Genomic DNA, 57,304 nt, shown 5'->3' on the forward strand with positions numbered 1-57,304 from the left:
CGACCGGATGGGCGCTCAAAGAGCCGCGCCCTATGGTAGTTCCTGTCCTCCGGGCGGGACTAGGTATGCTCGACGGGATGTTGGCAGTACTGCCCAGCGCAGAGGTCGGATTTCTGGGAATGGTGAGAAACGACGAGTCTCTAGAAATTGAGACCTATGCTGAGCGGCTTCCGGATGATCTCACCGGCAGACAGTGCTTTATCTTAGATCCGATGCTGGCAACAGGATCGACAGTTGTAGAGGCCATCGAATACCTCCTCAAGCGTGGGGCTCGCGACGTGACGTGTATTTCGATTCTTGCAGCACGCCCGGGGCTTGAGACACTTGAGGCTGCAGTAGGAGATCGCGCCGACGTCCGAGTGGTCGTTGCCGCTGTCGATGAAAAACTCAACGACCACAATTATATTGTTCCAGGCCTAGGTGATGCGGGTGACCGACTTTACGGGGTAGTTGACTAGAGTCCCATTGACATCGGGGGAGGCATAGTGAATGCAGTGACGCGTATGGAGTGTGTCAGTGTATCCCCGTCTAACGCTCCGGCACTGCAGGGGATATCCTTAGTGTTGCCTCAGGGGGAAATCTGCGGTATTACGGGTCCGAACGGAGCTGGTACGTCTACCTTGGCTGGCGTGCTTGCAGGTGATTATGCTGACTATTCAGGCGACATTATTGTGGATGATCGCAGGGTCAGCCCGCGCAGTCAGAACGAAGCTACCGCGGCAGGTATTGGTGTTGTTAGACAACAACTGGTGGTGATTCCTACCTTTACAGTGCTCGATAATTTGGTCTTGAGTCTGGGCACCACGGGCCGCATCTCTGCGGCCATGCGCAAGGATATTATTGACCGTTTCAATGAGATGACTGTGCGGTATCGAATCCCGCTGGATATCCACGCGCCGCTAGATGGTATGAACGGCGCGCAACAGCAGTGGGTCCATATAGCGCGAATTCTGTTTTCCGATCCTCAAACTGTCGTCTTCGACCAATCTGAAGTCCGGTTAGGTGCCAGCCAGAGAGGGAATTTCATCGACCTAGTTGAAACTCTGCGCGACGAAAACAAGGCAGTCATGGTTATTTCTCATGATCGGTCGCTGCTTGAAACTGTGAGTAACCAGGTTGTGTGTTTGGATGAAGGAAGAGTCTGCGAAGCATTCCGGCCCGATGAAGAGCACAAATGGCGGCCGGTGAATTTTCCAGATGGTAGCCCTTCGACACATGCCCAAACCGTTAGACTGCAACAATTTGGACCATCGGGCGCTGAACCCGTCGATATGACAATTCCGCCGGGTTTTATCCTTGGAATGACCGGGAAAGAGCCCGAATATCGGGAGATACTCTTGGCTGCTATGGGAGGAAACCTCCGTTCTGTGGGCTCTCTTGTTGTGGGCGACCACCTCGCAAATGTGAAATCTTTAGAGACTGCACGGGGAAGCGGAATTCACTACATTCCAGCAGATGAAAGATTGATTGGGGCTGCAGCAGGGCGCAAACTTAGTAGTCTATTCACCGGCGATGCTGACTCATGGTTCGGGAGACTATTCGCCAAATCAGATCAAGCCCTCAGCCCCCTCGAACAACTAGAGATGATAACGAGGTTGTCGGAAGATGGTGACGTTGCCGTCCCCGCACTAGTTATCGTCGACCGGCCTACGCTAGGCATGGACGAAAAACATCAAGAGCAGGTTTTTTCCTTGTTGCGCAGACTCCAAGGGGTAGGCGCAACAGTACTCATTGCCAGCGATTCTTTAGAAGAGCTTCGCAACGGGTGCGACAGCATCCTCGTGATCAACCAGCCTGGAAACGTTACGGAAATTCCTCCGAGAGCTGTGTCCCCACAGATTCTTCCGTAGAGATTTGATCTGCAATACCGTTATTCGAGTTGGCTCTCGCCTATCCTCGAAGTAAACTCGATGTCGAGATAAATCGTCCGTGAAGGGAAAATCCATGGAGAAAATCAAAGTCGTCGGTCCTGTCGTTGATCTCGACGGCGACGAGATGACCAGGATCATTTGGCAGTTCATCAAAGACCGTCTGATCTTTCCTTATCTTGATATAGATCTGAAGTACTTCGATCTGTCTATCACCAACCGCGATGCAACCGACGACCAGGTGACTATTGATGCCGCTGAAGCCATCAAAAAATACGGTGTCGGCGTGAAATGTGCGACCATCACCCCCGATGAAGCCCGGGTGGAAGAGTTCGGACTAAAGAAAATGTGGAAGTCGCCCAATGGCACCATCCGCAACATCCTTGGTGGAGTTATTTTCCGTGAGCCCATCCTCATCAACAATATTCCTCGGCTAGTCCCCACCTGGACGAAACCGATCGTTGTGGGGCGCCACGCCTTCGGAGACCAGTACCGTGCCACTGACTTTAAAGCACCAACGGGTGGGACAGTTACCCTCACCTTTACCCCCAATGATGAGTCAGAGCCCATGGAATTCGACGTCGTCGAAATCCCAGAAGCCGGCGGCGTGGTGATGGGAATGTACAACTTTAACGAGTCGATTCGCGATTTTGCGCGCGCATCTTTTGCCTACGGGCTCCAAAGAGGATTCCCAGTCTATTTTTCAACAAAGAACACCATTCTCAAAGCCTATGATGGTGCGTTCAAAGACATCTTCCAAGAGGTATTCGACGCTGAATACAAGGAACAATTCGATGCAGCGGGCCTCACGTATGAACATCGCCTCATTGACGACATGGTTGCAGCAGCCATGAAGTGGGAAGGTGGATACGTATGGGCGTGCAAGAACTATGACGGTGACGTTCAGTCTGATGTGATTGCTCAAGGATTTGGATCGTTGGGCCTTATGACATCGGTACTCATGTCGCCAGATGGAAAAACCGTCGAGGCGGAAGCGGCGCATGGAACTGTAACTCGCCACTACCGTCAGCACCAGGCTGGTAAGCCCACATCAACAAATCCGATAGCGTCAATATTTGCGTGGACACGCGGACTTCAACATCGCGCCAAGCTTGACGGGACCCCAGCAGTCGCCGATTTTGCACTCACTCTTGAAAAGGTCGTTGTTGAGACGGTAGAGAACGGGCAAATGACCAAGGACCTTGCTCTCTTGATTGGTCCCGAACAGCAGTGGCTCACCACTGAAGAGTTCTTAGATGCCCTGGACCACAATCTCCAGGCAGCACTGAACTAACGCCGCATAGGAATACCCCGTACAAGATGTGCGGGGCATTCCTATGGCAAAAACTGTTTGCCGCCAAGAGCGTCTTGCGGATAGGTGCGGCATCGGCACCACCGAGTAGAATATCAGCGGCGCCCAGATCAAAGCCGGGCCATGAGAGAGGTACTTGAGTGAGTGACCTGATTGTGGGGACCAGACCCGATAACGGAAAGCCGATTCGCTTGGGGGTCCTTACCTCCGGTGGAGATGCTCCCGGAATGAACGCAGCAGTGCGAGCTGTTGTTCGTACTGCCCTTTCAGCGGGAGCAGAACCCTTCGCGATAATGGAGGGGTGGATCGGCGCAATTAATGGAGGAGACTCCATTCGCCCCATGAAGTGGGCAAGCGTCTCCTCGATACTCAATAAAGGTGGCACTGTCATCGGGTCGGCACGCTCCGATGAGTTCCGCACCTATGAGGGTCGTACCCGAGCAACGAAAAACCTGCTTGAACAAGGAATTGACAGGCTCATTGTCATCGGTGGAGATGGCTCGCTGTCTGGTGCTGACGAGTTCCGCCGCGAATGGGCGCAACAACTAGAAGGACTGGTTGAATCTGGTGAGGTGAGCGCAGAACTTGCCGCCGCCCACCCAGAGCTCACCCTGGTAGGTCTTGTGGGGTCCATCGACAATGACCTTGTAGGCACCGACATGACAATCGGTGCAGACACGGCTTTGGATCGCATTGTTACGGCAATGGACCAAATTACTTCAACAGCAGCATCTCACCAGCGCACTTTCATTATTGAGGTGATGGGACGGCACTGCGGTTACCTGCCACTCATGGCTGCAGTTGCTGGTGGTGCGGATTATGTATTTACACCTGAAGCGCCTGCTCATCCTGGGTGGCAACAGGACGTATGCGCTCGCCTCCAAGAGGGGCGCGACGCTGGCCGACGTGAATCACTGATTCTCGTGGCAGAAGGTGCCCGCGATACCGAGGGCAAAGATGTCACAACACAGGACATTGCGGAAGCTCTCAAAGACGGCCTGGGCGAAGACGCGCGTATTTCTATATTGGGACATGTGCAACGTGGCGGGTCACCGTCGGCCTACGACAGGTGGATGTCCACTCTCCTCGGATATGCTGCTGCCCAAGAACTACTGAGCCCACAAGCCTATGGTCAAGCATGTATTTTAGGGGTACGGCATAATCGCGTAACGCGCCTAGACCTCGAACAAGCTGTTATCAATACCCGGTCCGTCCAGAAAATGATTGACTCCGGCGATTACGTTGCCGCTAAGAAAGCTCGGGGAAATACGTTCTTCGAAATGAGTCAGATATTCCACGTTCTGTCTGATCCGCCGGACGAGGCGAACCCCGCCAGTGCGCCGCGTGTCGGCATCCTTCACGCAGGAGGACTCGCTCCTGGAATGAATACTGCCGCAAGGGCAGCCGTGCGCATGGGAATCAACCGTGGATGGAATATGGTGGGCATCGACGGGTCCTGGCAGGGACTTGCCGATGATCGCATTCGTGAACTCACATGGTCGGATGTCGAAGGCTGGGCTTTTGACGGCGGTGCCGAACTTGGAACGCGTCGCGAAATTCCCCCGGTGGAATCCTATTACGCGATCGGACGGGCAATCGAACGCAACCGGCTTGACGCTTTACTGGTCATCGGTGGTTTTAACGCATACCTTGCTGTCATGCAAATGAGTCAGGAGCGCAGTCGATTCCCAGCCCTTGCTATCCCCACGGTTCTCATTCCCGCATCCATTGACAATAATCTCCCAGGCGCAGAACTGGCAATCGGAGCGGACACCGCTCTGAACAATGCAGTATGGGCTTTGGATAGAATCAAGGAATCAGCAGCTGCCTCTAAGAGATGTTTCGTGGCCGAAGCAATGGGAAGAAAATGCGGCTACCTAGCTCTTATGAGTGGGATAGCTTCGGGTGCCGAATACGTTTACATCAATGAAGAGCCTCTTACTTTAGGACAGCTTTCCGAGGACTCAGTAATACTGCGAGAGTCTTTCGAACAAGGGCGACGTCTTCTCCTAGTAGTGATGAATGAAGAGACATCAACCCACTACAATCGTTCTTTCATCGCCAAAGCCTTTGAAGCAGCGGGCGAAAACCTCTTTGATGTAAGAGATTCTGCACTGGGATATATCCAGCAGGGGGGCGCGCCAACGCCATTCGATCGGCTCTTGGCTACCCGATTGGTGCATGCTGGACTCAACAGTCTCGAAGAGTCATTGAGCAGTGGCGCAGCAGAGGCTCTTTACGTGGGCATGGACAGTCACGAGATCACCGCACGGCCCATAGAAGACATGCCACGAGATGTCGACATGAACGCTCGCCGCCCCAAGAAGCAATGGTGGTTGTCCATGTATCCAATCATCGAAGTGGTTTCCTTAGAGAACGCAAAAATGTCAGTGCGTAAGGTTCCCATCCTCACCGCAGATCAGACCCAGGAGAATGAAAAATGAGCATCCCTCAGCCAGTTGACCCTACTGCTACTGATGCATGGAAAAAACTTGAATCTCTGGCAGACACATTCCAGCCGAACCTACGCCAGTGGTTTTCTGATGACCCCGATCGCGGCGCCTCGTGGAGCTTTGATGCTGGCGACTTGATGGTCGACCTGTCGAAAAACTTGGTTAACGAACAGATTCTCAGCGAGCTCTTAGCGCTTGCGGAGGAAACGGATGTTCTTGCCCATCGTGATCGTATGTTTTCTGGTGATCGTATTAATGTCACTGAAGACCGCGCTGTCCTTCATACGGCATTGCGTCGTCCGGAAGGTGAAAGACTTCTTGTTGACGGTACAGATGTCGTGCCGGCGGTCCATGAAGAGTTGTCGCGGATTTTCGATTTTGCTCGCAAAATTCGATCTGGCGCGATTACTGGTGTGACTGGTAGACGCTTCACCACTATCGTCAATATCGGTATTGGTGGATCAGATTTGGGTCCTGTGATGGTGTACGAGGCGTTGCATCCGTATGTTCTCGAGGGACTCGAATGCCGTTTTATTTCCAACATCGACCCCACTGATGCAGGAGAGGTGATCTCAGACCTCGATCCTGAAACCACTTTGGTGGTGGTGACTTCCAAGACCTTCACAACTCTTGAAACCCTCACGAACGCGCGGATAGTGCGTTCCTGGTTCCTAGAAGCTTTGCGGGAAAATAGTGTTAGCTTTTCTGAGGCCGAGGCAATCTCTCAGCACTTCATTGCTGTTTCCACAGCACTAGACAAAGTGGCAGAGTTTGGCATAGATCCTGCAAATGCCTTCGGTTTTTGGGACTGGGTGGGTGGCCGCTATTCGGTAGATTCGGCCGTCGGAACATCACTAGCGATAGCGTTGGGGCCGGAGAACTTTGCGCAATTCCTCGCTGGCTTCAACACAATGGACAGACATTTTGCGCAGACCCCTGCAGAGAAGAATGTTCCACTGCTGATGGGATTACTCAATGTCTGGTATACCAATTTCTTAGATGCTGACACCCATGCTGTACTGCCTTATGCGCAGTATCTGCACCGTTTTCCCGCATACCTGCAGCAATTAACCATGGAAAGCAACGGAAAGTCTGTGCGATGGGATGGCTCTCCAGTCACCTACGACACGGGTGAGATCTTCTGGGGTGAGCCAGGAACCAACGGACAACATGCTTTTTATCAGTTAATTCATCAGGGTACTAGGCTGATCCCCGCCGACTTTATTGCATTCGCCTCGCCGCAGTTCCCGTTCAAGGACGGAGAGGCAGATATGCATGAGTTGTTCCTCTCTAACTTTTTTGCCCAGACAAAAGCCTTGGCTTTTGGTAAGACAATAGAAGAAGTGAGGGCCGAAGGAACCGCTGAAGAAATCGTTGCGGCGCGTGTATTCCCGGGAAACCGCCCATCGACATCCATCATGGCTCCTGCGCTAACCCCGTCTGTACTCGGGCAGCTGATCGCGCTCTATGAACATCTCACTTTTGTACAAGGCGCCGTCTGGGGTATCGACAGCTTTGACCAGTGGGGAGTTGAGTTAGGAAAAGTCTTGGCGCGCGAACTTATGCCCGCGGTTGAAGGAGACTACAAAGCTTTAGAACAGCAAGACAGCTCCACTCGCCAGCTGATCGAATACTACCGTTCGCACCGGCAATAGCGGATGATGAGTCACGGCCATTGGTGCCGTGGTTCCATGGGGTGTTGACTGCTGGGGCAATAGGAGGCGCTCTCCTCGCGGCAGGTATGGTCAGGTTAGGCGTGCCCATGATAGTGCACCTGGCGGCGGTTGCGATTGCTGTTGTCGGTTCCGTAGCACTAGCAAGCCTCCGTGCCCCAGAGAGTTCGCAGGCACGCGTAAATCAACGCTTCTCCAGACGTTCCGCATGGCTAGAGCCGCGTACCCTCTGCATGGGTTTACTGGCAATGTCTTTTCCTTTGGCGAAGGAACTGTAAATGATTGGATACCCGTGGTATTCACGGACGGAATTGGTGTTGACGATTCATTAGGGATTCTAGCTCTAGCTCTTTTCCTTGGATGCGTGTTGGCGGGACGAATTGTGGGGCCATTTGCTATCAGTAGGTGGGGGCGAGTCCGAGTCTTACTGGTGCTCGTGCCTCTTGTGATTGTTGGAAGTCTGCTGGTTGTGTGCGGCGGGGGCTACCTCCCCTTTCTGGGAGTCGCATTGTGGGGCCTGGGCGGCAGTCTAGGGATTCCCATTGCGGTTTCTGCTGCTGCCGACGATCCTAACAAGGCACCAGCACGTCTGAGTGTCGTTAGTACGATCTCATTCTCATCGTTTCTTTGGGGGCCGCTCCTGGTTGGCTTCCTGGGCGATAACGTGGGGGTGCGTCAAGCACTTCTAGCCGTGACCGTAATGGCTGGTCTGGCCATGGGGCTTCTTCCTGCCACAAAAGTGAGATCCTGACTTCTAAAGCTCTTCTTTCCGTAGGATCATCGAGTCCGAGGGCTACTGCACTTGGCGAGGATGTACCATGGCGCGCACAACCTCGTACGTATGGTCTAAAAGCGTCTGCAGGTGGGTTGCAGTGGGATCATAGATCCTATGGACATGCGGTATGCGCGCGGCTAGTGCATCGGTGTCTCGAGCCGGGATAATCCAGTCGCGGCCACCTTGGACGATCCACACAGGCAGAGGTGGGCTTTGATCTGACAAAATATCTGCTAGGTGTTCGAGGTCTACCCCCCAATTATTACGAAGGGTGAGGGCATCGTCTACCAGTCCGGTGGTCCCTTTTCTCGTCGCGCGTTGAGCAGACCTGGCCAAAATATTGCGGTAGGTACCAGGAGGCCGCGATGAATGCCGACCAATATCGTCTGCGCGAAAACTTGCCACTAAAAGAGAGGGAAAATGAGTGATTCCTCGATATAGGAATAATCCAGCACGTAAGAGTCCGGCGGGTACGAACTTCTCCCACGGGTCTTTCGAACTTTGAGGGGCGATGAGGCCTATGGCCCGAACCTTCGATGCTAAGAATGTGCCGGTGACAAGTGCGTAAGGGCCACCTCCGGACCATCCCATCACGGAAAACTGGTTCAATTCTAAAGAATCAGCTAGATAAGCAATGTCTGTGCAGTATTGCGCTAACGACTGATTAATATGAGTTGATCCAGCGATCCCGGGCCTATCGACCGCAATAATCATTGCCCCAGCTGTCTTTGCTGCGCGATCAAATACGGCTGCCTCCAATGCAGAACCGGGAGTACCGTGCATATAGACAATGGGGAAGCCAGAGGGGTCTCCAAAGAGAAGCCAACTGATATGGCGTCCATCGGGCAAAAGAAAATCGTGTTCGTTTTTACGTCGCATACGTATTCAACACTACTCGAAGGATCAGGTTCGGGTAAGGTTCACATCAGGGGAATTAACGAGACGAAAGCGAAACACTATGGGTGACGCGCCACAAATTGCATATGATTCAAGTACTCCGCGGCGGGTACGCATGCGACTTGCGCATGATAGTCGAGCATTCGCTCGATGGATGGCTGGCGGGCCGGTAAGTGTATTCCTTTCTCTGCTGCTCTTGACGATATTTATCGTATCGGTTTCGATAGGTCGCGAAAGCCTTGAACCCTATATTGCTGCTGGCGTCGGACACTCCTGGTGGACAGTTTTTACTGCTATTTCGTGGTCGCATAATGCAATAGAAATGGTTATCGATATAGCACTACTTCTATCCGTGGGGATATGGATTGAAAGAGCCATGGGATCAGGATGGTTTATTCTCATCGGTGCTATTTCATATTGGTTTGGTGCATTTCTTACGGTTCTTATTGCCGAGGGTATAGATAGTATTGACCCTGCCTGGGGGGATCTCCTAGAACAACAGGAGATCGTTGGTATAGCCGCATTCCTGATTGGTGTTGGAAGCGCTGCTGCGGTGAAATTACCGGCATTATGGCGACGACGCGTCCGCACGATGGTTGTGTCCATCCTTCTGGTCATGTTGGCTTTCGCTGGAACCCTTGGAACCATCTTTACGTTGGTGACTGCTCTTCTGGGTACTGTTTTCGGTATCATCGTCTGGCATAAGAGCCGGGATCGTGCAGCGTCGGTTATGGCAGGACCGCAACAAGGTCGCGGCCTGGTCGCCATCGTAGTAGCAGGCATTGTGATTGGAACTCTGATTTCACTGCGCTCGCCTGAGATGATTGGTGCGCTTTCTTCCATGAAATACACAGTTGCTTCCGACGCGATTTCCCCCGATATCGTTGATCAGATGTGTGCCGTAGAGACGCTGTCGGCACAATGCGCTCATTACAGCTATTTACTACGCGGTGGAGGGGCGGGAGCACGTCTCTTAGCGCTTATGCCTTTGGTAACCCAGCTAGTGTTGGCCTGGGGATTGCGAGGAGGCCGTCTAGCGGCCTGGTGGGGGACCGTCATTTTGCAGTCGCTCACAGCTGTAGTTGCGCTAGTACATATGGCAATGATTTGGGGCGAGGTGAGGAACTGGGAAGAAGGATCAGAAATTCTTGGCTTCAATGAGCTTGGATTGCCAACAGCGCGTTTTATTGTGCCAGTTGTGGTTCCGTTAGTCCTTCTTATAATCGTGTGTGCGAAACGTAGTCTTTTCACGGTTCGCGCTGGGAGTGGTACGTATGAAAAGGCCGGAAGAACTCTGGGAGTGATCACCGCCCTCACACTGCTAGTCTCTCTCATCATTGGGGTATCGATTGGTGCGACTAAAACATTTTTATCAACGGTGTGGATTCTTACGACCGACTTCCTTATCCGCCTGTTACCGTCATCGGTGTTGTCTTTAGTAACCCCGCAGATGGTAGAGGAGTCGGAGGGGGCAATCGTTCTTATGAGCTGGGCTCCTCTTGTACCTTGGGCGGCATTGATAGTGTTACTGTGGCGTTCTTTTCGGCGTCGAGATCTACCTAATTCGATTAGCCGTGCTGAATATATAGAAATCGTACGCTCAACCAACGCGGGGTCAATGGGGTGGATTACCACATGGGAGGGGAACAACTATTGGAAATCGTCGCATTACGAAGCAGCTATCGCTTACCGATCTGATGGTGGGGTCGCTCTCACAGTCTCTGATCCAGCGGTGCGCACTGAAGAGCTGGCTGATGTGCTTGAAGAATTCGTTGGTTTCGCCGTGGGACAGGGTCTAATCCCGGCTTTCTATTCGGTCCATGGCCCAGTCGTCGCAGTCACTGATACGTGGCGTTGGTCCCGGCTGCAAGTGGCAGAAGAAACGTTGCTGGTGTTGAACGAATTAGAGTTTAAAGGCAAAAAATTCCAAGATATTCGGACTGCATTGAACCGTGCTAGAAAAGAAGGAATCAGTACACACTGGACTACGTTTGCAGAATGTAAACCCGCATATATGGCCCAGATAAAACAAATTTCAGCCGAATGGGTTTCGGATAAGCCACTTCCTGAAATGGGTTTTACTCTGGGAGGCGTCGCAGAGTTGGATGATCCGGATACGCGTATTCTCCTTGCAATCGATGATGCTGATACAGTCCATGGCATCACCTCGTGGATGCCTATTTATGAGGATGGCAGAATAACCGGCTGGACATTGGATTTCATGCGCCGACTAGGTGGAGGATTCCGTCCTGTGATGGAGTACTTGATAGCCTCGGCGGCATTATGGGCAAAAGAGAATAACTATGAGATTCTTTCTCTCTCGGGTGCTCCACTGGCAAGGGCCAAAGGAGTAGAAGATGAAGCAGGTTCTTCCGCGCAAATACTTGATCAAGTACTCGACGTGTTAGGGAAAACTTTGGAACCGGTCTATGGGTTCAGATCGTTACTGAACTTTAAGTCGAAGTTCAATCCTGAATACGCACCCATTTATCTTGCCGTTCCATCGATTGTCGAATTGCCTACTGTGGGACTTGCCATTGCACACGCTTACTTACCTAGTTTGACCTTGAAAGATACCATTACTCTGGGTACCAGCTTGCGACAGAAGTGATCAACATGTCGCAGGACTGTCTTAGAGTTGAGGGGCTATGGATCTCTTTGACTCGATTGCCGCCGATGCCCAGTTTCGCCGTGTAGGTAGTGCGCCTACGCCTGCACACCGTGCGGAAGCCGATGCTCTCCTCGAAGGACTCAACCCTGAACAGAAGGCTGCCGTCATTCATCAAGGCGGCCCTCTTCTGATCATGGCAGGTGCGGGTTCAGGAAAGACTCGCGTGCTCACCCACCGCATTGCGTACCTGCTCGCTACGGGAAGAGCTCAAGCCGGTGAGATTATGGCTATTACCTTCACCAATAAAGCAGCTGCTGAAATGCGTGAACGGGTTGGGGCTTTGGTGGGTGATGCTCAAGGGCGGCGGATGCTAGTGGCCACTTTCCACTCGGCTTGCGTGAGGATCCTGCGTCAGAACTACGATCCAGCTGGGCTCAAGTCGACATTCTCTATTTACGACATGCAGGACGCCCAAAGACTGCTTGGGATGGTTCTGAAAGCTCAAGATGTTGATGTCAAACGGTACACACCACGCTCAATTGGAGCTCGAATCTCCGACCTCAAAAATGAGCTGATTACACCTAGCGAATATATTTCAACAATGGGCAGTGACCCCGTTTCTCAGATTGTCGCGGCCGCGTATCCTGAATATAATCGGCGTCTGCGGCAGGCTAATGCGGTGGATTTTGATGACATCATTATGCTGACGGTGCAAATGCTTTCGGAGAATCCCGCTATCGCTGAGTACTATCAGCGTCGATATCGACATATCTTGGTGGATGAGTATCAAGACACCAATCACGCGCAGTATGTTCTCGTCCGCCACCTTGTAGGAATTGGGGCTAATGCGGTGGCTCCAGGTGAACTTACTGTCGTAGGTGATTCTGACCAGTCCATCTACGCTTTTCGCGGTGCTACGATTCGCAATATTGAAGAATTTGAGAAGGACTTTCCCAACGCTCAGACCATCGTATTGGAACAAAATTATCGTTCTACTGGAAATATACTGTCAGCGGCCAACGCTGTCATCAGCCGCAATAGCGGACGTAGGCCGAAGAAATTGTGGACCGCCTCTGGATCTGGAGATCGCATCGTTCTTGACGCGCTGGACTCGGAGTATGAAGAGGCCCGTAATGTCATCCGCCACATAGAAGCCCTTAATAGTGAGGGAGCTGACTGGGGTGATATAGCGGTCTTCTATCGGACTAATGCGCAATCGCGTTCGATGGAAGAAATGCTGATGCGATCGGGCATTCCATACCGGCTTGTTGGGGGTACTCGTTTTTATGAACGCATGGAAATCAAGGACGCTTTGGCATATTTGCAGGCGGTAGTTAATCCAGAAGACACAGTAGCGATACGCAGGATTCTCAATACGCCAAGACGGGGAATCGGCGATAAGGCAGAAACAGCGATCATGGCGCACGCAGACCGCTACGGGCTCTCTTTTGGGGCAGCGCTTGATGCGGTCACCCAGGGGGAGACTATAGATGGCCTATCTCCACGTGCAGCTACCTCAGTCGCAGAGTTTTGGACTATGCTCGCAGACATTAGAACGCAAGCAGAGTCGGGCGCCAGTACAGCTCACGTACTTGATGAGCTCATTTCGCGTTCTGGATATTTAGCTAAACTACGTGAATCTGAAGACCCACAGGATGCCTCGCGCGTAGAGAACCTCGCCGAATTGCTTTCTGTTGCAGAAGAGTTCGATGTTGAGCGACGCCAAAGTGGTGAGACTGAAGGCACATTGGCGGCTTTCTTGGAAAGAGTCGCTTTGGTGGCAGATGCGGATCAAGTCCCAGGGGATGACGACCGTCGCGGGGCAGTCACCTTGATGACCGTTCACACTGCGAAAGGCTTAGAGTTCCCTTACGTGTTTGTTACCGGGCTGGAGGATGGCACGTTCCCGCACCGGCGTTCTATGGAGGACATGTCTGAGTTAGCCGAAGAACGGCGCCTGGCCTATGTGGCGATTACTCGGGCGCGGAAAAAACTGTTTCTTTCACGTGCGGCTACCAGGTCTGCATGGGGGCAATCCGAAGCAATGGCCGCTTCGCGGTTTCTTGATGACATCCCCGAAGAGACTGTGGAGATCGGCCGCGAACCAACCCGTGAGACTTACGGATTCAGCAGCGGGACATCGACCTCATCCAATTCAGGCATAGCGTTTGGATCGGGCAAACCTGGTTCTTTGCAGAGCACTTTCGTAAAATCACAACCAACAAAGCGCCTCGGTTCGCCTGCAGTGGGAGGCGGAAAACTGGGACAAGCCAGTGCAAAGCCCGCACTAAAGCTAGAGCCCGGGGATCGAGTAAAACACGGAAAATACGGTGAAGGTACTGTGACGGGCATTGATGGGAGCGGCCCGCAGGCAGTAGCGCGTGTTGATTTTGGAGGAACACAGAAACGTCTACTCATCCGCATGGCACCTCTCAAAAAACTCTGAGACAGTTATCCTGGAGTAACTGACAAATGTGTCACATGAAGGGATGCGACTTTTGGATCTTTACGAGTTTCAGGCGCGCGATATTTTTGAAGATGGCGGTGTGCCCGTTCTGAGCGGAATCACCGCTACTGACCCCGCACAGGCGCGGGCAGCCGCAGAAGAGCTAGGATTTCCCTGCGTGATAAAAGCGCAGGTGAAAATAGGTGGAAGAGGTAAAGCTGGAGGTGTAAAGCTGGCCCATTCTGCTGATGAGGCAGAGAGCATTGCTGCAGATATCTTAGGTATGGATATTCGTGGCCACACCGTACACAAGGTGATGGTTGCGCAGGGCGCTGATATTGCTGAGGAATATTACTTTTCGATTCTTTTAGATCGCGCTGAGCGTACGCACATAGCTCTGTGCTCTCGTGAAGGCGGTATGGACATCGAGACCCTCGCGGTCGAGCGTCCTGAAGCGCTAGTGAAATATCAGCTGGATCCGTCTATCGGTATCAACGATGAGGTTGCTCGAAGTGTTCTCGGCGAAGCAGGATTTACCGATACGGACGCGCTAGTACCCGCGCTGGTTTCGTTGTGGAATGTGTATAGCCAACACGATGCCACACTGGTTGAGGTGAATCCGTTGGTGCGCCTCGCTGACGGGAGCATTATTGCACTTGATGGAAAAGTCACTTTGGATGACAATGCTGCCTTTAGACATCCGGATCATGCTGCACTGGCGGACAATTCCTCGACAGATGAACGCGAAGTGGCAGCACAAGAAGCAGGCCTTAACTATGTGCGCCTTGACGGGCAGGTAGGAATAATCGGCAACGGTGCGGGCCTCGTCATGTCAACGTTGGATGTGGTCGCACTGGCAGGTGAAAAATATGGAGTTCGGCCAGCAAATTTCTTAGATATCGGAGGGGGTGCTTCCGCCGAAGTCATGGCGGCCGGACTGGATGTTATTCTTTCTGACCCACAGGTGAAATCAGTCTTTGTCAATGTCTTTGGAGGAATTACCGCGTGTGATGCTGTTGCCAGCGGCATAATTGGAGCATTGGATCTTCTTGGAGACAATGCGTCAAAACCAATTGTTGTCAGGCTTGATGGCAACCGAGTGGAAGAAGGTCTTGCCATTTTACGCGAGGCACACAACCCCCTCGTCACGATAGTTCCAACGATGGATCAAGCTGCAGAAATTGCCGCAGAACTTGCCGCTTAGGGAGAGACATGAGCATTTTCTTATCATCGGACGACAAGGTAATCGTCCAAGGCATGACTGGTGCTGAAGGAATGAAGCATACCGCGCGTATGCTGAGCGCCGGAACCACCATTGTGGGGGGAGTGAACCCTCGTAAAGCAGGCACATCTGTGACGTTTGATGTTGAAGGTTACGGGCCGCTAGCGGATGAAGTCGGTATCAAACAGGTTGACATTCCCGTATTCGGTACAGTCGCAGAAGCAAAGGAAGTGACAGGGGCTACTGTATCGGTAGTTTTTGTTCCTCCCCGTTTTGCAGGCGATGCTGTGCTGGAAGCTATTGATGCTGGAATCGGTATGGTCGTCGTCATCACTGAGGGAATCCCTGTTGCTGACTCCACACGATTTGTTCAGCATGCGCTGCGTAAAGGTGTGCGCCTTATTGGACCTAACTGTCCGGGGATCATTAGTCCAGGACAGTCGAATGTTGGCATCACCCCGGCCGATATTACTCCTAGGGGGCGTATCGGATTGGTGTCAAAGTCTGGCACCCTCACCTATCAAATGATGTACGAACTGCGCGATATTGGCTTTTCTACATGCATAGGAATTGGTGGCGATCCAGTTGTGGGAACTACTCACATTGACGCGTTGGCAGCCTTCGAAAAGGATCCTGAGACTGATGTGATTGTCCTTATCGGAGAAATCGGCGGTGATGCGGAGGAACGTGCAGCGGCGTACATTGCAGAACATATAACAAAGCCGGTTGTAGGTTATGTCGCGGGGTTCACAGCTCCTGAAGGTAAGACGATGGGGCATGCCGGTGCTATTGTTTCCGGTTCTGCCGGAACTGCTGAAGCGAAGAAAGAAGCTCTTGAGGCTGTAGGCGTTGCTGTTGGGCGAACTCCTTCGCAAACGGCTGAACTAGCTCGCGCGGCGGTGGGAGCGCTTAACGAATGACGGCTTCAGGGGGGCGGCCCACTATAACCGTGAGGCTGCCCTCCGGCTGGGCCCGAGCGGCGCTTGCTGGTATCGAATCAGCATTCTTCGCATGGCTCATTCCGGTCATAGTGGGTGTCACTGGCTTCTGGGTAGTGGCGTCAAATCCTTGGCTGCGTGAGGTCAGTTGGGAGGCCGGTGCTTCTATTGGAGCTAGCTTCTGGGCGATTTCACTGGGGGGCGATGGCAACCTTGGCGGAGTTCACGTTGGCTTTTTTCCACTCCTATGGTCTCTTTTGCAGGTTCTGTTTCTCCGTGGGTTCCTCTTACAAACTCGCGACTCGGATGTAGGTGCTTCATGGGGTGCTGTCCCGGCTTTTACTCTTACTTCGACGGTGTTGGTTCTTGCATCAGCTGACGCCACCGCATGGCGAGTAATTCTAGGTTCCCTGTGTGTATCCGCGCTCGCTGCTTTGTGGTCAGACTACTCGGCCAGGCATAGGCGCGGAACGCCGATGGCGGGAAAATGGCAGTGGTTATCGGATGGAATCCGGTTGGGGGCGCTGTGGCTGTTGGTAGCAGCGGGCACTTCGCTAGTTCTTGTTGTTATCAGTTGGAGTGTGAATGCCGGGTCATTGAGATCAGGTTTTGAACGGCTAGGCCCCGGGGCAGGTTTTTTCGCCACCATGCTTTTCATGTTTTTTCCTAACCTCATCGGCTGGGCCTGGTCGTGGATCACGGGTGCTGGATTAATTGGACCCACGGGTGATGCCGTGAATTGGAGTAATCCGCGTACCTCAGACTTTGTGATTCCCTATTGGACTTTGGTTCCCGTTACTTCGGGTAGTCACCTGATTCCATGGATACCAGTGCTGCTGGGGGTTGTTTTGGGGGCTGCGACAGCCTACCGCCGTCGCCGGGTTGCTCGACTGGACGCAAATTTGCGACCAGTCGCCGTCGCGTGTGTCTTCTTCACGGTGGTACTGACGGCGTGGCTTATGCTGAGCGGAGGGTCCCTTGGCGAAGGCAAACTGGCATATCTGGGGCCTCAGGTCTTAGCAGCGATCGGCTGGACCGTGGTGAAGATGTTGTTGCCTCTGATAGCAGTGGTAGCAGTATTTCACCCGCAGACTTTTTCTCTTGCGCGTCGGGGGGCCCAACGGATGCAAGCATGGGCACAAAGGAAACTACAAAAGCCCAAAGACCAAGAAAAGTCCACAGAGACTAAGGACCCAGAGAGTGTCCCACTTCCCGATGTAGACGGAACATCTATTCACAACAAGAGAATGCCTGCGGTTTCGCGTCAGAGCTCTCTAGAGACAGAAGTGATTCCCGAGGTTGAGCAAGGACGTGCGCCATCATTGCCTGAAGCTTCGCGACCGCAAGAAGAACATAGAACTGATCAATCCACGCGAGAGTGATATCCAATGAACTCGGAAGCCTTTCAACATTCACGTGCATCCCTCATTTTTGGAATCGTGACTGCTGCGATTGCATTGGGAGCTGTTGCAGCCTGCCTTATTCTGACTGTGCTGGGGCGCGGTTATGCTGGATGCCTCACCGTTGGGATAAGTGCTTGTGCCTTGGGAGTGATGCGTGGAATGTGGCCAGGTCGCCCATGGTTCGCTTCCCGCAGTCGCGTGACCGACGTGATTGCATATGTTCTCATTGGAGGAGCACTGATCTTTTTTGCACCATGGGTGAATGCACTACCCGCATGAGGTGAAACACAATGAAAACATGGGAAAAAATTGTTTACGTACTCATCAAAAACCCTGGGGGAAATAGCTAATCCCTGCCCCTATAGAATACTTGGTTTAGTTTTATGACTCTGTAATGTGCGCAGGGGGTGGCCATTGTTCTCGTATGTGTGCCGCGTACCGGCATATGGTTTGCGCAACAATGGGAGAACTCAGAAGTGCATTGTGTCCCACAACAGGAACCGTACAATATGCTCCGAACCTATGATGTCCTGCGTGGGGAACATCTTGATCCCACTGCGCTTCGATGAGAACCGTCCTTCCGCTTGAGACGGGTTCTCTTCCCACCTCAACTAACGATTCATTGTCGGGACTCAAATCGCTCATCCCAGAGGCGCGCGGCATCAGACGGGCCAGGGGTGAGCCACTAAAGGGGGTGCCAACTGCAATTAGTCCACGGATGCTTCCGGGGCGAAGGATCATGGCCTGTTTAGCTACTAGGCCGCCCTTCGAATGTGCTACTACCAGGGGACAGTAATCTAATTCTTCCAATAGCCGGTTCGCCAGCTCTGGCAAAGAACCAAGTTCTAAGTCGAGCTGCGGGGCAAAATGAACGTCCCATCCTTTCTGGTGTAGTGCTTCTGCCCAGACAATAAGTGAACTCCATCTTTCCCACACACCCGGCAGTAACAGTATGGGTTCGCCTCCAGGAGAACGCCAAGCAGTGGGTTCAACGCGGTTTGCGCCAATTTGGCGAGCTGAAAAGCTTAGGCGTTGCCATCCTCCCAGTGACCAGTCGCCCAGAGCGGCTACTGCTTTGCTAACCATTCTTCGACTCCCGCCCTCCACAACCGTTTCTTCGATTCTGATGCTAGCGAGGCGTCAATGCTTCCGCGAGCTAGAACCGCCAATTCTTGTGTGGTGAAACCATGGTCGTTCTTAGCTATCTGGTACTGGTCAACGAGGCGGGAATGGAAAAGGAGGGGATCGTCCGCTCCCAGTGCGATAGTCGCACCAGAGTCCAGCAAAGTCCGCAATGGTACGTCACTTCGCGAAGGATAGACCCCGAGGCTGACATTAGAAGTGGGACACACCTCGAAAGCAATGTCTTCTTCGACAAGCCGCTGAAGCAGTACGGGATCCTCTGAGACACGGACTCCGTGGCCAAGTCTTTTTGGGCCCAGGTGTCCGACGACTTGGCGGATGGAATCAGGGCCTAAAAGCTCTCCTCCGTGAGGTACCGCAGCAAGACCTGCTTGTTTTGCGATGCGGAATGCAGCTGAAAACTCTGAGGTTTCTCCTACTCGTTCATCATTGGATAAACCAAATCCCACGACTTCACCAGGTCCGTCGCCAGCATACTGTGCCGCCAAACGTGCCAGTGTTCGCGCATCAAGGGGGTGCCTGGTTCGTGAAGCAGCAACGATGACAGCTACCTCGACTCCGGTTGCCTTTGAGGCCTCCTTAGCCTCGTCAAGAATGATCTCTAAAGCAGGAGTCAAGCCACCAACCCACGGTGCGTACGAGGTGGGGTCGACCTGCATTTCCAGACGTACAGAGCCTTCGGCCGCATCGTCTTCGGCTGCTTCGCGAACGATGCGACGCATGACTGTTTCTGACCTCACCAGGGTACGGGCCGCGTCGTATGAGCGCTGGAATCTGAACCACCCACGTGCGTCCGCTGGGACGGTAAGAGGATCTTGTTCCAAGAGGTGTGCGGGTAGACGCGTACCTTGCTCTAGTGCCAAGGCTCGCATAGTTTCAGGGCGCATCGCGCCAGTAAAGTGCAGGTGCAAGTGGGTCTTGGGTAACGACGCCAATCCCTTTTTCATGTCACCATCTACCACTGTTGATACCAGTCCACCAGTTCTTCAATGATTTCTTTACGGTCGATCTCATTGAGCAATTCGTGATAGGCGCCTTCAACGATGCGTAGCTGAGCCTTCCCTCCTGAACGTTCTACGAACGCGCGGGACCCAGCCACATCCGCAAGTACATCCTCGCTTCCATGCAGGATGAGAGTGGGGCGCGTCAAAAGAGCAGCATTCTCTATAGTGAATGCGCCTTGTCGCGCCATGGTGGCAGCGGTTCGAAGTGGAACGCGTCCGTCAAAGACTAGGGGATCAGTTCCGTAGAGAGATGCCTTTTCAGTATCGTGGGTCAGAAGTGACTCATCGACCTTCACGGTGGGAAGCCAGGGGAGGAGCCGCGACACGGCCGCGGCAGCCTTAATGACAGGCAGAGGGAGTGCCGGCTTTGGCTGAACAGCTGGACCAGTCACTGCTACCGACGAAATTCGATGTGGGTCGAGTAACGCGGATGCCAAAGTAATGAGGCCTCCCATTGAATGGCCGAAAAGATGAGTTTTTTCGGTACGCGTGACGAATGCTAGCGCTCTGCGTGCTTCAAGGTGTTCCCCGATGAGAGCACCTACGTCAACGTTGCCGCGTTTTCCTTCAGCAGTTCCGTGTCCGTGGAAATCGAAGGTCCACACATCGAAAGCGGACGATGTTAGGGCATCGATAAACTCACTGTACCTGCCAGAATGTTCGCCGAAGCCATGTGCTAGAAGTACTGATGCGCGTGGCTGTTCTGATGTGAAATGGTGAGAGAGTTCCATGGGCGCTATTGTCCCACACCGCGTCAACTCAGGAGGTTTTGAAGGCGTGTGAGTCCCTCGACAATGTCTTCATCTGAGAGCGCGTAGGACAGCCGCAGGTATCCAGGAGTTCCAAAGGCCTCCCCGGGCACCACGGCGACGAGGGCTTGATCCAAGAAGATTTCAGCTAACTCTGCGGAGGTCCTGGGTACGACACCGCCGATCTCGCGTCCCAACACTCCAGTGATCCTCGGGAAAACATAAAAAGCCCCTTCTGGTACGGGAACTTCAAAGCCTGGGATTTGTCGCAGCATGTCCACAATGAGCTTGCGACGACGATCGAAAGCCTCACGCATGTCAACTACGGCATTCTGCGGGCCTGTAAGTGCTTCTAACGCTGCCCTTTGCGCGATGTTGTTGACGTTCGATGTTGAGTGTGACTGAAGTGAGGTGGCAGCCTTGATGATATCTGTGGGCCCAACCATCCATCCCACGCGCCATCCTGTCATTGCATAAGTCTTCGCAACGCCGTTAAGGACGATTGTTTGATTTGCAAGTTCTGGGACTGCTTCAAGGATGGGAGTGGCCTGCTGATCGTCGTACACCAATGCTTCGTATATCTCGTCGGTAATAACCCAGATTCCGTGCTCAAGTGCCCAGGATCCAATTGCGCGAGTCTCTTCAAGTGTGTACACCGAGCCTGTCGGGTTAGAAGGAGAACAGAATATAAGGGCAATAGTGCGCTCAGTGCGTACTGCTTCTAACTGATCAACTGTGACTTTGTAGCCATTGTCGAAGCGGCCTTCGACGGGCACAGTTGTCCCCCCGGCCAGCTGAATGGTCTCGGGATAGGTGGTCCAATATGGCGAAGGCAACAGTACTTCGTCGCCTGGGTTCACTACTGCGGCGCACGCTTGAAATACTGCCTGTTTTCCACCGTTCGTGACTAAAACTTGAGAGGCATCCACCCCGCCAGTACGCTCCGCGATGGCTTGGCGTAGTGGAAGCAGCCCAGGAGTGGGCGAGTAGCGGTAGTTTGCAGGATCCTCTGTTGCTTGCAGAGCTGCATCAACGATATTACGGGGGGTCGGGAAATCAGGTTCGCCAGCGGCAAAGCCAATGACGGGCTTACCTTCGGCTTTGAGTGCTTTAGCTTTAGCATCGACTGCTAACGTGGCTGAGGGGGCGATGGCGGCGAGACGGGCAGATACGCGATGCAGAGGTTCTTTGTTCACGTCGCAATAGTCGCACAGCTCTCGAAAGTCGTCTAGTGGTGTCCTGGTAGTTGGACATGGGGCATATAAAACTACTAGACTCTTCCAAGGTTCTTATGGGCCAGTAGGGCAGTGGCGCAATTGGTAGCGCACCGGTCTCCAAAACCGGCGGTTGCGAGTTCGAGTCTCGCCTGCCCTGCGGTTGACGTATCGTAGGTTGTGAAGAGGCTATAAAGGAGGGGTTATGTCTGACGCGGCAGTCCCAGCAGCAGACCCCCAGAAGAAGGGGCGCCCGACTCGTAAGCGCGATGAAGTGCCCAGCGATGAAAAGATTGGTTTTTTCGCAAGGATCGTCAGGTTTGTCAGGGAGATTATTGCGGAAATGAAAAAAGTACGCTACCCCACAAAAGCGGAATTGTGGATGTATTTCTTAGTGGTCATAGTATTTGTGGCCATTCTCATGGCTTATACAGGACTGATTGACTTCGGCTCTGAAGCGCTCAGTGAGTTAGTATTTGGTTAGACATGAAAACCCGCCAGCAGAGATACTGCAGGCGGGTTTCTTGATAGACCAGGAGGAATACGTGGCTGATCTGGAAGAGTCGTGGGATATCACCTCGGATGATGTCGTAGACGTTGATGAGATTGAAGAGCCTGCGATCGTTGAAGAAGAATTAACTGAACAACAGGATGTGCCGGTTGAGTCTGAGGAACAACCACAAGCGATAGCTGAGACTAGTGAGGACCTGATTCAGGCTCTCAAAGATGAGCTGATGAGTGTGCCTGGCGATTGGTATGTTCTCCATACCTACTCTGGTCACGAAAGAAAAGTGAAAGCTAATCTGGAGCAACGAATTCTCAACTACGACATGGAGAATCGTATTTTCCGTGTCGAGGTTCCTATGGAAGAGGTCTGGGAGGTTAAGAACACTGTACGTAAGAAGGTACAACGTGTTCGGATGCCTGGATATGCATTGGTTTGTATGGATTTGGACGAGGCGTCTTGGCGAGTTGTCAAGGAAACTCCTGCCGTGACCGGATTTGTTGGCGACCAATACGACCCACTGCCCATTACTGTCGATGAAGTCGTCGACATGCTTGCTCCTGGAATGATTGCAGCCGAGGTTTCAGAGGGAACGGCTCCTGCAGCAGAGATCAAGACTCCGATTGTGTCTGATTTTGAGGTTGGCGAGGTTGTCACTGTCATTGATGGCCCATTTGATGGCATGAGCGCTTCGATCGCGGAAATCATGACTGAAACACAAAAGCTTAAGGTCTTGGTGACGATCTTCGAACGTGAAACCCCTATGGAGTTGGGATTCAACCAAGTTCGCAAGAACGAAGCCTAGATAGATTATTTACTGGTGCGTGATATGCCCCACGGGATTACCTAACTGGCCCTGTAGCGCACTAGAATCGAGATTTGTGTGCACAGCTGCGCTGTGCGCGCCAAAAGTTGTTGGACTCTTGTTCAATAATGCTAGTTCAATGAAATAGTTGAAGAAGGACCCGAAATAATGGCACCGAAGAAGAAGGTAACTGGGCTCATCAAGCTCCAGATTCCTGCCGGCCAGGCAAATCCTGCTCCGCCAGTTGGCCCAGCTTTAGGTCAGCACGGCGTGAACATCATGGAGTTCTGCAAGGCCTACAATGCTGCGACTGAGTCTCAGCGCGGAAATATTATCCCTGTAGAGATCACCGTCTATGAAGATCGTTCATTCGACTTCATTACAAAGACTCCCCCTGCAGCTGAACTTATTAAGAAAGCTGCCGGCGTCGCTAAAGGCTCGTCAACTCCTCATACGGATAAAGTTGCGAAGCTCAGCTCAGCTCAGGTCAAGGAGATCGCAGAGACAAAGCTCCAGGACCTCAATGCTAATGATGTTGAAGCAGCTATGAAGATTATTGCCGGTACCGCCCGTTCCATGGGCATCACCGTCGAAGACTGACCATACCCAAACCGTGGTAGGGACGCGCAGCCCGCACACCACGACTGCCAAGGAGAAGCAGAATGGCAAAGCGCTCTAAGAAATACCGCGCCGCGGAAGAGAAAATTGTTTCCGGCGTGCTCTACACACCTCTCGAAGCAATGAAACTGGCTATCGAGACATCCGTGACTTCATTTCCCTCAACAGTTGAGGGTGTCTTCCGCCTGGGTGTAGACCCGCGTAAGGCTGATCAAATGGTTCGCGGCACTGTTACCTTGCCTAACGGCACCGGCAAGACCGCTCGGGTCCTGGTCTTTGCTCAAGGTGACAAGGCACAGCAAGCGATCGATGCAGGTGCGGATGAAGTCGGTGGCGACGAGCTGATTGAAAAAGTTGCTGGCGGATACACCGATTTTGATGTAGCCGTTGCTACACCCGACATGATGGGCAAAGTAGGACGCCTGGGCCGTGTGCTCGGCCCTCGTGGACTTATGCCTAACCCCAAGACCGGTACAGTGACCATGGATGTGGCCAAAGCGATCAACGATATTAAAGGTGGTCGTATTGAGTTCCGTGTCGACAAGCACGGAAATGTTCCTTTCATCCTGGGGAAGACCTCTTTCACACCCGAACAGCTCACAGAGAACTATGCCGCGGTTCTGGATGAGATTCTGCGCCTGAAGCCCACTTCGGCAAAGGGACGTTATCTCTTGAAAGCTACAGTGGCAACAACCATGGGACCTGGAATTCCAGTAGATACCTCGAAGACAAAAGATCTTTTAGAAGGCTAACAACCTAGAGATATTGCTTCGTGAAATAACTGAAAACGTAACCGTGTGGGGCATGTCGGATAATTTCTCCGACATGCCCCACACGGTGTTTAAGAGAAAAGCAGATAAGACTTTTCGATTGTGCCTGGTCTACTCGTAGATAACAGCTTTGATTTCATCGGTGTCGATGTTGTCTTTGGTGTACCAGAAGAAGCCTGTGTCGATAGTCTTTGGAAGTTCCTTACCTTCGATTGCCTCCACAGCAGCTTTCACCGTCTCGTATCCCATTCCAACTGGGTTTTGAGTGATGGCCCCGTACATAAGTCCATTGCGAATCGCATCGATCTGGGCCTTGCCAGAGTCGAATCCTACGACGATCAGTTCTCCATCGGAGATTCCTGTTTCCTTGACGCCCTGGACGACTCCAATTGCAGAGCCTTCATTGGAACCGTAGATTCCTTTCAAATCCGGATGAGCAGCAAGAATCGCCTTCGTAAGGTCAGCAGATTTTGCCTGATCGCCACCCCCGTACTGAATATCGACAATCTCGATCTTAGGTTCGTTCTGTTCCATGTAGTCCTTGAAGCCATAGCGGCGATCCTGACCGGTCACGGAGGTTTGATCATGGACAACCATTGCTACTTTGCCTTCGTGATTTATCCCTTCGGCCATCTGCTTGGCGGCTTCTGCGGCCGCGGCCTTGTTGTCCGTTGAGGCCGTGGTGACCGGTATCTCGGAATCGACACCAGAATCGAATGCAATAATGGGAATACCAGCTGCTTCAGCTTGCTGTAACAGGGGCGTTGCAGCCTGGGAATCAAGAGCTGCGAACCCTATCGCCTGTGGGTTTTTGTCCAGAGCAGTCTGAAGCTGCTGTATTTGCTGGTCAACGTCAGCCTCAGAATCGGGTCCTTCAAAAGTCACTGTGACTCCGAATTCTTCTGCCGCCTGGTCGGCCCCAGTCTTTACCGCCTGCCAGAACTGATGCTGGAATCCTTTGGAAACGATAGCGACATAAGGTTTGTCGCCAGTAGTGTCGGTGGTTGCGCCGTCAGAGCCAGAGACGGCATCTCCCGAGGTGGAACTGGAACCTCCTCCGCAGCCAGCGAGGGCGAGAGCGGCAACTTCCACACCAGTAGCGAGGGCTGATAGTCGTAACTTCTTCATTACTACTCCTTTATATTCTTTTATTTTCTGGTCAAGGCCTGACTTGCACAGGTGGCGTACTTTTTGATGGTTTTCGATTTTGTTTTGCCTGTTCATTGGTGGTTTGTTGGTGGGGTTTGGGTCACTAATGTGGTGGGTAGAATGGGTGGGTGGCCCCATTTTTGCGGAAGGTGCAGACGGTGTCGGGAGCGACCGCGGTCCAAATCGTAGAGAAGGTCGGCCGACAGAATCGGGTGCTAGAGCATTTAGGGTCGGCTCACACCCCGGGGGAACTGGCTGTGTTGATGGAAGCGGGCCGCAGGAAACTACATGTGGGGCAGGGAGAGCTACCCCTTGGCCTGGACCGTGAGTCCTTGGTGGGGCAGGCAGTGGTGGAGCATTCCACGTCTCGCCTGCTGGTAGAAGTAATCCGCGGCGCGTGGGAGCATCTCGGTTTCGATCAGATTGATGATGAGGCGTTCTTCCAACTGGTCCTGGCTCGCCTTGTGGAACCAACCTTGATGACCGACAGCCGCAGGCTCATCAGCGAGTTAGGGCTCACTCCGGCGCATCGAAACACGTTCCACGCCGCCTTGAAACGCTGCGAGGGCAAGGATTACCGGGACCGGGTAGCGAAGGCCTGTTACACGTATGCAGTGAACACTGCGGGGATCTCGCTACTGCTCTACGACGTGACGACCTTGTATTTCGAGGCTGAAAAAGAAGACGATCTGCGGAAAGTGGGATATTCCAAAGAACGGCGGGTGGACCCCCAAGTCGTCGTGGGACTACTAGTGGACCGGGCGGGGTTTCCCCTGGAGATCCACTGCTTCGAGGGAAACAAGGCCGAAACGCAGACCATCATCCCGGTCGTGAAAGCTTTCCAGGAACGCCACAGTATTGCTGACATGGTCGTGGTAGCAGATGCGGGGATGCTTTCCGCTACTAACCTCGATGCACTAGAAGAAGCCGGTTTGCGGTTCATTGTTGGCTCCCGGATGACGAAGGCCCCTGAGGATTTAGCCTCTCATTTCCGGTGGCACGGAGACACAGCGGAAGACGGGGAAATAGTTGACACGGTCACCACGCGCCGTGGCAGGCCCGACCCAGAGAGAGTCAACCGTTTAGCAGAACCCACCTGGAATCCCGAAGAAGAAGCACACCAGGGTTTGTGGCGCACTGTGTGGCAACACCGAGTGAAACGGGCTGTGAGGGACCGGAAAACGTTGAACCTACAACGGAACAGGGCGCTATCCATCATTGAGGGCAACAAGACGGTCAAATCAGCGAGGTTCATCAAAACCCGTGGTGCTACCCGGAGCCTGGATGAAGCCTCCTGGGAGAGGGCCCTCAGCCTCGCGGGATGGAAAGGGTACGTCACGAATATCCCCAGGAGCATGATGAGTGCCGGGGAGGTCATTAGTTCCTACCACGAGCTATGGCACGTGGAGCAGTCTTTCCCGATGAGTAAGACTGACCTGAGAGCCCGGCCTATGTTTCACCACACCAAAGACGCTATCGAAGCCCACCTGACAATTGTGTTCACCTCCCTCGCGGTCAGTCGCTACCTGTACCAGACCACCGGGTATAGCCTGAAACGCCTGATCCAGGCCCTGAAACCCCTCCAAGACGTCACCATCAACCCGAACGGCCACACCATCACCGCCGCCCCAACCCTAAACGCCGACGCCCACAAAACCCTCAGCAACCTGGGTCACTAAACCTGTGCAAGTCAGGTGAGATTTGTGTCTATTTCGTTATGTTTCGAAAATAATTAAATAGTGGAGCTACCTAATCGGTGAGTGCTGCCACACGGGCATAAGACATCTCTTCTAGCTTTGTGTTTTCTTGTTTAAGGAGGCGATACAACCCGACCATCACGAAAATGAGAACAAAGGAGAAAGGAAGCCCAAGGATGACCGTTGCGCTTTGCAATGCTCCAATCCCCCCCACTACTAGCATCGCCAAAGTAAGACCCCCGGTCATGCATGCCCAAAATATTCGCAGACCCGAGCCTGCTTCGGCCTCATCATTGGGAAGGATCGACGTGAGGTTGGCCATGACAAGCGCTGCAGAGTCTGCTGATGTTACGTAGAAAAGTAGAGCGGTGATAGTTGCGATTCCTGCAAGAAAAGTAAAACCAGGATATTCCATGAGGAGAAGATAGAAACCGGTTGGCGGGTCCTGCATGGTTGCGACTCCAAAGTCCCGATTCCCACTGCGAACCAAATCAAGCGCAGAATTCCCGTAGATAGACACCCACATGACGATGTATCCAAACGGGATAACGAGAGAACCAAAGACGACTTGACGAAGCGTGCGTCCCCTCGAAATTCGGGCAACAAAAAGGCCTACAAAGGCTGCCCACGCAACCCACCAAGCCCAAAAGAAAAGAGTCCAATCTTGCATCCAGCTGCCAGTGTCCTCAAATGCGAAAGTCTGAAGAATCATGCCAGGGAAGAGCCTGAAGAAGTCTCCCACATTGAGGACTAGGCCTTCGAGCAAGAACTGAGTCTTACCTGTGATGACAATCCACAGTGTAAGGACTCCAGCGGCGATCACGTTGAGTTCAGAGAGCCTACGAATACCACGCTTTACGCCGCTTACAGCCGATAGTGTGGCCACCAGCACACCCAAGGCAATAATGATGAGTTGCACGGGAACTGAACGGGGAATCCCAAAGATAATTTCTAAACCGACATTGACCATCACAACACCGATTCCCAAAGTGGTGGCCACGCCAAAAATAGTTGCAAGAATGGCGGCAACATCAACGGTGTCACCAATGCGTCCATTGGCCCTCTCACCTAAGAGGGGGAAGAGTGCTGCGCGGACAACGAGAGGCCGGCCTAAACGATATGCCACAATTCCCAGCACCACGCCCATAAGGGCGTACATCGCCCATCCGACTATGCCGTAGTGGAACATTGTCCAGGCCGTCGCTTCTCGAGCGGCATCGACAGTTTCAGCTGGAGTGGAGGGTGGAGCCATGTATTGAGAAATAGGTTCGGCAACGGCAAAATACATGAGGTCGGTGCCAATTCCAACAGCAAAGAGCATTGCTGTCCACGTCAGCGGCTTAAACTCTGGAGTTGAATCATCTGGTCCAAGTTTGATGCGCCCATATTTGGAGCACGCAAGGAAGATCATGAAAAAGAGGATGGTGGCGCCAAGTGCAACGTAGAACCAGCCAAAGCTGTCAGCAATCCACGATGCGGCGGCTCCTAAGACTGACTGAACTGACGTAGGTGAGATGAGACCCCACAATGTGATGCTTAGGATGAGCACCGCAGACGGTATGAGGACACGCCAATTGACGCGTGGTGCAGGTGGGGCAGAAAGAGGCATTGCATACTCGAAATCAGTTAGACACTATTTATCGCGTGGCTGGACAAAAGCTCGATAAAAGCGAATGAGACCGAGAATCACCAGCGCAACTCCCAAATAGATTACCACGAAGGTATATCCCCACAGCGGCTGTATCAAGAGAACGACACCAGCCGTGATAGCGATAATGCCAAACACAAGACTCCATACGGTGTCTGAACGGGAGAAATATCCATAAAGAGAGAGCCCTCCATCTACAAGCCAAACCAGTCCGAGTGTGATAGCAAGAAGCCAGGTCACGATTTCTTTAAAATCACCAAAATTGGCCAGTGCAACGATTCCGGCCACAAGACAAGCTATTCCGATCGCTCCATAGCTGATGCGTCCCCATGCTTGCAACTGCTTGCTGATAAATGCCATGGTCACCGCAACTATGCCAGCAACTAATGCGTAGATCGCTAAAGCGATTGTGACAATCATGCCGGGAACACCGGGGTTAACTAAGAGAATGATGCCAATGATTACGCTTGCTAGGCCAATGATGCCCCAAGAGATTCGCATAGCATTGCGCCGTGATTCAACTACATCAATTTCAACTCTGGGTGGATTGGTATTTCTCATCTTCTCGCCCCTCGTATATTGGTGAAAGTGCTATTGTGACACCGTTTTGATAGCGATGGGCAGCCAATGTTTCCAAAACTGGAAATCATGTCCACCTGGTCCAGAATCGAAGACCACTTCGGGGTGAGCCTCTACGAACCGCAGATTCTGTTGAAAGAGGCGGTCCTCTGTCCCACAACAGGCAAAAAGGGGTATGCGAGGAGCGTTCCTGGCAACAAGATCGTCAGGGCTTCTAGGTGCATCTGGGTTCCCAAATCCCAATTGATACAGGTCTGGATGACGAGAGCGAAATGCCGCCTCGCTAATATCGAGTGTTCCAGAAAGAGAAAAGGCTCCGATGAAATCATCGGGATAGTCAAAGGCAGCTCGAAAAGCGCCGTATCCACCCATTGATAGTCCTCCGATAAGAGAACCGGGCTTCAAGTGTAGCTGGCGATGTAGCAGCTCGGGAAGTTCGGAACCAACCCAGCGTCCCCACGGCAGCCCCAACTCTTGATCAATCCAAAATGACCGTTGCCCATCGGGTAACGCGATAGTGAGATTGTATTGCCGCGCCAAACCGAGTAAATCTGCGCGGAACCACTGCATGTGGTTGCCGGTAAGTCCATGGAGAAGAATCAGCAGACGCGAATCGGTGCGATCCGAACTGACAATCGCCACGGAGGTGTCCATATCTAACGACTCAGAACGCAGCTGAGTCCACAATTGGGTGCTCATAGGCTCAGGCTAATCGTCCACAGCAGCGGAACCAAGAGAGTCTTAGCAATAATGGATGCAGCAAAAAGAGCAGCATATGCGGACTCGATTCGTTCGTCGCGAATTTGGGCATTTGCGGCCTGAAGTACGGCGGGCTGACCCAAAAATCCTGCAATACCGCCAGCAGTACGCTGTGCGGACAAGCCCCTCATTTTGCCCACGATCGCAAAAACTGTACAGCTAATTGTCACAATGAGGAAAGAAGAAAGAGCCGAACGCCAACCTAAATCTGATGTGAGAACCACAGCTACCGCGGGTCCAGCGCCTAGACCCAAAGCCGCCAAGAAAAAGAGTAGTCCTAGCTGACGAATCGTGAGATTAGCTGCGGTGGGCAGTACCCACACCAAAGGACCGGTGCGGCGAAGCGCTCCCAAAAGCATCCCCACAACAAGCGGCCCACCGGCAAAACCGAGACTGAAACTTTCGCCTCCAGGAAGAGGAAATGAAACGAGCCCCACAAGTAGACCAAGTGTGAGTCCCAGTCCGAACGCGAGAGCATCGACCTCAGCCACACGGTCCTGAGAATCACCGAGGTAGTCCTGTACCTCGCTCAGACGCTCACGTGGTACAACAACAGCCACATGATCTCCAAGCTGAAGGGGCAGATCTTCGCGGGCTAGGAGGTCGAGATCACCTCGTCGCACCCGAGTGATAAGGCCAGCAAAACGGTGGGGCAATCCCAACTCCGCAATCGTGCGCCCAGCAATAACCGGGTTAGAGATCGTCACTCTTTCAAAGCTCACATCCGAACGATCATCAGCTAGATGTTCCTTCTTTATCGCACCCAGCACCCGCGCAGCCTCTTCGACAGCCGGTGGTTCACCAACCACCACGACCTCATCATGAGAACGCAGGGGTTCACCCGGAGCCAAGACGCGCGTACGGCCATCGCGCCGAACGTATGAGAGACGCACGTGCCCCCTTGCCCATGCGTCGACATCGTGTGGGTCAATTTCTTCAGAGATTTCGACCGTTACTGCCCGCAGGCCTGCTCCGGCCAAGGAAGGTACATCGCGCTTCCCAGCCCAGTGACGACCGGCAGTGAGGGAAACAAAGACTATGCCAACGATGACGCCAATGGGATAGCCGAATGAATAGCCGACGGCAGCATCGGGGCTGCCTGTGACCTGGCTTGCTAGATCGAGAGCTGGTGCCGCCGTCAATGCGCCAGTGAATAGCCCCGTGGAAAGAGGTGCTGGAATGCCAAATGTCCAGCCTAAGAATGCTGTGAGAGGAACTGCCAACGCAGAAACAATCACTGCGGTAACAAGGAGAGACGCGTTAGCTCGTAGGCCCGAAAGAAAACTGGAACCAGCTGCAACGCCTACCGTGTAAACGAAAAGAGCTAGTCCCAGTTGTTGAATGAGAGTGACATCTCCTGAAAGTGCGGGCTCAACGGCAGACAGAACCAACCCCACGAAAAGAGCCCCAGCTGCACCAAAACGTACAGGGCCAACCCGAATGGCTCCGACGGCCGCGCCTAGTGCGACGACCAGGAAAAGCGTGAGAAGCGGATACTGAGCGAGTGCGGCAATCACGCTTCCACTCTACGTTTACGAGCCGAACGAACCCAGAGCACCACACCCAAAAGAACGAACCAGATAGGTGTGACGAGGAGAGCAGTGCGGGTATCGGTCTCAAGGAGGAGTACGACCAGCATTGTCGCAAAAAAAGCTAATACCACCCAGGACATGGCAATGCCTGCTGGCATCGGATAGACGGATTCAGAGTGTTTCTGCGGGTCGCGCTTGCGGTATCGCAGGTAGGCGATAGTGATAAGACTCCACACTACGATAAAGAGGACCGACGAAACTGTAGTCGCCAAAGTAAAGGCCTGTGTAACGGATGAACCTGCATAGAGGAGAATAATCCCGGGCAGCAGGCACGCAACAGAGAAAATGAGTGCGCGGGCGGGGATGCTACGTGATGAAAGCCGAGAAAATCCTTTTTGTGCGTGGCCCTCTAATGCGAGACCGTAAACCATCCGTGAAGTAGAAAAAATCCCGGAATTGGCTGAAGAAGCAGCTGCAGTAAGCACCACAAAGTTGATGATGCCAGCGGCTGCAGGAAGCCCAGCTAACGCAAACATTTGCACGAAGGGGGATGTCTCGGGGGAAACGTGACTCCACGGTGTCACCAACATGATGACGATGAGAGCTCCGACGTAGAAAAGGACAATACGCAGGGGTAGAGAGTTAATGGCCTTGGGAAGAGTCTTGACCGGATCTCGGGTCTCGGCAGCAGCAGTCCCGACCAGTTCGATTCCCACGAAAGCGAAAATTGCGATCTGGAAGCCAGCAAGGAACCCACTAAAACCGTTAGGGAACATGCCGCCATAGGAAAGAAGATTGGACCATGCAGCTTCGGTACCATCTGGTGCCCGAAAGTGGGTGGCAACCATAAAAAGTCCAACAAAGATCAATGCCACTATCGCAACGATCTTGACCATTGCGAACCAGAACTCCATTTCACCAAAAAGCTTGACTGCCACAAGGTTGAGTCCTAAGAGTAGGGCAATCGTGGCGATTGCAGGTACCCATGCGGGAACCGCAGGCCACCAGAACCGAACATAACCTGCGATAGCTACAACGTCGGCAATACCAGTGACAATCCAACAAAACCAATATGTCCACCCCGTTACAAACCCGGCGTTAGGGCCCAACATGTCGGCCACCGCGTCGCGAAAAGACTTGTAGTTGAGGTTTGAGAGTAGAAGTTCTCCCATTGCTCGCATGACAAAAAAGAGCATAAAACCAACGATTGCGTAGACCACAATCACTGAAGGACCTGCCAACGATATGCTCTTGCCGCTACCTAGGAACAATCCAGTACCAATTGCTCCACCGATGGAAATCAATTGCAGATGCCGGGATGAGAGAGCGCGTTTGAGGGTATTTTCCTCTGTTTTTTCTACTGTGGTCACGGGTTTAGAGTAGAACGGTCTAGGAATGCCGGTGAAAGCCGTGCGCCATGTGGTCTACGAGGTGGCCGGAGTCACGCAAATATTGCCTCATTGTGAAGTGGAAATCTGGTAGATTGGTCGCAGCCAAAGACCGCCGGTACTGTCTTGAGGATAATTGAGATAGTTGAAGAATCCAGCGCAGGTGTGAATCGAGAGACTTTTCCCGGTGTGCGCCTGCATGCCGGGTTTTTTGTTGGTGGGATTTGGTCCGATTTCGGAACTATTAGTCGGGAGGTGATTATGGCAAAGGCTGATAAAGAAGCAAAGATTAGCGAGCTCACTGACAAGTTCCGTGACTCCAGCGCTGTTCTGCTTACTGAGTATCGTGGCCTCAGCGTCGGTGAGATGAAAGATCTTCGTCGTGCACTGGGCTCCGATGTTAGCTACGCGGTAGTCAAGAACACCCTGGCAACGCTGGCAGCCAAGAAGGTCGGTTTTGATTTCCTCGAAGAGGATCTCAATGGCCCCACAGCTATCGCGTTTGTTGGTGGTGAACCGGTGGAGGCCGCGAAGGCACTCCGCGATTTTGCCAAGGCCAATCCGGCCCTGGTGATCAAGTCTGGCGCGATGGATGGACAGCTGCTCACCCAAGAGGGTGTTAAGCAACTTGCTGACCTTGAATCTCGCGAGGTGCTCTTGGCTAAGGCCGCGGGCGCTATGAAGGGCAAGATCTCTCAGGCAGCTTACGCATTTGCGGCGCTGCCCACGAAGGTTGCGCAGCTTTCCCAGGCCCTGGCAGACAAGCGCCAGGACGAAGCAGCCTGAGGTCCTCTCAGGCGCCAAAGATAATCGTCGAAGTAAAACTAGGTATTGAGAGGAAACGCTCATGGCGAAACTCACCAATGAAGAACTGCTGGCTCAGTTCGAAGAAATGACACTGCTGGAACTGTCGGAGTTCGTAAAGCTTTTCGAAGAGAAGTTTGACGTTACCGCTGCTGCTCCTGCCGCCGTTGCAGTTGCTGCTGCACCGGGCGGAGCAGATGCTCCTGCTGAGGACGAGAAGACAGAATTTGATGTCGTGCTCGATGCAGCTGGCGACAAGAAGATTGCCGTTATCAAGGCTGTTCGTGCTCTGACCGGTCTGGGACTGAAAGAGGCTAAGGCCCTGGTCGATGAGGCTCCCTCCACCGTACTTGAAGGTGCGAAGAAGGAAGACGCAGAGAAGGCCAAGGCTGATATCGAAGAGGCTGGCGGCTCCGTCACTCTGAAGTAGTCTTTAGGCGTATAACGCACAAAAGAGAAATGGTCCCGAGTCACAACTGTGGCTCGGGACCATTTTTGTTCCTGTCCCACCATTCCCACGGCCGGGGCGATGTGGGAGGTGCCGGGGCGGTATACAACCCCGGCTACAGTTTTATGACCCCGCACGTGGGGTGGGATGCACCTGTGCGCAGAGTGTCAGTGATGCTTCCTCTGAGGCTGAGAGGGTAACTGCATAGTCGCGGACCCGTGTGGCTTCGATGCAGATGAACTTCTGCCAATCATCATCGAGCATGTCGCTACTGGCGGCTGCGCCAGCTTTGCCCGGATTCCACGCTACTGCCTGAACTGACTCTGGCGAAGAAATAACTATATCTCTGTTATTTCCCCAATCGCGGAGGGTAATCGAACCAGCAAAAGGATAGAACCGATCAATGGTCTGGCCGGTTAGGGGCTCTAACGGTCCAGGGGGTACCGAAGAGTCGTCATCCGTCCTGTCAATGCCGCCTGAATCGAGTCCCCTCACGGTGAGGTCGCGGGCATCGACATTCCAATATGCGTGCAGCGCCATTTCGACGTCGATAGGTGAACTACCGGTATTTTTTACAGTGAGTGCAATGCGGAGTTCTTTCCCTAACGTAAAGAAAATCTTCTGGGACAAAGATTCTGCGTAAAGGCCACGATCTACGTTGTCTAGTGAAAATTCAACAGTCACTGCACCTTCGTCAGTTTGCCCCACCGACTCTAAAGACCATTGCAGGTTGCGAGCCCAGCCATGAAGGCCCTTGTCCGCCGGGCCAAACCAGGGGACAATCACCGGTATTCCGCCTCGAATAGGAATTCCTGTCTCCAAACGAGTTGCTTCACTGGTGAAGATCACTGGCTTTTGCCCTCGGGGAGTCCACTGGGCCAGGTGCGCTCCTTGCACGAACAGAAGGGCTTCTACGCCCGGAATGTCTATCGAGAGCGCTTTAAGGTCCCTTACTTTGGTAATACTCACTCCGTCAATGGCAGCATCCATCCAAGGAATATCTGTCATAGCTATCAGCCGTTCTCGTGATTGATGTCGCCGTCAGCCGTGAGCATGGTGGCGATAGCTTTTCGAATACCTAAACTTATAATGCACTGTACATTTTCAGCGGTGACATCAATGAGTTTTTTGGCATCTGCATCGGAGAGTTCACTAGCCAAGCCGAACTTGCTGATGACACCTTCAACCCAAACGGGAAGCTCGTCGGCCACAAAAGTTTGACGGATGAATTCAACCGCACCGGGTTCATCATGAGGCTGAAAGTCATGCGCAGCCTGACCGCTGTACAGTGCAAGCAGAGCCGCCAGAATAAAGGCCGTTTTTGGTGCTTCTTTTCCAGATTCCCAGCAATCTCGCAAAACTGGAAGATTCCGCGACTTCCACTTGGACAAGGAGTTCAGCTCGATATCAGCCAATCGGTGTTTTAGATAGGGATTGTCGAAACGCTCAAGGATTGACGTCGCAAACTGTCGAAGCGCTGCCTCATCTTCATCGATAGTTGGCAGGACCTCATCCGATACCATTGTCTCAATTGCTGGTCTGTGAGCGCCGACTGAGTGTTATGGTCCCAGATATTCATAACCCTTTCTTCAACGGTGTTGTTCGAGGTGTCGTTGAGGGTGTTGGATCGGTACATTTCGATAACGGTGACGCCATTCGTAAGGCGATTCGTCATTTGCGAGCCATGGGCCATGAGCGTATCGGCTACTGCGGGGGACCTGAGTCATCGAGGTCAGCTTGGGAAAGATTGGAAGAGTTCAAACAACTGCTTGGAAGTGAATGTGAGGGAGAGTATCTGGGTGCTTTTTCTCCGACATTTGAAGGTGGACAGCAGGCAACAGACGTGGCCCTTAATAAGGACGTGACAGCAGTTGTCACCTATAACGATCTGATGGCTGTGGGTTTCATTAAGAGAATGAATACCTATGGGTTGACTGTGCCTGGGCGCCTTTCGATCGTCGGCATTGATGACATACCAGTCGCAGAGATCGTAACCCCCGGACTGACAACAGTAAGTCTTCCCCGAATTGAGGCAGGGAAAGCAGCGGTCGAACTCCTAATGTCTGGACGCACTGAAGTCCTTGACTTGCCGACGAATCTCATCGTTCGTTCATCGACCTCTCGACGAGAAGCCTGAGGGGCATTTTCGAAAAGACGCTAACAGCAGAATTTGCAGCTTTTACTGGAGGTGCGAATGTTCAATTTAAGAATGGCCTCTGGTGGAAGCCCAAAACCTGGTCGCCTTGAATACGTGACTGAGTAAGATGTGCCGGGACTCATGCATTTAGTGCAGCAAATCGAATAGAGGAAGGAACAGCTTATCGGTGAGACTCCTCTTCCTACTTGTTGGGTTCATGTGAGAAACTGGCAGGGACTGAGTACCTAATAGCTGGAGGAATACCCCACGTGAGTAATCCGATCTTTAATCGTCTGGATAAGGAATGGAGCGCTGAAGCGCCTGTTCCAAATGGAGCTGATGCTCGATACCCCTATTCTGCTGCAAGTGGAGCTGCCGCTACAGCTCAAGCTGCAAAGCAGACACTACCAACCTACGATGCGCAGGCATTTGAACAGTTACAACAGTCCTATCAAGGGCCCTCCGCCGACGCCGTTGACCGTGGTCGGATGACTTACGACGATGTCATCATCAAGACGGGTCTATCACTGGGTGTACTAGTGATTGCCGCGGCGCTCTCCTGGATGCTTACCGGTGCGGACCGGATAGCTGGGACAATTTCGCCATTAGCGATGCCACTCATGCTTGGTGGGTTGCTCGTTGGGTTTGTCTTGGCAATGGTCAATATTTTCTCGAAGCAGATCCGCCCGGCATTGGTCTTGCTCTATGCGGCTGCTGAAGGTGTCGCACTCGGGGCACTTTCTGCGGTCACTGAGATGATGATTCCGGGCGTCGTTATTCAGGCAGTCCTAGCTACCGTTGTGGTTTTTGGGGTAACCCTTCTGCTGTTTACTTCAGGCAAAGTACGTAATTCTCCCAAACTGATGAAATTTACGCTGATCAGCCTATTAGGACTGATTGGGAGTCGACTTCTTATATGGCTGCTTTCATCATTTGGGATTATCGGAGCATCTGGCACCGCCGACCAGATTACTGTCTTTGGTATCCCGCTAGCACTTTTCATTTCGGTCTTTGCCGTGTTCATTGGGGCAGTATGCCTGATCTCTGATTTCGATGCAGCCAAGGTTGGCGTTGAAAATGGTGCGCCAGCAAAATACGCATGGTCATGTGCGTTCGGTCTTATGGTGACCCTTGTGTGGCTCTACGTTGAGATCCTCAATATTCTCTCTTATCTGAACCGTAACTGATTGGCTGCTTTCGATGGAAAACATTACAGTAACAGGTGATTTTGGGAAAAAACCCAACCTTGAGTTCACTGATGCGTTAGCTTCGCCGGAACTCGAAGTGGAGGTTCTTGTACCTGGAGATGGCCCGATTGTAGAAGCTGGTGATGAGATCATTTGCAACTATTTGGGACAGGTATGGGGAGGCGAAGTTTTCGATAACTCCTACGATCGCGGCCAGGCACTCGATTTCCAGATCGGTGTTGGAATGGTCATACGCGGGTGGGACGACGGACTGGTTGGACAACGTGTGGGATCCCGAATCCTATTGTCGATACCTTCGGATTTAGGCTATGGCGATTTCGGTGTCCCTCAAGCTGGAATCAAAGGCGGAGACACACTGGTGTTTGTGACAGACATACTGGGCATCAAAGGCCAATAGCGTCACAGAATCCCGCTGGGACACGCAATCCCGTTGAAACCATGATTGCAGTATCCCAGCGGGTTTTTCTCTAGGTATTTTTGGTGATACTCCTCAGCGTCCCAGAATTCCACACCTCTTGCGGAATCGATAGTAGTGACAATTTTCCCTGCCCCAGCCTGGTCTAGACGTTCTTGGTAGGCGTCTTTTACCCCAGTAATCATGTCAATATCTGCGTCAGAGGTTGCCCAGATGGCTGACCGATATTGTGTTCCAACGTCATTGCCCTGACGATTCACTTGGGTCGGGTCATGGTTCTCAAAAAACTTGGCGACAATTTGCTCCACCGAAGTTTTCTCAGGATCAAACATGATTTTTACTGTTTCCGCATGCCCGGTAGTGCCAGTGCATACCAGTGCGTAATTTGGGTTCGGAACTCGCCCTCCCATATATCCAACGCGAGTGGAGATAACTCCGGGGAGCGCACTCAAGATACGTTCGAGTCCCCAAAAACATCCACCAGCAACAAACACCTCTTTAGACATGGGTATTATCGTAGTGTGGAAAAGAGGCGGGCGGAATATGTACCAGCAATCTTGCGAATAGGTGCCGCCTGGTCGTGGAGGCTTCTTCTGATTCTTGGAGTGGCAGCGGCTCTCATATGGTCAGTGCGGCCGATATATGAGGTGGTTGTTGCACTATTCTTGGCAATGCTTCTCAACGTCATGTTAACCCCACTGGTGGGCTTCTTGCGGAGGCGTGTAAAGCTCAACCGAACGGGAGCGGCTGCTGTCGGCCTGTTGGTCGGCGTTGTTGTCGTAGTGGGGCTATTCGCGGTATCTCTAGACCAGCTGATCCGGAAAATTCCCAGCCTCGCGCAACAAACGATTCAAGGTGTGAACTCAGTACTGGAGTGGATCAATAATTCTTGGGTCGGCACGCAATCTGATCAGCTCAGAGACTGGATCACTGATGTACAGAATGATGTTCTCAACGCAGCCAAGAGTAATTCGGCCTATTTAGCTGGTGAAGCATTAGGAATCGCGGTATCAACCGTGGGTGTTCTTGCATCAGCTCTGATTATGTTGTTCACACTTTTCTTTCTGCTGCGTGATGGTCGCGGAATCTGGATATGGGTGTTGCGTATGCTTCCAGAAGCAGCACGCTACCCCGTCAACGAAGCCGCGATCCGAGGATGGGTTACTTTGGGCGGATACGTGCGCACGCAGGTCGAAGTCGCGGCCATCAATGCCATTGGGATTGGTGCCGGTGCACTCATACTCAAAGTACCGCTGGCAATCCCCATTACGGTTCTGGTTTTCCTTGGTTCATTCGTTCCTATTGTGGGTGCCTTCGTATCTGGCGCAGTCGCTGTATTTGTAGCCCTTGTGAACAATGGCCTGACTACAGCGATAATAATGCTCGTTGTAGTGGTGGTTGTCATGCAACTTGAGAGTCACGTGTTACAACCATGGCTGATGAGTTCCGCGGTATCGATCCATCCGCTGGCCGTTGTGCTATCGGTATCCGTTGGCACGATTATCGGTGGAATTCCGGGAGCACTTTTTGCCGTGCCTCTGGTGTCCTTTGTGAATGTCGTTGTGCTCTACCTTCACGGACATGACACCATGCCGCTGCTCAGTCAGATCGAAGACCGTCCAGGGGGGCCTCCGGGCAGTCTCAATGAGCAAATCAAAGCATCCTATCGAGTGATACCCGGCTGGGAGCAGGAACGGCTAACGGAAGAAGCTGAGGGAGAGAGTTAGAAGAATGGTGGGTGGCGAGTGGACGCATATATGCGTCCACTCGCCACCCACCATGACGACTACAGTTGGTGATTCAGCCTTCGAATGGAGTTGCGCTGATAATCTCCACCGCGATTTCGTTGCCATTAGGTGCTGTATAAGAGACGGTTTCCCCCTGGCGCGCACCGATAATTGCTTTGCCGAGTGGAGCATCCGCCGAATAGACAGTGATGTCTAATTCACCTCGGACTGCTCGGGTACCAAGGAGGAATTGTTGTTCTTCACCTAGAATTCTTGCGGTAACTACCATGCCGGGTTCAACAACGCCGTCGTCGGCCGGAGTGTCACCCACTTCAGCATCACGCAAAAGTTCTTCCAGCTGAAGAATTCGGGTTTCGTTGCGGCTTTGTTCCTCCCGTGCGGCATGATATCCACCGTTTTCTTTTAAATCGCCTTCTTGGCGCGCTTCATCAATGAGCTTGATGATACGTGGGCGTTCAACCTCTGTGAGGTTCTTATATTCTTTTAGCAAGGTGTCATACTGCCCCTGCGTCAGCCATGTCTTGGCCACGGCACCTCCATTTGTCTGTGAGACTCGGGTCTATGGGTGAAGCAGACTGCGTCAGCTACAAGACTGCAATATACGCCGCAATGCACTGACATGCCCAGGCCGCCACGGTGAAAGCATGGAATACCTCGTGAAAACCAAACCATCGCGGCCATGGATTAGGCTTTTTCATGGCATATGCAACGGCCCCGATTGTGTAGAGGATTCCTCCGATAAGGACTAGCCATACGACTGCTGGCCCACCAGATTGCCACATTGCTGGAAGATACCAGATTGCGGTCCACCCTAAAATGACGTAGATCAAAGTAGAAAGCCATCGTGGAGCTGTCGGCCAAAATAGGTTAACTAAGATACCCACCAACGCGCCAATCCATACGATTGCCAGAAGTATCGTCGCTTGGGAACGATCGAAGAGAGACACGGCCAGCGGAGTGTATGTTCCAGCAATCAGCAGGAAGATATTGGAATGGTCCATTCGGCGCAGGAAAGTCTCTGCTCGAGGCGACCAATAGAAGAGGTGATACAGGGCCGAAACCCCGAATAGAATAAAGGAGGCCAGCATATAGACCGCTGATGCCCACTTGGTTCCAGTGGTGGGAGCAAGTATCGTCAGTACAATCGAAGCTGCCAATGACAGTGGGGCGGCGATAAAGTGTATCCAGCCTCGCAAGCGAGGTTTGCGTACTGTCGGATGACCAGGAAACCATTCTACGGGTCGTCGTGAGACGATTGGCATTTGATCTTCCTCCTTTAGTGAAGCACCCAAAGATAAAGGTACTCCACTTTGGTGAGTGGACGCATATATGCGTCCACTCACCAAAGTGGAGCGGTAGGGTTGAGGCATACATAGAAGGGGGTGCTGTCGAAGTGAGTTCAGGATTGCTATACGGCCTCTATGAACGGCGTCTACAACGCGAATTGCGCGGTATGCCTGTGCCGCAACACGTCGCAGTAATTCTCGATGGAAACCGCCGTTGGGCTAAAGCGATCGGTTCGCCAGCATCTGAAGGGCACCGTGCTGGTGCCGGAAAAATGATCGAATTCCTTGACTGGGCGGAGGAAGTAGGGGTTTGCCTTGTCACCTTGTGGATGCTTTCGACAGAGAATCTTTCACGTGATGAGAGTGAGCTCGCAGAACTACTTGAGATTATCGCCTCGGCGGTCGAAACACTAGGGAAAACAGGACGCTGGAAACTACGAGTGGTCGGAGATTTGCGTCTAGTCGAGAGTGAGTATGCCAGTCGTCTCAGCGCCGTCGAAGAAGCGACATGTGACATTGACGGAATGGAAGTAAATGTCGCCGTCGGATACGGTGGCCGCCATGAACTTGTAGATGCTGTACGTGAACTTCTCTTGCAGGCCGATGGGGAAGGTACTTCTGTTGCCGAGCTCGCAGAATCGTTGACTGACGCCGATATTACTGAACATCTTTACACACGAGGACAGCCTGATCCTGACCTAGTTATTCGAACTTCTGGAGAACAGCGGCTATCGGGTTTTATGCTGTGGCAGTCGGCGCATTCAGAGTTTTACTTTTGTGATACATATTGGCCAGACTTCCGCAGAGTCGACTTTCTGCGGGCGTTGAGATCGTACGGGCAACGGGAACGCAGGATGGGGAAATAAGAAGCACCCCGTCACAATGTACTGGAGGGGTGCTTCTGATAGAGCTCGGGGCAGCGCGAACTATAGTTCGTGAGCCCAAGGTGGGTTTGCCCCGGCACGTGACACTGTCACGTTAGCGACTGCATTTGCCTCGTCAAGGATTGAAGAGAGATCGTTTACGCTCAGTGAACCTAAGGCTTTTGCGCCTGCACGCCCAGTAAGATTCCGTGCCCAAAGTGAGTTGATGAGTGATCCCATGAAAGAATCCCCCGCGCCAACTGTGTCAACGACGTCTACGGACGAGGGACGCCGCTCCACTCTCAGTCCTTCCCGTGTCCAGGCAACCGGGCCTTCTTTACCTTGTGTGAGCACTGCTAGGCCAAGAGAACTGATGTCAAACCAATGTGCAATGGCCTCGGCCGTGGTCAAATCGGGGTAAAGCCAGTGGAGGTCTTCGTCCGAAACCTTTACAAGATCGGCGTTCCGTATAAATGCTTCGGTAACCGGGCGGGTCTGGACTGCGGGGTCCATGATGGTGGGACGGGCATTGGGATCGAATGAGACAAGTGCAGTCTCGCGAGCTAGCTCGAATGCCTCCAACACGCGGTCTCGTCCTGGCTTAAGCGCTGCTCCTAATGAGCCTGAATGCACAAAAATAGCTTCTGAGGGAATAGATATTGTGTGGGGGAGATCCCAGTCGATATCAAATTGGTATGTGGCAGCCCCAGATTGGTCAAGCAATGCCATAGCGGTGGCAGTATGATGTGCGTTCTTCCACTCGTCCTTTACTAGCACGCCAGATTCTGTAACGTGATCAAGAATCTGTTGGCCGTGCCCATCCTGGCCAACCCAGGTGATAAGTTCCACCGGTCGTCCAAGTCGTCCCAAGGTGAGAGCAACATTGAGGGGCGATCCTCCTGGATGACCAGTTGGCTCTTCATTGCTATCGGCACGTTTTACCAGATCAACTAGTGCCTCTCCGATTATCAATGCGAAGTCAGTCATCATCGCTCCAGGTTCGCAGGTATATGTTCAAGGTCGACCAAATGCAGGTTCAGCCGCCTTACTACTGTACCGGCAGATGGCGCTCTTTCGCTTACACTTCCGAGTTCGAGTCTGAGTTGTGTTGGGATGGCCCATCAGGAGCGGTAGCGCTCTGCTGCACTTCTCGCAATGCTGATTCCAAAATAGTGCGACAACGTTGCGCCAAGGATTCTCCTCGTTTCCACAGTTCCAAGGTCTTCTCAAGTGGGGCGCTTCCTGATTCAAGGACTTGTATCACCTGACGCAGCTCATCGCGGGCCTGTTCGAAGCTTAAGGTGTCGATGTTTTCCATGGTGTTTTCTCCCTTGAGATTGCTTCAGAGTGACTTTTCTTGAGTTGGTGGGGTTTCATCGTGTGAGGGGGCTTGAGGCTTTATAGGGTTGGTGCCAAATACTTGAGCGACCAGTGATCCCCTGGCCATGACCGCCTCAAGGAGGTCACCTTTTTTTACATTTCCAGCATCCATCACTACCGTCCCATCGGGTGCGCGCAGGATGGAGTATCCACGTTCCAAAGTTGCCTGCGGTGAGATGGCACGAAGCGTTGCCTCCATCGAATCGAGTTCCGCGTTGAATGCTGCAACCCGACTTGATGCTGCTCCCCGCATACGTAACACTGCCGTTTCAAGGCGTTCCAGTTGGCTTTCAAAGGGGGCTCCGGGCTGGGCAAGAACCGGACGGCTAATGAGCATGTTGAGGGCATCGCTTTCCCTCTGGAGTCGGCTGCGAACAGCACTTGTTGCCCGGGACGATAATTCAGAAAGTTCGCCCAATAGCTCGTGGGCATCTGGAACAATCTTGCGTGCAGCATCTGTGGGCGTTGATGCTCGGTAGTCGGCAACGAGATCGAGGAGAGGAGCGTCCTCTTCGTGTCCGATTGCCGAGACTAGGGGAGTGCGGGCTGCGGCTGCTAGCCGGACCAATGACTCATCCGAGAATGGAAGCAAATCTTCAACAGAGCCTCCTCCTCGCGTAATGACTATCACGTCGATATCATCTTTACGGTCCAACTCGACCAAGGCGGCACTGACCTGGGCAACACAGTTGACACCTTGCACAGCAACTTCGCGAATAACAAACTGAGCCGATGGCCAACGAAGTCTGGCATTAGCCAGAACATCTTCCTTTGCTTTGGCATTGCGCCCGCAAATCAAACCAATGCTACGAGGCAAAAAGGGAAGAGGCTTCTTTCTGTCTTCAGTGAAGAGGCCCTCGGCTGCTAACGCTCGGCGTAGCTGGTCAATTTGGGCTAGAAGATCCCCCTCGCCCTGTATCAGAATCTCATGGGCACGGAGCGAGAGGGATCCGCGTGTCTCCCAAAAATTGGGTTTGACACGCATGACGACTCGAGCGCCAGCATCGAAAGCCACTCCGGCACTTTCGACTGTCTGAGGAAACGCGTTGACGTTGATTGAAACGTCGCTTTCGATATCGCGGATAACGAAAAATGCCGTGCGTGTCCCTGGGCGGGGTTTGTATTCCACTACTTGCGCTTCGATCCACAACTCAGGCATGCGGGCAATGTGGGCCTGCATCTTAGAGGCGAGGAGCCGCAGTGGCCAGGGGTTTTCCACTGTGGTTCCACCCGCCATAGGCGGCAGTACACGCGCCGGATCCGGAATCGGGGCCGTCTGAATCGTCATGAGTAACACTGTGCCATGACAGAGCGCAGAGGTAAAACGACAACCTCACAATTTGTGGATAACCCGGGCACGGTAGGCTGTGGACATGGATGTAGGTGACACTGGCCGGATTCTGTTGGCTGCCCCTCGCGGATACTGCGCAGGAGTTGATCGAGCGGTTGAAGCGGTCGAAAAGGCGCTTGAACTGTATGGAGCTCCAATTTACGTGCGAAAAGAGATCGTTCATAACAAATATGTAGTGGAGACTCTGGCTGCCCGGGGCGCCATTTTTGTAGAGGAAACTGACGAAGTTCCCCAGGGTGCTCATGTTGTGTTCTCGGCTCACGGCGTCTCGCCAGCCGTGCATGCAGCGGCTGAGGCTCGCGGCTTACAAACAATTGATGCGACCTGTCCTTTGGTGACTAAAGTGCACCGGGAAGCAACCCGTTTTGCTAAAGAAGACTACGACATTATTTTGGTTGGGCACGTCGGTCATGAAGAAGTTGAAGGAACTTTCGGGCACGCCCCCAAACACATCCAGATAGTCGGCACCCCTGATGAAGTCGATCAAGTCGAAGTACGTGACCCTGACAAAGTCGTGTGGATTTCGCAAACCACGCTCTCGGTTGACGAGACAATGGAAACTGTTCGCCGCTTGAGGGAGAGATTCCCGAATCTCAGCAATCCGCCCTCAGATGACATCTGCTATGCCACTCAAAACCGGCAAGAGTCAGTCAAAGCGATTGCACCTCAGGTTGAGACCATGATCGTGGTTGGTTCGGCAAACTCATCCAATTCGGTTCGCCTGGTCGAAGTAGCTCTTGAAAACGGTGCTCGCACGGCCTACCGCGTTGATAAAGCTGATGAACTTCAAGACCAATGGTTTACACCAGGTTCTACAGTAGGGGTCACATCCGGCGCGTCAGTGCCAGAGATTCTGGTGCGCGACGTCATTTCCTGGTTACAGAATCATGGTTTTGGCGAGGTGGAAGAGGTTCGCACTCAAGTTGAAACTATCACCTTCGCACTGCCGAGAAACCTCAAGACAGCACTTCGCGAGCACGGTGAAAGAGCCCTCCCAGTTCTTCCCCACACGCACTGATGCGTCTTGAAGCGAGTTGCGGTGCTGCTTCCTCTAGTCATTAACCTAACAACACGGCGATTCGGGACCGCACTGCGCCCCAGGTAGACTAAACCCCGTGGCTTTGACTATTGGAATCGCAGGACTACCCAACGTAGGTAAGTCGACTCTCTTTAATGCTCTGACGCGTGCGACGGTACTCGCTGCGAACTATCCATTCGCAACCATTGAGCCTAATATCGGAATCGTCCCGCTACCGGATGAGAGACTCAATCGTCTTGCCGAGGTTTTTGGCTCAGAAAAGATAGTTCCTGCAACCGTATCGTTTGTCGATATTGCAGGCATCGTGCGTGGAGCCTCCGAGGGGGAGGGCCTTGGCAATCAGTTCCTCGCCAATATTCGCGAGGCGGACGCTATTTGCCAGGTAACCCGCGTGTTTGCTGACCCAGATGTGGTCCACGTCGATGGGAAAGTCGACCCGGCCTCGGACATAGAAACAATAGCAACTGAGTTGATCTTGGCTGACGTGCAGACGTTGGAAAAAGCAATCCCTCGCCTCGAAAAGGACGTAAGGAACCGTCGCGTCGACGCCGAAGTCCTCGATACCGCAAAGAAAGCGCTCGAGATACTAGAGGCAGGCAAACTGCTTTCTGCGACTTCCGGACTTGACCACGATATTCTCAAATCGTTCCAACTGATGACCACCAAGCCCTTCATTTATGTGTTCAACATGGATGCTGCCGGCATGGATGATGATTCCCTCAAACAGGAATTGCGTGAGCTTGTCTCGCCAGCCGAAGCTATTTTCCTTGATGCTGCGTTTGAGGCTGAGCTGGTAGAACTCGATGAGGATGATGCCCGCGAAATGTTGGCCGAGGCGGGGCAAGAGGAATCTGGGCTGGACCAGTTAGCTAGGGTTGGATTTGACACTCTAGGATTGCAGACCTACTTGACTGCGGGTCCAAAAGAGGCCAGGGCATGGACCATCCACAAGGGCGACACGGCTCCGGTTGCTGCCGGTGTGATTCACACTGACTTCCAAAAAGGATTCATCAAGGCTGAAGTAGTGAGCTTCGATGACCTGATGGAGTACGGCTCTATTGCGGAAGCCCGGGCTAAAGGGCGCGTCCGTATGGAGGGCAAGGACTATGTCATGAACGACGGCGATGTGGTCGAGTTCAGGTTTAACGTTTGATGCGTTGGTTTTTCACCGAGCTTCATCCGGTAACAGCCTGTTGGGCGGGGCAGATATTGGCAGATTATTGGATGCCAAGAGGTGGGCACGACAGCGGTAGCACGCGAAGAGCTAAGTGAGGGCATCTTCTCTCTGGCACCACGACGAGTGATCCGATGGTCTTTTGATCGCAGCTTTTTCCTTCTGAAGACAAGGATGATGAAGAGGCATAGCAAAACCCATCACATCTTCACCGCGAAGGGCTGGCCGTTGCGGTCGAGAAGTTCTCTTTGATGCTTGGTGATTGAGAAATTGAGTACGCGCACGAAATTGCAGTGCTGACTGGCTTGAAGATGGCGTTGGAGCACATTGAGAGAGCGATGAACCGCTACAGCGAAGTACTCGGGGAGGGGGGACGCGACGACTAGTAACTGTTATTCAATCAGACGTGACTGCTACAGCACCAACGGACGAAGACCGTTTCACGAGCCTGATACCGTGTATCAACTGCGTGATGGATACTTCATCTACCTTGCCCCTTCTTACGCCAAAGATTCAGATGCCGTGTGCATGCAGCATTTGCGGCGGATTCTTCACCTCCACCGCTCAGAGCCCCATGGACATCACATCCACAGGGCTCTGGCATTCGGTGTCTTCTGCATTGCTGTTGTGGCGCAGGGCCGGGAATTCCCTGGACAGCGTTGACAAAATGCCGAGCATGAGTGAGGAGCATCTGCTGGGGATCCGCTTGTACTCGCAGACAGAGAGAAGGGATCTGGTGCCCAATGTCCGTGTGATCGGCACGATCCATGACGGAGAGTCTCTGATCGTGGAGCACAGCGATGGGTCGACATCGGTAAGCGTCGTGAGCGTGGTTCCGCTGTGCAGGCCGAGAGAACGTAAGGGGCGGCGGGTGAGTTTTGCGAAGATCGTCTCGTCCGTGGGCACAGCCTGCAGGTTGATGCTGGTGAGCGGCAGCTCCAGCGCTTAGTGCAGTGTTCGCAGATGCCGATCCGGGCGAAAGGGTCTGCTGATGGTTTGGTTGAGTCGATGCTTGGTTCCATTTTTGTGGTGGGGCTGGATTTTTACGCAACGCTGTGTGGGACCATCTAAGTGGCCGACCTCCATTGCATGATGCGGATGTCGACTTGGTCTACTTTGACCGCAACAACCGAACCCCCGAGTGTGACTGGGAATTCGATGACATTGTGCGGAAGCGTTTTCCGTTTGCCATGTGGGAAGTCCGCAATCAAGCGCGCATGCACGTAGTTGATGGCAGCGACCCCTATTCTTCGACGGCCGAAGGGATATCCCACTGGGTTGAGACGGCCACCTGTGTTGCCGTGCGCCTGTCGCAAGGACGACTCAGTTTTCTCTTCTGCTATGGAACTCAAGATCTCTTTAACTTGGTTGCACGGCCAATACCGGCACTTCGCAGCGCTGCAGCTCAAAAACTATTCGAATCCCGCATCCAAAAGAAAAAATGGACTGAAAGATGGCCGTCACTAAAAATCGTCCAATAGGAAAGGCGCCTAAAAGAGACGCGCGCGCCACGCAGTCGGTACTATGGCTGAGTGCTCGAACGCTCTCCGTTGCCGCCTCGGCGAGGCCTTGACGCGGCAAAACTCCGCACGCCAGATAGGAATAAGGGACCCTCGTCTCCCTGGCGCACAATGGGAGAATGGCTCACTGAGAGAGTCCCAGCAAATGTTCCAGTAGCGGACATGATTGCGCGAGGAGACTTTGTGTACTCCTCAGGTGCTGCAGTACTAGCCGATGATGCGTATCGCCCACATACCCTAATCTGGTTCTACCGCGAAGAAGTCGAAGAACCGGAAGTACCAGGGCGCATCGATATTGTGTACGAAGACGATAAGATCCTCATTGTTGATAAGCCGCCCTTCTTAGCGACCATGCCGAGAGGAAGCCACGTGCGTCAAAGTGTCGTGGTGCGGTTGCGTTTCGAATTGGGACTGCCAGAGCTGGCTCCGATGCACCGACTCGACAAAGACACCTCAGGCCTTCTTGCCCTGACCAAAGAGAGACGTTGGCGGGGCGCCTACCAGTCACTGTTCGAGCGCGGCGCTGTGTCGAAGACCTATTGGGCATTAGCTAATGAATCCTCCCACTTGAGTTTTCCAATAACAGTTCGCAACCATATTGCGAAGAACCGAGGTGAACTGCAGGCTCGAGTCATCCCAGGCCTCCCAGCGAACTCAGAAACGCTCATTGAGCGGGAAAGCACTTGCGGCCGCTATGGGCTCTACCGGCTGACACCTCGGACAGGAAAAACCCACCAGTTACGCGTACACCTGAGCCATGTGGGTATTCCTATTATGGGCGACTGGCTCTATCCCACGGTGCGCGATAGAGCCCTTACTGATTTTTCCCAGCCGATGCAGCTATTAGCAGGTGAGCTGTCATTTACCGACCCCTACAGTGGTGAAAAGCGTCATTGGGCGAGCAAGAGGACTCTTCCTATTCAATCAGAATGACAAGCCCGGACCACAGGATCACTCTTTTTCCGGAAGCCAGGACAACCCCGGCTGGCCCCACCCCTCCGCGTCCACAATCTTCATGGCCTGCCGATGATATTTAGGTAGAAGCCTGTCCACGTAGATGATTCCATCCAGATGGTCGAACTCATGTTGCATGATTCGTGCCCGCCAACCTCCAACATTGATCTTGACACGGTTCCCCTCCAAATCGACTCCCCGCACGCGCACCCGGCCAGAACGACGCAAAGGATATTGCTCTCCAGGAAACGACAAGCACCCCTCAGACTCAGTCTCCGGATCCGGCATCCCGGGCTTCGGCGGCAGCATCCACAACGTTGGATTAATCACCACGCCGCGCCAGATCCCCGACTTTCTCTCATAGGTGTAGGTGTAAAGACGCAAAGGAACACCAACTTGGGGTGCGGCAAGCCCAACTCCAGGAGCGGCATCCATCGTCTCATACATGTCCTGAACTAAGTCGCGAATCGTCGAATCAACACGGTCCACGCTGTCAGCTGGACGGTGCAGAACCGGATCGCCCCATATGCGTATCGGAAGAATCGTCATGTACTCAATACTAGATACACTGCCACGTCAAGCGTTTAGTAGTTCTGTCGGTGCCACAGATGAACTGAGGCCACCTCGCGCACAGAATCGTCAGTATCCTCAGCTAGTCTTCGTAGAATGCGCAGGGGGACCCGCGGGTTTTCAGCTATCTGGCACCTCACCCAAGGGTAATAATCTCGCGCGAGGCGACCCATGAGACGGGGAGATATATCAGTTCGTTTCGCCACCGTAGCTCTGACGAGATCAGACCGGTCTTTCCCCAGCCTGTGCACTAACCGTTTGTTCAGATGAGGTCTTGTTGCCAGATTGGCGCGCACTTCTTCGTCCCGATCTCTTCCTAGAGCGCCAATATAGGTGGCGGGCAAAGCAGGATTCGCGGCCAATGCGGCTCGAATTAACGCATCATCTGATTGAAAAAGCATGGCAAGAATCTCAGGGTTCGTACCGGTCGATGCTTCTTCGTATTCAGGATTCATGACTGCCACACGGATCTACAGACATTGATGAGAACATGGAGGTTTGCGAGGTGAGGACGGTCTTGAGGCATTCCTTCCACCTATTTCCAACGCGAGTAATGGCTGAACCTATTGTGACATAAAACCGCAGATAGAGCGTTCCTGGAGCCCATGGAAACCATATGAATATCTGCGTGATACTTATTATTAGCATGTATGGGTCTCTTGGCTTACTTTTTCAAGGAAGCACGCCACTAGAATCGAAGAAGAAATAGACATAGATAATCCGTGCAAGGGGGCAAGAAATGACACGTGATGATTTTGTCGCATTTGTTCGTCAGGTCAGTGAAGGCGTTATCGCCACCGTCAATAGAAGTGGCAAACCGGAAGCTGCATTAGTGGGACTAGCATCCAACGATGCAGGTGAACTGATCTTTAGTTCGCTGACCTATAGTCGCAAAATTCGTAATATCGCAGCAACGCCTCATATTGCATTAGTAGTAGGACGAGATGATGGTCTTGCGGTGCAGGTAGAAGGGACAGCAAAGATCCTTGAAGGTACTCAGCGGCATGAGTACGGTATGGAATACCTTAGACAGTTTCCGCGCTCACAGGCGCTAGCAAGCACCTATGCGCTGGTGCGAATAACACCGGAATGGATGCGATCCTGCGACGTACGAAAAGGTGAACTCGTCATTGATGAGTGCAGCTATTGGGATGACTAGGATGTTCAACGTATAGAACGTTAGAGGATGTCAATAGTATTACTTAGAAGAGTCATTGAGGTGAAGGTTTTCCATCTCTGCTATTTCACGAAGGGCCCTTATGTGAGAGGAGAATGCTAGACGCCCTTGGCGGGTGAGAGATAGCCAGGTCAGTCGCCGCGAATCGGTTCTCTTTGGTGACGGATTCTTCGAAATGGACACATAGCCAGCTGATGAGAGCACCTTGAGGTTCTTAGATAACGATGCATCGGCCACGGTAAGAGTATCTCTGAGCACTTGAAACTTAAGTCTTTCGACACTGTTGAGTATTCCGCAGATGCGAAACCGCAGTGGCGCGTGAATCACCTCGTCAAAAATGGTATCACCCACGAGCTGTCCTCTTGAGCGCTGAAGAGAATACTAGCTTCGACAAAACAGTTGCAGCGAGAAATGCTGCGAGAGTCGTGAAGACAACCGCCCACGACAGATCTAGTGATACTAAGCCTAGGGATACGCTATAGAGCGCTAGTAGCGTGACAATGAGAGCGGTCACGAAGACAATCGCCTGACCGCCCATTGTCCGGAATCGAATGCCCGAGCGCTGCTCAAGAAGGTACGTGATGACAAGACCCACGGCAAGGATGAGAAAAAACGATCCCGGGGCTCGATAGTCAGCTCCAGGTGAGGTCGATGCCGCATTTGCCACGAACCACGCTCCGACACCGCCGTATGCGAAAAATAACGACCAAGGAATTGCGACGCTTTGGGTGAGTCGGGCACGATCTGCGTCAAGCAAATCGATCGAATTGCTAATCTCTACGGGGGACGCAGTGGTGGGGTCACTTTCCATGGAGGAAAGTCCATCAGACGTTTTCCGCAATGGAAAATATTTCCTGTTGAGTCTGCTTGCGATGGAAGTGCGACAGATTGCCGAGTGAAAAAGAGGTGTTCGACCTATAGAGGTCAGTAGTTTGGTGAGAGGCTCAGTCCATCAACTCAGAAGGCAATAGCTAGCAAATGGTAAAGTTGGCTTTTGTGACGCACCAATTTTCTGCAGTATTCTTCGACTGCGACGGCGTACTAGTCGATTCCGAACTCATTACACACAGGGTTTTTAGGGAAATGCTCATCGATTTAGGGTGGAATATCTCTGAAGAAGAATGTGTCCGACGATTTATTGGCAAATCATTCAAAGATCAAGCTCCTCTCATTTATAAAGAGACTGGGTATTTGATTGACGATGGGTGGATTGATAGTTTTCGACGCCGCAGGGACGATGCGTTACGCCATGAGTTGGGCGCTGTACCGGGAGCAATCAATGCGGTTGCAACAGTCTCTGAAGCGATGGAAGACCGTTTCGCATGCGTCAGCGGGGCAGATCGACAAAAAATTGAAATGCAGCTTAAAGTGACGGGATTGGCAGGTTTTTTTGGAAATCGGGTTTTCAGTGGCATGGAAACGCCGCGAAGTAAGCCAGCTCCTGATGTGTACATCGCCGCAGCTGAAGCAATGGGGGTAGATGTGAAATCCAGCGTGATCATTGAAGATTCCCGTGCAGGTGTACAAGCAGGACTGGCAGCGGGCGCGACAGTTCTGGGCTTTGCAGGCTCAGGTCTGGGGTATCTCAGTGCCCAAGAACTCATGAGTGAAGGTGTAACAGCGACCTTCACGTCTATGGATCAGTTGCCCTCAATGATTTTGTGAAGTGTATCGAGCGGGGTTCTGGATGTAGTTGGAAATCTTTCAATCCTATTGCTATGGAGATCTCTGAGAAATGTGTAAGTACAGGCCCGTGGTTTCACGATGGCATAAGATTTTTGCGTGATAGTTAGAATGTCTAATGAATGAACAGTCTTTAAGGTTTACAGTGTTATTAAATAGTAAGGTTTTGTGATTTCAGATAGAGACATAGCTTCTCCACGATGAATATTCATTAGGGGCGTATCTTAGAAAAGAATTACATTGTCGTAATCTACGACGAGCCTAAAATATCCCACAATACGAGAGAAACTAGACTGCATATTTACCTGCATAGATGTGTCTTGCATCAAAATATATGCCGAGTAGACGTAAATTTGCGTCCACTCGGCATAAAGTCGGTTCATGGCTAAACTAAAACATCCTCCTCCTTATCCACCAACAAAACCTGTGATACGTCTGGACTTGTACGGCCCCTGGTACGCATTTCCTTCTTGGGATTTGCATGTCGAGTGTACGACTGTGCTGGGTGACAATCTGTACACGCCATTACAGATGCAATGGTGGTTGGGAACTTCGTATATGTGGGCGGTCCGCAGGGCAGAAGCCCGTACGGTTGTTGTTGAACAAAATAAGCAGCTTATAGGCTTTATCGATGTCGACGATACAGGATTCATTGATAAAATTTATGTCAAACCAGAGATGACACGAAAAAGGATAGGAACTCTGCTTCTTGGTTGGGCAACTCGCGAGACTATCTATTGTCACTGCCGTGAAATAGCTACTGTGGCATCACCTCTGGCCCGCCCTTTCTTTGAGGCTAATGGGTTTACCATAGAGAAGACTATGAGGCGCAATATAAATGGTGCCCGAATAACCTCATATCTCATGGTGAAGTCGCTAGTGGCGAAAAATGTGGAAGTCTACGAAAGACTTCCGGCAATGGTGCCGGAATTTGAACTCGAAGTGGCGGTAAGACCAAAACAAAGAGCAAAATTTATGGACCGACGATGGAGAGGTTATCATCGATGATTTGCGGACGAGCGGCCATGAGGCCAGCTATACACATAGGAATTGCACAAGCAGCGAGACTCCAAAGGATGGGTGGCCATGCTCCGATCGCCTCGTAGAAGACACCGACCAAAAGGGGTCCGGCGGCCGCCAAGAGATAGCCGTAGGGTTGCACGAAACCGGAAACGGCGCTAGTAACACGAGGATTCCGCGTACGCTCAATGATGAGTGCAAGTGCAGTGGGAAAACAAAATCCAGAAATTGCTAGGAAAATAGCCCATAGCCAAGGGAAAGTGGTGGGCATTAAAGCTAAGCCAGCATAGCCAGTGGCAAGAAGTGTTGAAAAAAGAACTATGCTGGCTGGCAGCCACTTTTTTCGAGCAACAACAGCGGGCATGATTATCCCCCCAGGTATTCCTCCTGCAGAAATTATTGCGAGCATTATTGATGCGTTGCCAGCGGAAAGCCCCCCGGATCGATATATCTCGGCCAGCCATCCAAATTGTACATACGCCTGCATGGACTGCAGTCCGAAAAACAGCATGAGGGCGACTGCTGTGCTCGAACGCAACAGTGACCGAACCCTGAAGCGCTCTGAGGTTATATGTGCGGATGATTGTGGGCGAAAATACTTCCAGGCGAGGAGCCACAATACTGCTGCAATCGCAGCGAAGAGCGACCAAATGCCGACAGAGAGCCGCCATCCGCCGAGTTGGCTAAGTGGTGCTGCCAACAAAGTCGGCAGTGTTGCGCCAATTGCCAGCGCTGTGGTGTAAAGAGTTGCTACTTTTGCCGAGGCGGTAGGAAACGACGTTTTGATGAAAGCCGGGACCAGCACGTTACCGATTGCCATTCCTGCCAGAGCGAACAAGGAGTATAGAAGGAAGAGGCTCCAGGAACCTGTAAGAGCACGCAAAATGGAACCAAATGCAATAGTGCCGCACGCGACAGCTAAAGCGCTCACTGGACTCATATATGCGACCACTCGGTTGGCTGTCATTCCCGCTAAAGCGAACACGAAACCAGGAAGAGCCGTAAGGATACCTGCCAAAGAAGCCGACATCCCTAGGTCAGTACTCAACTCTGCAAGGACTGGTCCAACAGCTGTTGCTGCCGGGCGAAGGACTATAGCAGTGACAGCTACAGCGGCCACACTCAGCCAAGCGGGCACGGTAGATGTGTGTTTCATATGTTCACAGGGCTTTCAGATTGTGTAGGAAATAGTCAGCCGAGAGGCTCTACCGATAGATGTACAGAAAGCGTGTGCTCCTCGCCAGCTGCGAGGAAAATGGGACTGGTACCGCGGTTTCCAAACGCTACCCTGAGGAATCTTTCCCACGACTCTGGAGGCAACGAATCATCATTGTAAGGTGTGGTCGAAATGTTGATGTCCCACGGATTCCAAAACTGCAGTGTTGAAGCCCCGTAACTTGCGAAAGTAAACCGACTCCTCCCTCGTAAATCCTCGACAATCAGTTCGTCGGGCTCAAAGAACTCAATCTCAGAAGGACCCACAAAAACAAGGTCCCCAGTGAGTGTCTTCTTCTGGGACCTATTCTTTGAGGAGGTGAACAGGTGATTTGTGAGCCCCTGAACGGTCACGTCCTTTATATCGCCGATATTCAGGTCAAACTGTAGTGCCTCATCAATAACAATTGACTCGGAACTTGTGTTATGTACGGTCAGGGTGAGAACCAGATCAACTGAAGAGAGAATGTCGAAGTAAGCCGGTACGGTGTGGTGAGGAGCGAGGTGTTGCTCTAAAGTGAGACGTGTTGATGTCGGTTGCTCGATTCGTTCTATTTCTTCCCAAAGAATTTGATCGGCAATACCCTGTTGTGAGTTTTCTCTATGCTCACTTAAGAATGCGCGTGCGCCTCCTACGGTAGAAAACTCTTTGGTGGACTCGAAGAACACGTGAGTTCCGCCAGTGGGCATCCATTGTTCGGTTTTTCCCATAGCTGGGCACACTCGCGTAACGCCAAGGTCGCTTCGAAGCGTTGTGTTCAGCATTGGTCCCATGTGTCCAGCCTAGAGCCTCAAGCCGATATTTGTGAATCTGGATTATACACACTTTTTTCCACAGGACTGTTTTGGAAGTGGTGGACTTGTCGGAGGCCTTTGCAACAATAAAACCGCCAGGGGGCAATGAAAGGAATAAACGTGGCTTCCGCAACGTGTATCCAACGTCCTGGAAATCCGATAATCTATCTATCGACCTGCGGAAAGAGTATTTTTTCGGCGGCTCATTACCAATCGAAACGTCAGGCTATTAATTGGCAAATTTTGGCGATGTATCCCCAAAAAAAGAGGTTCGAGGGGTTGGGCAGAGCCTTGCGATATCCACAGGTAGCTCCAATACGTGTGGATAAAAGCCCATATGTGGTTCCTAAGACAAGTCTAAATGAGATTGAAAAATGCTTGCCCAAAAATGCGCGTGAGGCTCGTGCGATGAGATTCTGTCATGGGTGGTATCAAACCAGAAAACTGAATGACTTCGAGAAGCTATTGGCAGTTTGTCATGTCACACCAGACGATGCTGCGCTGGCGGGAGAAACTGCGGCATTGGTCTATGGAATCGATATGAGAGAAAGCCATAGGCTCGGAGAGCCCTATCGGATTTGCATGGTACGTCCCCAGGGCAAAAGGGCTCTAAGGAGCCCAGGAATTCACTGCAGAGTCATGGATCTTTCGAAAGGCGACGTCATTACCTACAAAGGGTTACGTATAACGTCCCCATTGCGCACTCTTGTAGATTTAGTGCGTGTGTCAACTTTGGATGTTGGAACGCACCTTATCGAGCTCTTTTTGAGAAGAGGTCTGGTCTCGTGTGTAATGATCGAGAAAGCAATAGCGCGTTTGGTGGGTTTTCGAGGGATTACCACTGTCCGTTTGGCGTATAAAAGCGTCAACGTGAAATCTGAGTCTCCGATAGAGACTGCAGTTCGACTCCGCCTGGAAGAAGCACGATTGCCGTCAGTACAAACACAGATTCCAGTGGTGATTCCAGGTGAAACTGCACCGAGAAGAATCGACCTAGGGTGGGTAAATGCACCGGGAGGCCCCCTGGGGATTGAAGTGCAATCTGTCACCTTTCACCCAACGAGTGGGCCCAAATTTGAGTCCGATCGGCAAAGGAAGCAAGCGCTAGAATCGCTGGGTTGGCGGATACTTGAAGTTCGCACGGCTGACTTGCGTGGCAAGAAGAAGACTTTTGAGAACCAGGTGGCTCACCTGCTCGGAATGAGCATTCCGCAAGGCGAGCGCAAGTATTGGGGCCCTAGCCGGTGGGACCGGAAGCACAATAAATGGAGGCAAGATCCACAACGTCTGTGGCCAGCTTACCGCGAGACATGTGGGGAAGCTCGCGTCAATCTGACTTAGCGGGTGGCGCAGAGGTCG

General features: G+C 52.5%; 57 protein-coding genes and 1 tRNA gene (1 of these 58 cut by a window edge). 33 read left to right on the forward strand and 25 right to left on the reverse strand.

Going from position 1 to position 57,304, the window contains the following annotated elements:
- The 6 genes from upp to FYJ24_RS01165 all read left to right on the forward strand — a co-directional run.
- On the forward strand, window positions 1-458 hold the 3' portion of the coding sequence (gene upp / locus FYJ24_RS01140; protein WP_154542762.1) for a uracil phosphoribosyltransferase. It extends 181 nt beyond the left edge of the window; the window shows 458 of its 639 coding nt (coding positions 182-639); its start codon lies beyond the left edge, outside the window; its stop codon occupies window positions 456-458.
- 27 nt (window positions 459-485) lie between these two features.
- A complete protein-coding gene (locus FYJ24_RS01145) occupies window positions 486-1,850 on the forward strand; it encodes an ATP-binding cassette domain-containing protein (RefSeq protein ID WP_154542764.1) in 1,365 nt (454 codons plus the stop codon).
- Window positions 1,851-1,944: 94 nt separating this feature from the next.
- On the forward strand, window positions 1,945-3,162 hold the full coding sequence (locus tag FYJ24_RS01150; protein ID WP_154542766.1) for an NADP-dependent isocitrate dehydrogenase: 1,218 nt from the start codon (window positions 1,945-1,947) through the stop codon (window positions 3,160-3,162).
- A gap of 158 nt (window positions 3,163-3,320) precedes the next feature.
- Window positions 3,321-5,624, forward strand: coding sequence for a 6-phosphofructokinase (locus FYJ24_RS01155; protein ID WP_318656415.1), 2,304 nt, complete (start codon window positions 3,321-3,323; stop codon window positions 5,622-5,624).
- A complete protein-coding gene (pgi, locus tag FYJ24_RS01160) occupies window positions 5,621-7,288 on the forward strand; it encodes a glucose-6-phosphate isomerase (RefSeq protein WP_154542768.1) in 1,668 nt (555 codons plus the stop codon). The genes FYJ24_RS01155 and pgi overlap by 4 nt, the downstream gene beginning before the upstream one ends.
- A gap of 226 nt (window positions 7,289-7,514) precedes the next feature.
- Window positions 7,515-8,057, forward strand: a complete 543-nt coding sequence (locus tag FYJ24_RS01165; protein ID WP_154542769.1) for an MFS transporter — start codon at window positions 7,515-7,517, stop codon at window positions 8,055-8,057.
- Window positions 8,058-8,099: 42 nt separating this feature from the next.
- Here the strand turns inward: FYJ24_RS01165 and FYJ24_RS01170 are convergent, their stop codons facing one another.
- On the reverse strand, window positions 8,100-8,960 hold the full coding sequence (locus FYJ24_RS01170) for an alpha/beta fold hydrolase (protein WP_154542771.1): 861 nt from the start codon (window positions 8,958-8,960) through the stop codon (window positions 8,100-8,102).
- A 133-nt stretch (window positions 8,961-9,093) separates the two neighbouring features.
- On the opposite strand from FYJ24_RS01170, the gene FYJ24_RS01175 reads away from it, so the two are divergent.
- Genes FYJ24_RS01175 through FYJ24_RS01200 form a run of 6 tightly spaced genes read left to right on the forward strand, consistent with a single transcriptional unit; the run spans window position 9,094 to window position 17,877 of the window.
- Window positions 9,094-11,589 (forward strand): bifunctional lysylphosphatidylglycerol flippase/synthetase MprF, encoded by a 2,496-nt coding sequence (locus FYJ24_RS01175; RefSeq protein ID WP_206192419.1) that lies wholly within the window; start codon window positions 9,094-9,096, stop codon window positions 11,587-11,589.
- A gap of 37 nt (window positions 11,590-11,626) precedes the next feature.
- Entirely contained in the window at window positions 11,627-14,035 is a 2,409-nt protein-coding gene (locus tag FYJ24_RS01180; RefSeq protein ID WP_154542774.1) for an ATP-dependent helicase, read from the forward strand.
- Window positions 14,036-14,087: 52 nt separating this feature from the next.
- A complete protein-coding gene (sucC, locus tag FYJ24_RS01185) occupies window positions 14,088-15,239 on the forward strand; it encodes an ADP-forming succinate--CoA ligase subunit beta (protein WP_154542931.1) in 1,152 nt (383 codons plus the stop codon).
- Window positions 15,240-15,247: 8 nt separating this feature from the next.
- The gene (sucD, locus tag FYJ24_RS01190; protein WP_154542776.1) at window positions 15,248-16,177 is read left to right on the forward strand and encodes a succinate--CoA ligase subunit alpha; all 930 of its coding nucleotides are present in this window, start codon (window positions 15,248-15,250) and stop codon (window positions 16,175-16,177) included.
- Between the two features lie 29 nt (window positions 16,178-16,206).
- Window positions 16,207-17,577: a cell division protein PerM gene (locus tag FYJ24_RS01195; protein ID WP_154542778.1), complete on the forward strand. Its 1,371-nt coding sequence runs from the start codon at window positions 16,207-16,209 to the stop codon at window positions 17,575-17,577.
- 6 nt (window positions 17,578-17,583) lie between these two features.
- Entirely contained in the window at window positions 17,584-17,877 is a 294-nt protein-coding gene (locus FYJ24_RS01200; protein WP_154542779.1) for a DUF3017 domain-containing protein, read from the forward strand.
- Between the two features lie 102 nt (window positions 17,878-17,979).
- Here the strand turns inward: FYJ24_RS01200 and FYJ24_RS01205 are convergent, their stop codons facing one another.
- Genes FYJ24_RS01205 through FYJ24_RS01220 form a run of 4 tightly spaced genes read right to left on the reverse strand, consistent with a single transcriptional unit; the run spans window position 17,980 to window position 21,690 of the window.
- The gene (locus FYJ24_RS01205; protein WP_154542781.1) at window positions 17,980-18,684 is read right to left on the reverse strand and encodes an esterase/lipase family protein; all 705 of its coding nucleotides are present in this window, start codon (window positions 18,682-18,684) and stop codon (window positions 17,980-17,982) included.
- The gene (locus tag FYJ24_RS01210) at window positions 18,666-19,688 is read right to left on the reverse strand and encodes an adenosine deaminase (RefSeq protein ID WP_154542783.1); all 1,023 of its coding nucleotides are present in this window, start codon (window positions 19,686-19,688) and stop codon (window positions 18,666-18,668) included. The genes FYJ24_RS01205 and FYJ24_RS01210 overlap by 19 nt, the downstream gene beginning before the upstream one ends.
- Before the next feature lie 8 nt (window positions 19,689-19,696).
- The gene (locus tag FYJ24_RS01215; protein WP_154542785.1) at window positions 19,697-20,476 is read right to left on the reverse strand and encodes an alpha/beta hydrolase; all 780 of its coding nucleotides are present in this window, start codon (window positions 20,474-20,476) and stop codon (window positions 19,697-19,699) included.
- 23 nt (window positions 20,477-20,499) lie between these two features.
- Window positions 20,500-21,690 carry a pyridoxal phosphate-dependent aminotransferase gene (locus FYJ24_RS01220; protein WP_318656416.1) on the reverse strand — a complete coding sequence of 397 codons (1,191 nt, stop codon included), beginning with the start codon at window positions 21,688-21,690 and terminating at the stop codon, window positions 20,500-20,502.
- A gap of 105 nt (window positions 21,691-21,795) precedes the next feature.
- On the opposite strand from FYJ24_RS01220, the gene FYJ24_RS01225 reads away from it, so the two are divergent.
- From FYJ24_RS01225 to rplA, 5 genes are all read left to right on the forward strand, one after another.
- Window positions 21,796-21,868 (forward strand) — tRNA-Trp (locus FYJ24_RS01225).
- Window positions 21,869-21,913: 45 nt separating this feature from the next.
- On the forward strand, window positions 21,914-22,192 hold the full coding sequence (secE, locus tag FYJ24_RS01230; protein ID WP_154542787.1) for a preprotein translocase subunit SecE: 279 nt from the start codon (window positions 21,914-21,916) through the stop codon (window positions 22,190-22,192).
- 61 nt (window positions 22,193-22,253) lie between these two features.
- Complete coding sequence (gene nusG / locus FYJ24_RS01235) at window positions 22,254-23,018, forward strand: transcription termination/antitermination protein NusG (protein ID WP_318656417.1); 765 nt, start codon at window positions 22,254-22,256, stop codon at window positions 23,016-23,018.
- A gap of 168 nt (window positions 23,019-23,186) precedes the next feature.
- Window positions 23,187-23,618: a 50S ribosomal protein L11 gene (rplK, locus tag FYJ24_RS01240; protein WP_154542789.1), complete on the forward strand. Its 432-nt coding sequence runs from the start codon at window positions 23,187-23,189 to the stop codon at window positions 23,616-23,618.
- 62 nt (window positions 23,619-23,680) lie between these two features.
- Entirely contained in the window at window positions 23,681-24,388 is a 708-nt protein-coding gene (gene rplA / locus FYJ24_RS01245; RefSeq protein WP_154542791.1) for a 50S ribosomal protein L1, read from the forward strand.
- Window positions 24,389-24,517: 129 nt separating this feature from the next.
- Here rplA and FYJ24_RS01250 read toward each other — a convergent pair whose 3' ends face one another.
- Complete coding sequence (locus FYJ24_RS01250; protein ID WP_154542792.1) at window positions 24,518-25,534, reverse strand: ABC transporter substrate-binding protein; 1,017 nt, start codon at window positions 25,532-25,534, stop codon at window positions 24,518-24,520.
- A 149-nt stretch (window positions 25,535-25,683) separates the two neighbouring features.
- Here FYJ24_RS01250 and FYJ24_RS01255 point away from each other — a divergent pair, with 149 nt between their 5' ends.
- Complete coding sequence (locus FYJ24_RS01255; RefSeq protein WP_318656418.1) at window positions 25,684-27,234, forward strand: IS1634 family transposase; 1,551 nt, start codon at window positions 25,684-25,686, stop codon at window positions 27,232-27,234.
- 70 nt (window positions 27,235-27,304) lie between these two features.
- Here FYJ24_RS01255 and FYJ24_RS01260 read toward each other — a convergent pair whose 3' ends face one another.
- Genes FYJ24_RS01260 through cycA form a run of 5 tightly spaced genes read right to left on the reverse strand, consistent with a single transcriptional unit; the run spans window position 27,305 to window position 33,140 of the window.
- Window positions 27,305-28,861, reverse strand: coding sequence for a BCCT family transporter (locus FYJ24_RS01260; protein ID WP_154542794.1), 1,557 nt, complete (start codon window positions 28,859-28,861; stop codon window positions 27,305-27,307).
- A gap of 24 nt (window positions 28,862-28,885) precedes the next feature.
- On the reverse strand, window positions 28,886-29,461 hold the full coding sequence (locus FYJ24_RS01265) for an HdeD family acid-resistance protein (protein ID WP_154542796.1): 576 nt from the start codon (window positions 29,459-29,461) through the stop codon (window positions 28,886-28,888).
- Window positions 29,462-29,491: 30 nt separating this feature from the next.
- The gene (locus FYJ24_RS01270; RefSeq protein WP_154542798.1) at window positions 29,492-30,178 is read right to left on the reverse strand and encodes an alpha/beta hydrolase; all 687 of its coding nucleotides are present in this window, start codon (window positions 30,176-30,178) and stop codon (window positions 29,492-29,494) included.
- Window positions 30,175-31,755 (reverse strand): aspartate:alanine exchanger family transporter, encoded by a 1,581-nt coding sequence (locus FYJ24_RS01275; protein ID WP_318656419.1) that lies wholly within the window; start codon window positions 31,753-31,755, stop codon window positions 30,175-30,177. The genes FYJ24_RS01270 and FYJ24_RS01275 overlap by 4 nt, the downstream gene beginning before the upstream one ends.
- Window positions 31,752-33,140, reverse strand: a complete 1,389-nt coding sequence (gene cycA / locus FYJ24_RS01280; protein ID WP_318656420.1) for a D-serine/D-alanine/glycine transporter — start codon at window positions 33,138-33,140, stop codon at window positions 31,752-31,754. The genes FYJ24_RS01275 and cycA overlap by 4 nt, the downstream gene beginning before the upstream one ends.
- A 279-nt stretch (window positions 33,141-33,419) precedes the next feature.
- Between cycA and rplJ the strand changes: the two genes are divergently transcribed.
- Complete coding sequence (gene rplJ / locus FYJ24_RS01285) at window positions 33,420-33,944, forward strand: 50S ribosomal protein L10 (protein ID WP_154542940.1); 525 nt, start codon at window positions 33,420-33,422, stop codon at window positions 33,942-33,944.
- A 61-nt stretch (window positions 33,945-34,005) separates the two neighbouring features.
- Window positions 34,006-34,392, forward strand: a complete 387-nt coding sequence (rplL, locus tag FYJ24_RS01290; protein WP_154542800.1) for a 50S ribosomal protein L7/L12 — start codon at window positions 34,006-34,008, stop codon at window positions 34,390-34,392.
- 141 nt (window positions 34,393-34,533) lie between these two features.
- Here the strand turns inward: rplL and FYJ24_RS01295 are convergent, their stop codons facing one another.
- Entirely contained in the window at window positions 34,534-35,418 is an 885-nt protein-coding gene (locus tag FYJ24_RS01295) for an aldose epimerase family protein (RefSeq protein ID WP_154542802.1), read from the reverse strand.
- Between the two features lie 5 nt (window positions 35,419-35,423).
- Entirely contained in the window at window positions 35,424-35,942 is a 519-nt protein-coding gene (locus tag FYJ24_RS01300; protein WP_318656438.1) for a mannitol dehydrogenase family protein, read from the reverse strand.
- 29 nt (window positions 35,943-35,971) lie between these two features.
- On the opposite strand from FYJ24_RS01300, the gene FYJ24_RS01305 reads away from it, so the two are divergent.
- The 3 genes from FYJ24_RS01305 to FYJ24_RS01315 all read left to right on the forward strand — a co-directional run bounded on the left by FYJ24_RS01305 (window position 35,972) and on the right by FYJ24_RS01315 (window position 38,152).
- Window positions 35,972-36,547 (forward strand): LacI family DNA-binding transcriptional regulator, encoded by a 576-nt coding sequence (locus FYJ24_RS01305; protein ID WP_154542806.1) that lies wholly within the window; start codon window positions 35,972-35,974, stop codon window positions 36,545-36,547.
- Between the two features lie 269 nt (window positions 36,548-36,816).
- Entirely contained in the window at window positions 36,817-37,734 is a 918-nt protein-coding gene (locus tag FYJ24_RS01310) for a Bax inhibitor-1/YccA family protein (protein WP_318656421.1), read from the forward strand.
- Window positions 37,735-37,747: 13 nt separating this feature from the next.
- Window positions 37,748-38,152 (forward strand): FKBP-type peptidyl-prolyl cis-trans isomerase, encoded by a 405-nt coding sequence (locus tag FYJ24_RS01315; protein WP_154542810.1) that lies wholly within the window; start codon window positions 37,748-37,750, stop codon window positions 38,150-38,152.
- A gap of 2 nt (window positions 38,153-38,154) precedes the next feature.
- Here FYJ24_RS01315 and msrA read toward each other — a convergent pair whose 3' ends face one another.
- Complete coding sequence (gene msrA, locus FYJ24_RS01320) at window positions 38,155-38,676, reverse strand: peptide-methionine (S)-S-oxide reductase MsrA (protein ID WP_154542812.1); 522 nt, start codon at window positions 38,674-38,676, stop codon at window positions 38,155-38,157.
- 15 nt (window positions 38,677-38,691) lie between these two features.
- On the opposite strand from msrA, the gene FYJ24_RS01325 reads away from it, so the two are divergent.
- Window positions 38,692-39,897 carry an AI-2E family transporter gene (locus tag FYJ24_RS01325; protein WP_154542814.1) on the forward strand — a complete coding sequence of 402 codons (1,206 nt, stop codon included), beginning with the start codon at window positions 38,692-38,694 and terminating at the stop codon, window positions 39,895-39,897.
- A gap of 73 nt (window positions 39,898-39,970) precedes the next feature.
- On the opposite strand, the gene greA is transcribed toward FYJ24_RS01325, so the two are convergent.
- Both greA and trhA read right to left on the reverse strand, forming a co-directional pair.
- A complete protein-coding gene (gene greA / locus FYJ24_RS01330; protein ID WP_318656422.1) occupies window positions 39,971-40,447 on the reverse strand; it encodes a transcription elongation factor GreA in 477 nt (158 codons plus the stop codon).
- Window positions 40,448-40,502: 55 nt separating this feature from the next.
- Window positions 40,503-41,180 carry a PAQR family membrane homeostasis protein TrhA gene (gene trhA / locus FYJ24_RS01335; RefSeq protein WP_154542816.1) on the reverse strand — a complete coding sequence of 226 codons (678 nt, stop codon included), beginning with the start codon at window positions 41,178-41,180 and terminating at the stop codon, window positions 40,503-40,505.
- Between the two features lie 191 nt (window positions 41,181-41,371).
- On the opposite strand from trhA, the gene uppS reads away from it, so the two are divergent.
- Window positions 41,372-42,070, forward strand: coding sequence for a polyprenyl diphosphate synthase (gene uppS, locus FYJ24_RS01340; RefSeq protein ID WP_404814685.1), 699 nt, complete (start codon window positions 41,372-41,374; stop codon window positions 42,068-42,070).
- Window positions 42,071-42,130: 60 nt separating this feature from the next.
- Here uppS and FYJ24_RS01345 read toward each other — a convergent pair whose 3' ends face one another.
- The 3 genes from FYJ24_RS01345 to xseA all read right to left on the reverse strand — a co-directional run bounded on the left by FYJ24_RS01345 (window position 42,131) and on the right by xseA (window position 44,735).
- Entirely contained in the window at window positions 42,131-43,057 is a 927-nt protein-coding gene (locus FYJ24_RS01345; RefSeq protein ID WP_154542818.1) for a carbohydrate kinase family protein, read from the reverse strand.
- A gap of 88 nt (window positions 43,058-43,145) precedes the next feature.
- Window positions 43,146-43,385, reverse strand: coding sequence for an exodeoxyribonuclease VII small subunit (locus FYJ24_RS01350; protein WP_154542820.1), 240 nt, complete (start codon window positions 43,383-43,385; stop codon window positions 43,146-43,148).
- Window positions 43,386-43,409: 24 nt separating this feature from the next.
- Window positions 43,410-44,735, reverse strand: coding sequence for an exodeoxyribonuclease VII large subunit (xseA, locus tag FYJ24_RS01355; RefSeq protein WP_225871892.1), 1,326 nt, complete (start codon window positions 44,733-44,735; stop codon window positions 43,410-43,412).
- 85 nt (window positions 44,736-44,820) lie between these two features.
- Here xseA and FYJ24_RS01360 point away from each other — a divergent pair, with 85 nt between their 5' ends.
- The 4 genes from FYJ24_RS01360 (at window position 44,821) to FYJ24_RS01375 (ending at window position 49,464) form a co-directional block, all read left to right on the forward strand.
- Window positions 44,821-45,816 (forward strand): 4-hydroxy-3-methylbut-2-enyl diphosphate reductase, encoded by a 996-nt coding sequence (locus FYJ24_RS01360; protein ID WP_154542822.1) that lies wholly within the window; start codon window positions 44,821-44,823, stop codon window positions 45,814-45,816.
- A gap of 97 nt (window positions 45,817-45,913) precedes the next feature.
- Entirely contained in the window at window positions 45,914-46,990 is a 1,077-nt protein-coding gene (ychF, locus tag FYJ24_RS01365) for a redox-regulated ATPase YchF (protein WP_318656424.1), read from the forward strand.
- 1,106 nt (window positions 46,991-48,096) lie between these two features.
- Window positions 48,097-48,492 (forward strand): nucleotidyltransferase family protein, encoded by a 396-nt coding sequence (locus tag FYJ24_RS01370; RefSeq protein WP_154542824.1) that lies wholly within the window; start codon window positions 48,097-48,099, stop codon window positions 48,490-48,492.
- Window positions 48,493-48,543: 51 nt separating this feature from the next.
- Window positions 48,544-49,464 (forward strand): pseudouridine synthase, encoded by a 921-nt coding sequence (locus FYJ24_RS01375; RefSeq protein WP_206192421.1) that lies wholly within the window; start codon window positions 48,544-48,546, stop codon window positions 49,462-49,464.
- Window positions 49,465-49,482: 18 nt separating this feature from the next.
- Here FYJ24_RS01375 and def read toward each other — a convergent pair whose 3' ends face one another.
- The gene (gene def / locus FYJ24_RS01380) at window positions 49,483-50,034 is read right to left on the reverse strand and encodes a peptide deformylase (protein ID WP_154542826.1); all 552 of its coding nucleotides are present in this window, start codon (window positions 50,032-50,034) and stop codon (window positions 49,483-49,485) included.
- Between the two features lie 35 nt (window positions 50,035-50,069).
- Window positions 50,070-50,519, reverse strand: coding sequence for a hypothetical protein (locus FYJ24_RS01385; RefSeq protein WP_206192422.1), 450 nt, complete (start codon window positions 50,517-50,519; stop codon window positions 50,070-50,072).
- Between the two features lie 275 nt (window positions 50,520-50,794).
- On the opposite strand from FYJ24_RS01385, the gene FYJ24_RS01390 reads away from it, so the two are divergent.
- Complete coding sequence (locus FYJ24_RS01390; protein ID WP_154542830.1) at window positions 50,795-51,214, forward strand: pyridoxamine 5'-phosphate oxidase family protein; 420 nt, start codon at window positions 50,795-50,797, stop codon at window positions 51,212-51,214.
- A gap of 39 nt (window positions 51,215-51,253) precedes the next feature.
- Here the strand turns inward: FYJ24_RS01390 and FYJ24_RS01395 are convergent, their stop codons facing one another.
- Together FYJ24_RS01395 and FYJ24_RS01400 are read right to left on the reverse strand one after the other, a co-directional pair.
- Complete coding sequence (locus tag FYJ24_RS01395) at window positions 51,254-51,583, reverse strand: transcriptional regulator (protein WP_318656425.1); 330 nt, start codon at window positions 51,581-51,583, stop codon at window positions 51,254-51,256.
- Window positions 51,576-52,043, reverse strand: a complete 468-nt coding sequence (locus tag FYJ24_RS01400) for a hypothetical protein (protein ID WP_154542832.1) — start codon at window positions 52,041-52,043, stop codon at window positions 51,576-51,578. Before FYJ24_RS01400 ends, FYJ24_RS01395 begins: the two co-directional genes overlap by 8 nt.
- Window positions 52,044-52,228: 185 nt before the next feature.
- Here FYJ24_RS01400 and FYJ24_RS01405 point away from each other — a divergent pair, with 185 nt between their 5' ends.
- Window positions 52,229-52,897 carry an HAD family hydrolase gene (locus FYJ24_RS01405; RefSeq protein WP_206192423.1) on the forward strand — a complete coding sequence of 223 codons (669 nt, stop codon included), beginning with the start codon at window positions 52,229-52,231 and terminating at the stop codon, window positions 52,895-52,897.
- A 399-nt stretch (window positions 52,898-53,296) separates the two neighbouring features.
- Complete coding sequence (locus FYJ24_RS01410) at window positions 53,297-53,923, forward strand: GNAT family N-acetyltransferase (RefSeq protein WP_154542836.1); 627 nt, start codon at window positions 53,297-53,299, stop codon at window positions 53,921-53,923.
- On the opposite strand, the gene FYJ24_RS01415 is transcribed toward FYJ24_RS01410, so the two are convergent.
- Complete coding sequence (locus FYJ24_RS01415) at window positions 53,889-55,091, reverse strand: MFS transporter (protein ID WP_154542838.1); 1,203 nt, start codon at window positions 55,089-55,091, stop codon at window positions 53,889-53,891. The two genes, FYJ24_RS01410 and FYJ24_RS01415, sit on opposite strands and share 35 nt — an antisense overlap.
- Window positions 55,092-55,126: 35 nt before the next feature.
- Entirely contained in the window at window positions 55,127-55,924 is a 798-nt protein-coding gene (locus FYJ24_RS01420; protein ID WP_154542840.1) for an aldose epimerase family protein, read from the reverse strand.
- A 660-nt stretch (window positions 55,925-56,584) separates the two neighbouring features.
- On the opposite strand from FYJ24_RS01420, the gene FYJ24_RS01425 reads away from it, so the two are divergent.
- Complete coding sequence (locus FYJ24_RS01425; RefSeq protein ID WP_154542842.1) at window positions 56,585-57,286, forward strand: hypothetical protein; 702 nt, start codon at window positions 56,585-56,587, stop codon at window positions 57,284-57,286.
- Window positions 57,287-57,304 lie beyond the last annotated feature (18 nt).

This window comes from Scrofimicrobium canadense, assembly GCF_009696615.1.
In the GTDB taxonomy this organism is placed as follows: domain Bacteria; phylum Actinomycetota; class Actinomycetes; order Actinomycetales; family Actinomycetaceae; genus Scrofimicrobium; species Scrofimicrobium canadense.

What these genes read in the sequence shown, in the direction of transcription:
- FYJ24_RS01250 (WP_154542792.1), bottom strand. Translation starts at nt 25,534, where the DNA reads ATGAAGAAGTTACGACTATCAGCCCTCGCTACTGGTGTGGAAGTTGCC.
- FYJ24_RS01390 (WP_154542830.1), top strand. Translation starts at nt 50,795, where the DNA reads ATGACACGTGATGATTTTGTCGCATTTGTTCGTCAGGTCAGTGAAGGC.
- FYJ24_RS01350 (WP_154542820.1), bottom strand. Translation starts at nt 43,385, where the DNA reads ATGGAAAACATCGACACCTTAAGCTTCGAACAGGCCCGCGATGAGCTG.
- FYJ24_RS01400 (WP_154542832.1), bottom strand. Translation starts at nt 52,043, where the DNA reads ATGGAAAGTGACCCCACCACTGCGTCCCCCGTAGAGATTAGCAATTCG.
- xseA (WP_225871892.1), bottom strand. Translation starts at nt 44,735, where the DNA reads ATGACGATTCAGACGGCCCCGATTCCGGATCCGGCGCGTGTACTGCCG.
- FYJ24_RS01420 (WP_154542840.1), bottom strand. Translation starts at nt 55,924, where the DNA reads ATGGGACCAATGCTGAACACAACGCTTCGAAGCGACCTTGGCGTTACG.
- FYJ24_RS01180 (WP_154542774.1), top strand. Translation starts at nt 11,627, where the DNA reads ATGGATCTCTTTGACTCGATTGCCGCCGATGCCCAGTTTCGCCGTGTA.
- FYJ24_RS01270 (WP_154542798.1), bottom strand. Translation starts at nt 30,178, where the DNA reads ATGAGCACCCAATTGTGGACTCAGCTGCGTTCTGAGTCGTTAGATATG.
- FYJ24_RS01415 (WP_154542838.1), bottom strand. Translation starts at nt 55,091, where the DNA reads ATGAAACACACATCTACCGTGCCCGCTTGGCTGAGTGTGGCCGCTGTA.
- pgi (WP_154542768.1), top strand. Translation starts at nt 5,621, where the DNA reads ATGAGCATCCCTCAGCCAGTTGACCCTACTGCTACTGATGCATGGAAA.
- FYJ24_RS01150 (WP_154542766.1), top strand. Translation starts at nt 1,945, where the DNA reads ATGGAGAAAATCAAAGTCGTCGGTCCTGTCGTTGATCTCGACGGCGAC.
- FYJ24_RS01165 (WP_154542769.1), top strand. Translation starts at nt 7,515, where the DNA reads ATGGCTAGAGCCGCGTACCCTCTGCATGGGTTTACTGGCAATGTCTTT.
- FYJ24_RS01215 (WP_154542785.1), bottom strand. Translation starts at nt 20,476, where the DNA reads ATGGAACTCTCTCACCATTTCACATCAGAACAGCCACGCGCATCAGTA.
- def (WP_154542826.1), bottom strand. Translation starts at nt 50,034, where the DNA reads ATGACGATTCTTCCGATACGCATATGGGGCGATCCGGTTCTGCACCGT.
- msrA (WP_154542812.1), bottom strand. Translation starts at nt 38,676, where the DNA reads ATGTCTAAAGAGGTGTTTGTTGCTGGTGGATGTTTTTGGGGACTCGAA.
- uppS (WP_404814685.1), top strand. Translation starts at nt 41,372, where the DNA reads ATGCCTGTGCCGCAACACGTCGCAGTAATTCTCGATGGAAACCGCCGT.
- FYJ24_RS01360 (WP_154542822.1), top strand. Translation starts at nt 44,821, where the DNA reads ATGGATGTAGGTGACACTGGCCGGATTCTGTTGGCTGCCCCTCGCGGA.
- FYJ24_RS01410 (WP_154542836.1), top strand. Translation starts at nt 53,297, where the DNA reads ATGGCTAAACTAAAACATCCTCCTCCTTATCCACCAACAAAACCTGTG.
- FYJ24_RS01260 (WP_154542794.1), bottom strand. Translation starts at nt 28,861, where the DNA reads ATGCCTCTTTCTGCCCCACCTGCACCACGCGTCAATTGGCGTGTCCTC.
- rplL (WP_154542800.1), top strand. Translation starts at nt 34,006, where the DNA reads ATGGCGAAACTCACCAATGAAGAACTGCTGGCTCAGTTCGAAGAAATG.
- FYJ24_RS01315 (WP_154542810.1), top strand. Translation starts at nt 37,748, where the DNA reads ATGGAAAACATTACAGTAACAGGTGATTTTGGGAAAAAACCCAACCTT.
- FYJ24_RS01200 (WP_154542779.1), top strand. Translation starts at nt 17,584, where the DNA reads ATGAACTCGGAAGCCTTTCAACATTCACGTGCATCCCTCATTTTTGGA.
- FYJ24_RS01175 (WP_206192419.1), top strand. Translation starts at nt 9,094, where the DNA reads ATGCGACTTGCGCATGATAGTCGAGCATTCGCTCGATGGATGGCTGGC.
- sucD (WP_154542776.1), top strand. Translation starts at nt 15,248, where the DNA reads ATGAGCATTTTCTTATCATCGGACGACAAGGTAATCGTCCAAGGCATG.
- secE (WP_154542787.1), top strand. Translation starts at nt 21,914, where the DNA reads ATGTCTGACGCGGCAGTCCCAGCAGCAGACCCCCAGAAGAAGGGGCGC.
- FYJ24_RS01295 (WP_154542802.1), bottom strand. Translation starts at nt 35,418, where the DNA reads ATGACAGATATTCCTTGGATGGATGCTGCCATTGACGGAGTGAGTATT.
- FYJ24_RS01345 (WP_154542818.1), bottom strand. Translation starts at nt 43,057, where the DNA reads ATGATGACTGACTTCGCATTGATAATCGGAGAGGCACTAGTTGATCTG.
- trhA (WP_154542816.1), bottom strand. Translation starts at nt 41,180, where the DNA reads ATGCCAATCGTCTCACGACGACCCGTAGAATGGTTTCCTGGTCATCCG.
- FYJ24_RS01425 (WP_154542842.1), top strand. Translation starts at nt 56,585, where the DNA reads ATGGATCTTTCGAAAGGCGACGTCATTACCTACAAAGGGTTACGTATA.
- rplA (WP_154542791.1), top strand. Translation starts at nt 23,681, where the DNA reads ATGGCAAAGCGCTCTAAGAAATACCGCGCCGCGGAAGAGAAAATTGTT.
- FYJ24_RS01170 (WP_154542771.1), bottom strand. Translation starts at nt 8,960, where the DNA reads ATGCGACGTAAAAACGAACACGATTTTCTTTTGCCCGATGGACGCCAT.
- FYJ24_RS01305 (WP_154542806.1), top strand. Translation starts at nt 35,972, where the DNA reads ATGGTCCCAGATATTCATAACCCTTTCTTCAACGGTGTTGTTCGAGGT.
- FYJ24_RS01205 (WP_154542781.1), bottom strand. Translation starts at nt 18,684, where the DNA reads ATGGTTAGCAAAGCAGTAGCCGCTCTGGGCGACTGGTCACTGGGAGGA.
- FYJ24_RS01265 (WP_154542796.1), bottom strand. Translation starts at nt 29,461, where the DNA reads ATGAGAAATACCAATCCACCCAGAGTTGAAATTGATGTAGTTGAATCA.
- FYJ24_RS01210 (WP_154542783.1), bottom strand. Translation starts at nt 19,688, where the DNA reads ATGAAAAAGGGATTGGCGTCGTTACCCAAGACCCACTTGCACCTGCAC.
- rplJ (WP_154542940.1), top strand. Translation starts at nt 33,420, where the DNA reads ATGGCAAAGGCTGATAAAGAAGCAAAGATTAGCGAGCTCACTGACAAG.
- rplK (WP_154542789.1), top strand. Translation starts at nt 23,187, where the DNA reads ATGGCACCGAAGAAGAAGGTAACTGGGCTCATCAAGCTCCAGATTCCT.